42 protein-coding genes and 1 pseudogene are annotated in these 46137 nt (G+C 37.7%); 20 read left to right on the top strand and 23 right to left on the bottom strand.

Translation table 11 applies throughout. The annotated features are described in order from the left end of the window. The 9 genes from Q360_RS26180 to Q360_RS0115700 all read left to right on the top strand — a co-directional run. Positions 1-990, top strand: a 990-nt coding sequence (locus Q360_RS26180) for a hypothetical protein (protein WP_036196183.1), incomplete at its 5' end; no start/stop codon positions are given. A 28-nt stretch (positions 991-1018) separates the two neighbouring features. Then, positions 1019-1654: a hypothetical protein gene (locus Q360_RS0115665; RefSeq protein WP_051554765.1), complete on the top strand. Its 636-nt coding sequence runs from the start codon at positions 1019-1021 to the stop codon at positions 1652-1654. Positions 1655-1733: 79 nt separating this feature from the next. Beyond that, positions 1734-3704 carry a T9SS type B sorting domain-containing protein gene (locus Q360_RS0115670; protein WP_051554766.1) on the top strand — a complete coding sequence of 657 codons (1971 nt, stop codon included), beginning with the start codon at positions 1734-1736 and terminating at the stop codon, positions 3702-3704. Positions 3705-3708: 4 nt separating this feature from the next. After that, positions 3709-4665 carry a PorP/SprF family type IX secretion system membrane protein gene (locus tag Q360_RS0115675; protein WP_051554768.1) on the top strand — a complete coding sequence of 319 codons (957 nt, stop codon included), beginning with the start codon at positions 3709-3711 and terminating at the stop codon, positions 4663-4665. 86 nt (positions 4666-4751) lie between these two features. After that, positions 4752-5285, top strand: a complete 534-nt coding sequence (gene idi / locus Q360_RS0115680) for an isopentenyl-diphosphate Delta-isomerase (protein ID WP_027077923.1) — start codon at positions 4752-4754, stop codon at positions 5283-5285. Further along, entirely contained in the window at positions 5282-5689 is a 408-nt protein-coding gene (locus Q360_RS0115685) for a 6-pyruvoyl trahydropterin synthase family protein (RefSeq protein ID WP_027077924.1), read from the top strand. The genes idi and Q360_RS0115685 overlap by 4 nt, the downstream gene beginning before the upstream one ends. After that, positions 5689-6144: a peroxiredoxin gene (locus Q360_RS0115690; protein WP_027077925.1), complete on the top strand. Its 456-nt coding sequence runs from the start codon at positions 5689-5691 to the stop codon at positions 6142-6144. Before Q360_RS0115685 ends, Q360_RS0115690 begins: the two co-directional genes overlap by 1 nt. 25 nt (positions 6145-6169) lie before the next feature. After that, a complete protein-coding gene (locus Q360_RS0115695) occupies positions 6170-7132 on the top strand; it encodes a type I phosphomannose isomerase catalytic subunit (RefSeq protein ID WP_027077926.1) in 963 nt (320 codons plus the stop codon). 56 nt (positions 7133-7188) lie between these two features. Next, positions 7189-7458: a hypothetical protein gene (locus Q360_RS0115700; RefSeq protein ID WP_027077927.1), complete on the top strand. Its 270-nt coding sequence runs from the start codon at positions 7189-7191 to the stop codon at positions 7456-7458. Between the two features lie 53 nt (positions 7459-7511). Here Q360_RS0115700 and Q360_RS0115705 read toward each other — a convergent pair whose 3' ends face one another. The 9 genes from Q360_RS0115705 to Q360_RS0115745 all read right to left on the bottom strand — a co-directional run bounded on the left by Q360_RS0115705 (position 7512) and on the right by Q360_RS0115745 (position 19131). Continuing rightward, positions 7512-8213: a DUF4369 domain-containing protein gene (locus Q360_RS0115705; RefSeq protein WP_027077928.1), complete on the bottom strand. Its 702-nt coding sequence runs from the start codon at positions 8211-8213 to the stop codon at positions 7512-7514. Positions 8214-8285: 72 nt separating this feature from the next. Further along, entirely contained in the window at positions 8286-9560 is a 1275-nt protein-coding gene (locus Q360_RS0115710) for a DUF819 family protein (protein WP_027077929.1), read from the bottom strand. Between the two features lie 29 nt (positions 9561-9589). Then, positions 9590-10387, bottom strand: coding sequence for a Cof-type HAD-IIB family hydrolase (locus tag Q360_RS0115715; protein ID WP_027077930.1), 798 nt, complete (start codon positions 10385-10387; stop codon positions 9590-9592). A gap of 1 nt (position 10388) precedes the next feature. After that, a complete protein-coding gene (locus Q360_RS0115720; RefSeq protein WP_027077931.1) occupies positions 10389-12590 on the bottom strand; it encodes a DUF5916 domain-containing protein in 2202 nt (733 codons plus the stop codon). 62 nt (positions 12591-12652) lie between these two features. Next, on the bottom strand, positions 12653-14851 hold the full coding sequence (locus tag Q360_RS0115725; RefSeq protein ID WP_027077932.1) for a DUF5916 domain-containing protein: 2199 nt from the start codon (positions 14849-14851) through the stop codon (positions 12653-12655). A gap of 61 nt (positions 14852-14912) precedes the next feature. Next, positions 14913-15080, bottom strand: coding sequence for an Arc family DNA-binding protein (locus Q360_RS25365; protein WP_084273478.1), 168 nt, complete (start codon positions 15078-15080; stop codon positions 14913-14915). A 359-nt stretch (positions 15081-15439) separates the two neighbouring features. Next, positions 15440-15949: a hypothetical protein gene (locus Q360_RS0115735; protein WP_027077933.1), complete on the bottom strand. Its 510-nt coding sequence runs from the start codon at positions 15947-15949 to the stop codon at positions 15440-15442. A gap of 3 nt (positions 15950-15952) precedes the next feature. Next, positions 15953-16804 (bottom strand): SPFH domain-containing protein, encoded by an 852-nt coding sequence (locus Q360_RS0115740; protein ID WP_027077934.1) that lies wholly within the window; start codon positions 16802-16804, stop codon positions 15953-15955. 53 nt (positions 16805-16857) lie between these two features. After that, positions 16858-19131, bottom strand: coding sequence for a transglycosylase domain-containing protein (locus Q360_RS0115745; RefSeq protein ID WP_027077935.1), 2274 nt, complete (start codon positions 19129-19131; stop codon positions 16858-16860). A gap of 89 nt (positions 19132-19220) precedes the next feature. Between Q360_RS0115745 and Q360_RS0115750 the strand changes: the two genes are divergently transcribed. Then, the gene (locus tag Q360_RS0115750; RefSeq protein WP_027077936.1) at positions 19221-19994 is read left to right on the top strand and encodes a S1/P1 nuclease; all 774 of its coding nucleotides are present in this window, start codon (positions 19221-19223) and stop codon (positions 19992-19994) included. A gap of 17 nt (positions 19995-20011) precedes the next feature. Here Q360_RS0115750 and Q360_RS0115755 read toward each other — a convergent pair whose 3' ends face one another. The 3 genes from Q360_RS0115755 to Q360_RS0115765 all read right to left on the bottom strand — a co-directional run bounded on the left by Q360_RS0115755 (position 20012) and on the right by Q360_RS0115765 (position 21924). Beyond that, the gene (locus tag Q360_RS0115755; protein ID WP_027077937.1) at positions 20012-20290 is read right to left on the bottom strand and encodes a TIGR03643 family protein; all 279 of its coding nucleotides are present in this window, start codon (positions 20288-20290) and stop codon (positions 20012-20014) included. Between the two features lie 159 nt (positions 20291-20449). Continuing rightward, a complete protein-coding gene (locus tag Q360_RS0115760; protein ID WP_027077938.1) occupies positions 20450-21052 on the bottom strand; it encodes an alpha-ketoglutarate-dependent dioxygenase AlkB family protein in 603 nt (200 codons plus the stop codon). After that, entirely contained in the window at positions 21052-21924 is an 873-nt protein-coding gene (locus Q360_RS0115765) for an AraC family transcriptional regulator (protein ID WP_027077939.1), read from the bottom strand. Before Q360_RS0115765 ends, Q360_RS0115760 begins: the two co-directional genes overlap by 1 nt. A 215-nt stretch (positions 21925-22139) precedes the next feature. Between Q360_RS0115765 and Q360_RS24835 the strand changes: the two genes are divergently transcribed. Beyond that, the gene (locus Q360_RS24835; protein WP_051554769.1) at positions 22140-22724 is read left to right on the top strand and encodes a hypothetical protein; all 585 of its coding nucleotides are present in this window, start codon (positions 22140-22142) and stop codon (positions 22722-22724) included. Between the two features lie 53 nt (positions 22725-22777). Here the strand turns inward: Q360_RS24835 and Q360_RS0115775 are convergent, their stop codons facing one another. From Q360_RS0115775 to Q360_RS0115785, 3 genes are all read right to left on the bottom strand, one after another. Then, positions 22778-23143, bottom strand: coding sequence for a DoxX family protein (locus Q360_RS0115775; protein ID WP_036196185.1), 366 nt, complete (start codon positions 23141-23143; stop codon positions 22778-22780). Then, the gene (locus tag Q360_RS0115780; protein ID WP_027077941.1) at positions 23140-23775 is read right to left on the bottom strand and encodes an MOSC domain-containing protein; all 636 of its coding nucleotides are present in this window, start codon (positions 23773-23775) and stop codon (positions 23140-23142) included. Before Q360_RS0115780 ends, Q360_RS0115775 begins: the two co-directional genes overlap by 4 nt. A gap of 69 nt (positions 23776-23844) precedes the next feature. Beyond that, positions 23845-24192 (bottom strand): DUF6249 domain-containing protein, encoded by a 348-nt coding sequence (locus tag Q360_RS0115785; protein WP_027077942.1) that lies wholly within the window; start codon positions 24190-24192, stop codon positions 23845-23847. A 334-nt stretch (positions 24193-24526) separates the two neighbouring features. On the opposite strand from Q360_RS0115785, the gene Q360_RS0115790 reads away from it, so the two are divergent. Beyond that, a complete protein-coding gene (locus tag Q360_RS0115790; protein ID WP_027077943.1) occupies positions 24527-25114 on the top strand; it encodes an RNA polymerase sigma factor in 588 nt (195 codons plus the stop codon). Positions 25115-25183: 69 nt separating this feature from the next. Continuing rightward, the gene (locus Q360_RS25900) at positions 25184-25606 is read left to right on the top strand and encodes a hypothetical protein (RefSeq protein ID WP_156950138.1); all 423 of its coding nucleotides are present in this window, start codon (positions 25184-25186) and stop codon (positions 25604-25606) included. On the opposite strand, the gene Q360_RS0115795 is transcribed toward Q360_RS25900, so the two are convergent. Both Q360_RS0115795 and htpG read right to left on the bottom strand, forming a co-directional pair. Beyond that, a complete protein-coding gene (locus Q360_RS0115795; RefSeq protein ID WP_027077944.1) occupies positions 25515-26930 on the bottom strand; it encodes a hypothetical protein in 1416 nt (471 codons plus the stop codon). The genes Q360_RS25900 and Q360_RS0115795 overlap by 92 nt on opposite strands. A 199-nt stretch (positions 26931-27129) precedes the next feature. Then, positions 27130-29022, bottom strand: a complete 1893-nt coding sequence (htpG, locus tag Q360_RS0115800) for a molecular chaperone HtpG (RefSeq protein WP_027077945.1) — start codon at positions 29020-29022, stop codon at positions 27130-27132. Positions 29023-29366: 344 nt separating this feature from the next. Between htpG and Q360_RS0115805 the strand changes: the two genes are divergently transcribed. Both Q360_RS0115805 and Q360_RS0115810 read left to right on the top strand, forming a co-directional pair. Continuing rightward, a complete protein-coding gene (locus Q360_RS0115805) occupies positions 29367-30020 on the top strand; it encodes a TetR family transcriptional regulator C-terminal domain-containing protein (protein ID WP_027077946.1) in 654 nt (217 codons plus the stop codon). Between the two features lie 19 nt (positions 30021-30039). Then, complete coding sequence (locus Q360_RS0115810; RefSeq protein ID WP_027077947.1) at positions 30040-31350, top strand: ABC1 kinase family protein; 1311 nt, start codon at positions 30040-30042, stop codon at positions 31348-31350. Between the two features lie 240 nt (positions 31351-31590). Here Q360_RS0115810 and Q360_RS0115815 read toward each other — a convergent pair whose 3' ends face one another. Continuing rightward, complete coding sequence (locus Q360_RS0115815; protein ID WP_027077948.1) at positions 31591-34047, bottom strand: alpha/beta hydrolase family protein; 2457 nt, start codon at positions 34045-34047, stop codon at positions 31591-31593. A 259-nt stretch (positions 34048-34306) separates the two neighbouring features. Between Q360_RS0115815 and Q360_RS0115820 the strand changes: the two genes are divergently transcribed. From Q360_RS0115820 to Q360_RS0115830, 3 genes are all read left to right on the top strand, one after another. Next, positions 34307-35317 carry a 3-oxoacyl-ACP synthase III family protein gene (locus tag Q360_RS0115820; protein WP_027077949.1) on the top strand — a complete coding sequence of 337 codons (1011 nt, stop codon included), beginning with the start codon at positions 34307-34309 and terminating at the stop codon, positions 35315-35317. Between the two features lie 400 nt (positions 35318-35717). Continuing rightward, positions 35718-36077, top strand: a complete 360-nt coding sequence (locus Q360_RS0115825) for a CoA-binding protein (protein ID WP_027077950.1) — start codon at positions 35718-35720, stop codon at positions 36075-36077. A gap of 106 nt (positions 36078-36183) precedes the next feature. Continuing rightward, complete coding sequence (locus tag Q360_RS0115830) at positions 36184-39462, top strand: WD40/YVTN/BNR-like repeat-containing protein (protein WP_027077951.1); 3279 nt, start codon at positions 36184-36186, stop codon at positions 39460-39462. Between the two features lie 187 nt (positions 39463-39649). On the opposite strand, the gene Q360_RS0115835 is transcribed toward Q360_RS0115830, so the two are convergent. Then, entirely contained in the window at positions 39650-41107 is a 1458-nt protein-coding gene (locus tag Q360_RS0115835) for a sodium:solute symporter (protein ID WP_027077952.1), read from the bottom strand. A gap of 68 nt (positions 41108-41175) precedes the next feature. Here Q360_RS0115835 and recR point away from each other — a divergent pair, with 68 nt between their 5' ends. Further along, complete coding sequence (gene recR / locus Q360_RS0115840) at positions 41176-41796, top strand: recombination mediator RecR (protein WP_027077953.1); 621 nt, start codon at positions 41176-41178, stop codon at positions 41794-41796. Between the two features lie 91 nt (positions 41797-41887). After that, the gene (locus Q360_RS0115845; RefSeq protein WP_027077954.1) at positions 41888-43252 is read left to right on the top strand and encodes a dihydrolipoamide acetyltransferase family protein; all 1365 of its coding nucleotides are present in this window, start codon (positions 41888-41890) and stop codon (positions 43250-43252) included. Between the two features lie 122 nt (positions 43253-43374). Here Q360_RS0115845 and Q360_RS25370 read toward each other — a convergent pair. The 4 genes and pseudogenes from Q360_RS25370 to Q360_RS0115865 form a co-directional block, all read right to left on the bottom strand. Continuing rightward, positions 43375-43637 (bottom strand): annotated as a pseudogene (locus Q360_RS25370) (transposase); the annotation flags it as partial. A 131-nt stretch (positions 43638-43768) separates the two neighbouring features. Then, positions 43769-44047: a DDE-type integrase/transposase/recombinase gene (locus Q360_RS25375; RefSeq protein WP_084273479.1), complete on the bottom strand. Its 279-nt coding sequence runs from the start codon at positions 44045-44047 to the stop codon at positions 43769-43771. Positions 44048-44270: 223 nt separating this feature from the next. After that, a complete protein-coding gene (locus Q360_RS27500; RefSeq protein ID WP_084273480.1) occupies positions 44271-44390 on the bottom strand; it encodes an IS3 family transposase in 120 nt (39 codons plus the stop codon). A gap of 565 nt (positions 44391-44955) precedes the next feature. After that, a partial coding sequence (locus Q360_RS0115865; RefSeq protein ID WP_027077956.1) for an SdrD B-like domain-containing protein occupies positions 44956-46137 on the bottom strand: 1182 nt, incomplete at its 5' end.

Here is a 46137-nt window from a genome sequence, read left to right on the forward strand (position 1 = left end):
GCTTCTAGTTTAGCAGGAACAGGATTGGCCCGTTCAGCGGCAGGTGTACTTTCAGTAGATGGTTCGGAAACGATAGTTAATGCTGGAACGGATATCAGTATTACCGGTGACGGAACAAGCGGAACTCCATATGTTGTGAACAGTACTTTTACGGAAGTAGATGGCAGCATCACGAACGAGATACAGGATTTATCCAACGTATTGGTCGAAGGTGCCGATGCTGGCGGAACTGTAGTAACGAATTTAGGCACACCGGTTGCTGCAGGTGATGCAACAACCAAGGCATATGTAGATAGCCAGATAACGGCAAACACAGCGGACGGTTCAGAAACGATAGTAAACGCTGGAACAGATATCAGTATTACCGGAGACGGAACAAGCGGTACACCATATGTTGTCAACAGTACTTTTATGGAAGTTGATGGCAGCATCACGAACGAGATACAAGATGCAGGTGAAGTAGATTTCACGGCAACAGGAAATACAACCAGTACCGATGTCCAAGGAGCAATCGAAGAATTACAGACAGAACTGGATGGCGTAGACGGAACCGACGACCAAGAAGCAGACGAAGTTGATTTAGCTACAGATGTTGATTTAAATGAAGATGGCACCAATGAAACTACGGTACAAGAAGCTCTAAGTATTTTAAATGCAATGCCTAAAATATATGCTACAGGAAAAGTTGCGGGCAATGGGACAACAGCCTCGATTTATGGAGCAACTGTTTTAAAATTAAACGAAGGGGATTATCGGGTTGACTTTTCAAGCGGCCTTGCTAACGCCAATTATATTATTCAATTATCCATATTGGATTGTGGGGGAGATTGTCCGGGTAATACAACAACCAACTACGATGATGCAGGAATCACATATTATAGCCAAACTACGACTGGGTTTAGCGTAAATATTGGAGATAGTGATAATGGCGGAACCCCGAAAGATGATATCGATTTAGAATTTATGTTCACAGTAATTGTTATCCCTTAATCAAAAACACTAATAAGAAATTACAATTATGAGAAAAGTAATAGTTACAATAGGGTTATTTATTCTGTGTACTGTAGCCAAGGCTCAGATAGAAGGCACTTCCTTACCAAGTTTACCATCGCTGACAACAGCCGAAATGAATGGTGCTATTGGGGTTTACATAGGTTCTTCAATTTTTAACACAAATACTCAGAAGGTGTATCGGTTTACCAGTACAGGTTGGGTGACCAATACGGACAATCAAGATGCATCAGAAGTGCTCTCCGATAATCCAGTGGATGTTGACGGTGATGGTGATGCAGAAGCTAATGTTGAAGAGATGATACAATCAATTGCTCCAATTACAGCTGCCTCTGGTAGAATTTTTTATCCACCATCAATTGCGATTGATGCCTCAGTAACGGGCTCATTCACTGTTGACTTGTATCAAGCATATTATGATCAATTTGCTTCGCCAGTAGTTTCTAGTGAGGCAGTTCCCATACCTGTATACACAAAAGGAGAACTTTATTACTATGTTACTGAAGCCGATATTGATGTTTTTGGAGATGGATCTGTAGTTCAAAACATGTCAGTAAACGATAATGGTGTGCTTTCTTACCAAATATTTAATTCACCCGTAGATTACAACTCTTTGATCAATGTAGTGTTTGTAGTTAAGTAAGTAAACCAAAAAACGACCTAGAATCGATTTGAAAAATATCCTTACATATAAAACGTTAATACTTGGTATTGTTATTACAATGCTAGGTACTTTCGTATCCAACGCACAATTTTTATTACAGGCGCCTGATGATACGGATCAGAATAACTATCAATGGTACGAAGCTTCTGATACGGCTTCAATCTTGGGAACCGATTCGTTTCTAGAAGTTACCGCACCTGGTATTTACTACGCTACCTATGATGGTACGTTATGCGGTTCCAATGCAACTGGATATTTTATTGTAACGGATTGTAATACGCCCGATAATGAGGTAACCTTAGATATTAGAGCCAACATTTCCACGGGCGCGACAGTAAGCTGGTCTCCTGCGGTTACAGGTGATCAAACACAGCCAATGGTACTAGCAAATCAAACTGTGGTCAAATATACAGCCATCTTAACCAAAGCAGGGAATGACATTAACCTACCCAATTTTACGGTAGTTTGTTTAAGTGAGGCAGCAAACTTAGTAGATGATATCGTATCTGTAGATGAGGATGATACCATACTAATTGACATTTTTGATAACGATTCTGATTTACCTCCAATAGGTGATTTAACAACAACAGATCCTGCAAACGGAACTATAACTATAGATGATCGTGGAACGCCAAACGACCCTACGGACGATAGGGTAACGTATACACCTGACCCTGATTTTAACGGCTCGGATAATTTTGATTATACCATTTGTAATGACTCTGGAAATTGTAGTACCGCGACGGTAACTATAGATGTGTTACCGATTGTAGATACCAATGACGACGTAGTTACTATAGACGTAAACGAAATACATAATATAGATAACTGGCAAATAAACGACAACGATTTACCTACCGTTGGTACGTTTAGTGCAACACAGCCTATAAATGGTTCATTGACTACGGATGCTAATGGAACACCCAATAATCCATCTGATGATATCATCAACTATTTTCCAAATAATAATTACGTAGGCACCGATACTTTTGAGTATACGGTTTGCGATTCCTTAGGAAATTGTAGTACCGCAACGGTCACTATTGTTATTAGTCCGTCTGGAGCAGATTTGGATAGTGATGCCGATGGTATTTTAAACAGTTTTGAGGATTTGAACTTAGATGGTGATAATGACCCTGCGACAGACCCAACGGATAGCGATGAAGATGGTATTGCTGATTATTTAGATATTGATAGCGATGATGATGGGGTTCCTGATAATGTAGAGGCGCAGGCTACTGCTGATTATATAGCACCAAGCGCTGTTGATAGTAATGGTAACGGTCTTGATGATGCTTACGAATCATCAGGTTTTCAAGGTGTATTCCCTGTAGATACAGATGGAGATAGTCTGCCAGATTATTTGGATGAAGACAGTGATAATGATAATATTCTGGATAATATTGAAGCTCATGATTTTGATCAAGATGGTATAGCCGATACCCTGTTCACTGATTCTGATGAAGATGGCGACGGATTAGATGATGGATATGAAGGCGATAACACTCTAGATGTAGATGTTAATGACGAAATAGACGACCCAATAAATGATTTACCTAATACGGATAATGATGAAGAGTCTGACTATAGGGATACGGATGACGATGACGATGGTATAGCAACAATTGATGAAGACTTAAATGAAGATGGTAATTACCTTAATGATGATAGTGATGAAGATGGTATTCCAAATTACCTAGATTCTGATTTAGAAGTTCAAGGAGAGACTGTTGAAGTGTTCAATGTGCTTACACCAAACGGAGATAACGTGCACGATGTACTGCGTATAGATGGCTTGGAGAATTACCCAGAGAATACGGTTCGAATTTATAACAGATGGGGAGTTTCAGTCTTTACAACCAAGGCTTATGATACAGATGGGAATGTTTTTGATGGCTCTTCTAAAGGTAGGGCAACCGTGAATCAGGATAATCAATTACCGGTTGGAACGTATTTCTATATTATTGACTATAAAGAGCCGAGCGGTAATATGAAATCACTTTCAGGGTATTTATATATAAACAGATAAAAGCATGGGAAGTATACTATTACACATAAACCGAACACATAATATAAAGTATCTTTTTCTTGGTGTTTTATTGTTCGTTGGTGTTGCTGTTGCTGTAGCGCAACAAGATGCTCAGTATACGCAGTATATGTATAATACGGTGAGTATAAATCCGGCATATGCAGGAACTAGAGGGCAGATGAGTATAGCTGCTTTACATAGATCTCAATGGGTTGGATTAGAAGGTGCTCCGGTAACCCAGACATTTAACCTGCATACCCCAATTGGGTATAGAGGTTTGGGAATGGGGGTTTCTATCGTTAATGATCAGATAGGTCCTACATCCGAAACTAATTTTGATATGGATTTTTCTTATACCATAAAAATGGCAAAGGAAGCTCGTCTAAGTTTTGGTATAAAAGGAAGTATCAATCTTTTGGATATTCGGTTTTCTGAACTTAATCAATTTACATCAGATCAAACCTTACAACAGGATATTGATAACAGACTATCTCCTAATATAGGCGCAGGCATATACTATCATACGAATACCTTCTACGCAGGTCTTTCTGTGCCTCGGTTTTTGGAGACTTCACATTTTGAGGAATCCTCACTATCAACCGCAAAAGAGCGAATGAATTTCTATTTAATGACAGGCTACGTTTGGGACGTAAATCGTTTTCTAAAATTCAAACCCACTATTTTAAGTAAGATAACACAAGGTGCTCCCTTGCAGGTAGATGTTTCTGCCAACTTTATGTTCAACGATAAATTTATTCTCGGTGCGGCTTACAGATGGGATGCAGCGGTAAGTGGTCTGGTCGGTTTTAACATATCTAATAATTTTCTTATTGGTATCGCTTACGACCGTGAAATAACCGAATTGGGTAGTGCCGCGTTCAACGATGGTTCTTTTGAGGTAATTTTTAGATATGATTTCATATCCATCAAGGATAATCTTAAGTCACCAAGATTCTTCTAATGCCGAGGCGTTAAATTATATACTATCATTTATTTATTTTATGACCTTCATTGCCCTAACTTACGTAAAGATGTTATTTTTACATAATGAAGGAAGAAGAGGTAATTCTAGTCAATGAAAATAATGAGCAAATAGGGACCATGCCTAAAATGGAAGCTCACGAAAAAGCCCTATTACATAGAGCGTTCTCTGTTTTTGTCTTAAATGAAAATGGAGAAACAATGCTCCAACAACGTGCGGGGCATAAATATCATTCTCCCCTGTTATGGACCAATACTTGTTGCAGTCACCAACGCGTAGGAGAAACCAATATCCAAGCTGGTAAAAGAAGATTACAAGAGGAAATGGGATTCTCGGTTGATCTTAAAGAACTTTTTTCATTTATTTATAAGGCTCCGTTTGACAACGGATTAACCGAACATGAGTTGGACCACGTTATGGTTGGATATTATGATGATGCCCCCGTAATCAATGCGGATGAAGTTGCGAGTTGGAAATTGATGACACCTAAGGCCATTAAAGAAGATATTAGTGTTAATCCACATATCTACACTGCTTGGTTTAAAATAATATTCGAGAAATTCTACCAACATCTGTTGGATAATATTGAAAAAAAATGAAAGTAAAAGTAAGCAGAAGGGCTCATTTTAATGCTGCCCATAGGTTGTATAGGAAAGATTGGAGCGATACAAGGAATACCGAAATATTCGGTAAATGTAGTAACCCGAATTTTCATGGGCATAATTACGAACTTATCGTAAGTGTAAACGGAAAGATTGACACTGAAACAGGTTTCGTTATAGATGTAAAGGTGCTGAAGGATTTGATTAAAGCTGAAATTGAGGACGCCTTTGATCATAAAAATTTAAACAAAGAGGTGCCGGAATTTATGGAGTTGAATCCAACAGCGGAAAATATAGCTGTAGTTACTTGGCAAAAACTGAGACCACATATACATGCCGAACACGACTTGGAAGTTATTTTGTACGAGACCCCTAGAAATTTTGTAACATTTAGTGGATAATGGGTTTAAAAGTAGGTGATAAAATACCTTTTTTTACATTGCCTGATAGTGAAGGCAGACCTTTTTCGGTAAAGGACATCATTGGAAAGCAAGCTTTTGTTGTTTATTTCTATCCTAAAAACAACACGCCTGGTTGTACTAAGGAAGCCTGTGATTTTCGAGATAGTTACGAGGATTTTAAAAAGTTAGGAGCAGAGGTGATTGGTATTAGTGCCGATTCCGTCAAGAGTCACTCCCGATTTGGTAAAAAGCACGACCTACCGTTTATATTACTATCCGATAGTAACAATGTGGTACGGAAACAGTTTAAAATAAAGAATAGTCTCTTGTTGCTTCCTGGCAGGGAAACTTATGTAGTGGACGAAAAAGGAACTATACTGATGGTATATAATAGTATTAATGCTTCCGAACACATGAAAAGAGCATTAAAAGCGTCATTTGTATCTAAGGAGTAATCTTAAATAAAAGATGTTCATGAACATATATCCTTTAAAATTTCAATCTATTCTAAAAGAAAGGCTTTGGGGTGGCACGAAATTGAAAGAAGTTTTAAACAAGCCTATTGCTAGTGATATAACTGGTGAAAGTTGGGAGCTTTCAACGGTTTCTGGCGATGTTTCTGTTGTGTCTAACGGAGTTTTGGCTAATACTCCTTTGAATACTTTAATTGATGAATTTCCGGAAGCACTTTTAGGAAAAAGTGTAGTGGAGCGATTTGGCAAGGAATTTCCAATCCTAATTAAATTTATTGATGCGAAACAGGATTTATCCATTCAGCTACATCCTAATGATGAATTGGCACTAAAGCGCCACAATTCTTTTGGTAAGACCGAAATGTGGTATGTTATGGATGCGGATGCAGGAGCGGAACTCATTGTTGGTTTCAATAAGGATGTAACCAAGGCTGAATATGCTAAGAGCTTGGCGGACGATGCCTTACCGAATCTTTTGAACTATGAACCAGTAAAAGAAGGGGATACTTTTTTTATCAATACGGGTAAAATACATGCGATAGGTGCAGGGGTACTACTTGCAGAGATACAGCAAACCTCAGATGTTACTTACCGCGTATTTGATTTTAATAGAAAGGATAAGGACGGAAATTTTAGAGAGCTCCATACAGAAATGGCTTTGGATGCCATGGATTACGATAAGAAAGATGATTTTAGGGTGATTTACGGCACTGTGTTAGACAAAGCTAACGATATGGTAGATTGTCCTTATTTTAGGACAAATTTTTTGAACCTCACAAAGGATTTTGAGCAGGATTTAGCTGCTAGGGATGCTTTTACGATTTATATGTGTGTGTCAGGTACTGCCAGTATTAGCGCAGATAATGGAGAGGTAGCTATTAAGAAAGGGGAAACTGTTTTAATACCCGCATTGGCAAATCGTATTCGAATTAAAACGGACGGCACAAAATTATTGGAAGTTACTATTTGATAGTAATCTTATTTTTAAAACGTTAAAGTTGTACTTTTGTAAAAAAATATAGTAAAATGGCAAGTGTTCGAGATTTAAAAAAAGATATCAATTATGTATTAGGCGATATCATTGAGGCGGTTTACATAGTTGAGGCTGCAAATGGTAAGCAAGATTCCAAAGATGGAGTGAAAGTTATTGATGGTGCAATAGCCACTTTTGATGATTTAATAGCAAAAGTGAACCAAAAAGATGTTGAAAATAGAAAAGCACACTTAACTGCTGTGCGCTCCGAATTAGAAACCAAAGCAAAAGGTTTGGTAGATGATTTGAATAAATTAAGTTAAATCCTAACTCTAAGGTTTATCCTAAAAAAGCATCTGTAAACCGGATGCTTTTTTTATGATTTCTTTTTCGCTAGTAGTTTGGTAAGCTCTTTGCCGTATTTAGAATTTGAAACGTTTGCAGGCAACACAGAAGCTATCGAGTCTAAGTATATTATATTTGCATCTGGAATTTCCTTAACGGCGATGTAGGGAGCTATGTAGGAGTCCTTATTATTTATAGCGAAATTTATGGCATAAATATAGTTTCGTTTTATTTTTTTGGTGTAGAGCAACTCTATCGAATCCAATTCTTGCTGGCCATACTGCGCATTTTGGTTAGCAGCCATTTGTATCAATTCAAGACTTCTCAAATTGTTTTTTGACATTACTTTTTGATATTCTTGGAGTTTTTCGTGACTTTTAGACCCCGTAATCTTAGCTTTGGTATCAAAGGTATTCCAATTGGTTTTTATAGTGATAAGACCCGGTTCTGCAAAAAATGAAAGCCTGTCGTTTACATCGTTATTATCCTTTTTGTTAAGGTATAAATAGAAAAGCTCAGGACTTTTTAGTGCTGTTTGAAAGGTAAAATTTCCGTCTCCCTCAATTTCTAGCGAGTCTACCGTTACAAGCGTAGTATCCTTTACGTATTGCAGATAAAGCGTGCCTTTTTTGAGCCCCTTTATATTCCCACTTACGGTCATTGTGTTTTCAGTTTCTCCGGCGCAAGAAACGACCAAACATAGAATACTTAGAGAATATAGGAATTGCTTCATGTTATCTTATTAGGCCACAAATATCAATAAAATTATTGTAAATAGGCTTGCTCTAAATCGATTAGTTTTGATTTATAAATGCGAGGCTACCTCCATTAAATAGGCGCAAAATAAGGCTCCTCCAGTACCTACTACATATCCAAGAACGGCTAACAATACCCCAACCGAGGTAAGTGAAGGGTGAAATTCTGCTGCAACCACGGGTGCGGAAGCGGCGCCGCCAACATTAGCCTGACTTCCAACAGCCAAGAAAAAGTAGGGTGCCCTTATCAGCTTTGCGATTAAAATCATGAGTCCGGCGTGTATCGTAATCCAAATAAAACCAACGGCTATTAGACCAGGATTTTCCAAAACCTTTCCTAAATCCATTTTCATACCTATTGTAGCTACTAGGATATAAATAAAAACACTGCCAATCTTGCTGGCACCGGCACCTTCGTAGTTTTTTGCTTTCGTAAATGATAGTGAGATACCAATGATTGTAGCTAAGACAACCATCCAAAAGAAACTAGACCCCAAAAAGGAAAGAAAACTCTTTTTGTCACTTACCGAATCAAAATTTTGGGTTAAATAATCGCTAATATTATTTCCAAAAAAGTGTGCTATACCAACTGCTCCAAAAGCCAAGCAAAGCATAATCATATAATCATTAAGAGTAGGGACTCGTGTAATTTTATCGGTGAATTCAGTTACTTTGAGCTTTAGCCTTTCTATGCTAGATGTGTCAGCTTTTAACCATCTATCTATTCGTTCTGTTTTTCCTACGCCAAGCAAAATTATAGCCATCCAGATATTGGCTACCACAATATCTATTAACACCATTCCTCCGTATTTTTCTGGGTTATATTGAAATATCTCTAACATAGCGGCTTGGTTCGCACCACCACCTATCCAACTCCCGGCAATAGTGGAAAGACCCCGCCATATGGCATCAAAATCGTTACCTCCAACTGTTTCCGGAGAGAAAACTGAAACTAAAAGAATGGCAATAGGGCCCCCAATGATGATACCCGTAGTACCGGTAAGGAACATAATCAAGGCTTTGGAGCCCAAGTTAGCAATCGCCTTTAAATTTATACTCAAGGTCATTAACACAAGGGCGGCGGGTAATAAATACCGACTTGCCATAAAATAAAGGTTGGAAGTATTGTCTGAAATGAGACCACTACTTGCTAAAATAGCAGGTAGTAAATAACACATAAGCACGGCAGGAATTATAGAATAAAATTTTTTCCAAAAACCTATTTTAATATTTGAGGTATAAAAAATGAAGCCAAGGGCTATTGCTAAAAGTCCAAATACGACGGAGTCGTTGGTGATAAAAGGTTCTAAGTGGCTATTTTCCATGGTCAAAAAGGGAAGTTTTTCAAATATAATCAAATATCCAGATGTCTTCGGATAAAGTCGGCTACACCGTTATCTGTATTTGCCAATGTAATATGATTGGCAACTTTTTTTAGTTCGGTTCGGGCATTGGCCACGGCTACACCACAACCAGCTGCCTCGATCATTTCAATATCGTTGTAGTTATCCCCAAAGGCTATGATGTCTTTAAATGATTCCGTTTGTTTTAGAATATGTGCAATGGCAGAACGTTTGGAAACTGATTTAGGCGCAATTTCGATTAAGGTATCATTAGAACGGTAAATATTCAACTCATTACTGAAATTGCTTTTCAATAGGGGCGTAATTTGATTTGCACTTTCCTTACTGCACATTAGCATGACTTTATGTGCACCTTCATGCTTTAGCTTAGTCAGCGTAGATTTTGTCTGTTGAAAAGTGGGTTGCGTTTTAGTGTGTTTAATCTCTTTTTCTACGCGTTCCGATGTTTTGGGAACAAACCAGTTATCATGTGCATACACTCCTAAATCTATACCTAAAGGCGAGGTCATTACATGTACTTGCGATAAAATTGTGGAAGGAATGGTTACCGATAAAAGTGTTTTGTCACCTTGCAGAACAAGGGCTCCATTATAGCATATAATAGGTTGCTGATCAATACCCAGTCGTTTTTGAAGGTAGTACATGCCACTGGGCATTCTGGCAGATACCAGAATTATCCGAATTATATTCCGTATTCGTTTTATCTCTCGTATGGTAAAGTCGGAGACATCGTCCTTCGTAGAGAGTAAGGTGCCATCTAAATCGGAACAAAGTACTTGATAGTTCATTTTAGATATTTAGCCAGTAAGATAGTTTTAGGTTAATGGAACGAAATCTCGGTGCAAATACGTCTACAGAGTAATTGTCATTGTAGACAAGGAAAAGGTCCGATAAGGGAGCAAATCGCCACTGTAGTCTGGAATTGAAACCTAAGTTATCCCTTTGATTACTGTATTGTATTAGGGTAGACCAGAAAATGGACTTGCTAAAGGTTATATCTATGTTTGGACTTATCAACCAAATATTGGCACTAGAAAACGGAGCTGGTAAGTCTATTTGGTCATAGTTGAACATCAGAGAGATAAAGGCTTTAGGTTGAAAGCGCATGGTCATGCCTCCTTCTACCGAGAATCGATTTCCATTAAAAAACCTTCCTACTGATGACTGCACATCGTAAGAAAATAATTTTCGTTGATCGGACTGATATCCAAATTCTAGGTTATTGTAATGGTACCCTTTATTTTTAGGTAATGGTATAGCGCCATCCGTTCCGGTAGGGTCAAAATCGTTGAAGAGAAACGTATAGCTATTGGTAAACTCAAACCCCGCTTGGGACTGATTGTTGAACTGCATTTCGTATCTGCCCTGAAGATCATAATCCGTATTTTGGAAATCCAAGCTGGGACTCCATCGTATATTTGGAAAAAATTGAAACGAATGGTTTTGAACAATTCCTTTTTTAGGCCAAAATACACGTTCTACGCTAAAAATGGTTTTGAAGAGATCAGTTCTACGAACAAAACCTAAGTCCGAACGAAAATCTTCATCTATAAATACAGCTTTTGCAAATACATTAAAGATTCTAGTATTGTACCGCATGGTTGCGCCGGTAGCCATATTACCGTCATTATCACCTGGCTGAAATGATTTGTGCGTGAAAAATTTCCCGTTCCACGTATTGTCTTTTGATGCCAAGTTATAGTCAAGACCCAAAACTCTATTGTACTCATCTTCCGATTCTAGAAAGTCGTAATCTTTAAAGGATTCTCTGTTTATGAAGAATACGCCAACGTTCGAACGAGAAAACACGCGTTGCTGTAGCGCTATCATAGTATTGTTATTGGAGGCTATCTCGTTCTCCAAATCTTCTGCGGTTTGTATGTTAAGCACCCCTATTCTTAGGTCTTTCGTTAGTTTACCGCTAAGGCGGACTCCTCCAATAAGATTGTTTTCTATAGTGTTTCCTGAGGTGTCACTAGCGATGCCGATGCGCCTGGAGAAGAATGGACTCACATCGAACCCATCTCCAAAACTTGCAAAAAGATCATTATTATCTATAAAAAATTGACGCCGTTCTGGCAGCGCAATTTCAAATCGGGTAAGATTGGTTATGAAATTATCGACCTCTACGGTAGAGAAATCTGGGTTTAAGGTGAGGTCAAGGTTTAAGCTATTTCCTATCGATATCTTGGCATCTGCACCGACCTTGAAATCATTGAGATTGTCGCTACTTTCAAAGTCGTTTGCCACAAAACTATTTACATAGGGAATAAGCGCTAATGGCGTTCTGGACTTTCCTAAAGGTTTCTCAAAGACCATATCTCCCATAAAAGCAAGATTATATATGAGTTGATTCTGGGGTATTCTTGTCCAGGTACTTCTTTCGTTGGATTGGGTTTCTATACGATAGCTGTTAAAGCGCCATTTGGTAACACCCTCCTCAAATTTGAAGGAGGTTAGGGGAATAATCATTTCGGCGGTAAAGTAATCATCATAGATTTTTGCATCACCTTTCCACTTCATGTCCCAGGCCAGATTAAAATCACTCTGGCTTGTACCACCATTTGCAATGAGTGCTTCACGCCTAACCCCATAGGGGTTTATTCCAAATAAAAACGCATTGGTACCATCATTAAAAGTATCAAAAACTAAGGAAAAACTATCACTTCCACTACCTCTAAAGTCACGTCTTAACGATGGGGTTGCATAATTTTTCCCACTGGAATACGCCTTGATACCTACATATAAATTCTTGTCGTCATAAAGTATTTTGATTTGTGATTGCTTCCTTGCTTGTATCGAATCTAAAGGAAAATATTCCCAAAATTCATCAGCACCATTACCTGCCATTTCCCAAATAGATTCGTCCAATATACCATCAGCAATAATATTCTCTGAAATAAACTTTACGGTAAATGATTTTTGCTTTTCCTGACCAAAAATGACCAAGAATGTGAAAAGAAATGTGAAGGAGAAAAAAGCTTTGGTCATAATCTAATAGATGAGTTTAAAATAGAAAACGCTACGGTAAAATCCTGATATGAATTCTAATACTAAATATTTAGCCAGTAAGAAAATTTAAGGTTGATGGAGCGAAATCTAGGAGCAAATAGGTCTACCGAGTAATTGTCATTGTATACGATGAATAGGTCGGATAACGGTGCAAAGCGCCATTGTAGCCTGGAATTGATACCTAAATTGTCTCGTTGATTACTATATTGAACCAAGGTAGACCAGAAAATCGACTTGCTAAAGGTAATCCCCAAACGTGGACTTATTAAGAAAATATCTGCACTGGAATAGGGTTGTGGGAGGGCAATCCTATCATATTGTGCGTTGAATCCGATACGTACTTTAGGCTGTAATCTAATATCAAAACCAGTCTCCAATGAATACCTATTACCATTAAAAAACCCGCCAAAGCTTGGTTCTATGCTGTATGAAAATACTTTACGCCTATCAGATTCAAAAGACATCCCAAAGCTACTAAAGTTGTATCCTAGATTTCCGGGTAAAGCTATTGCACCTTCGTTGCCCGTTGGCTCAAAGTCTTGTGTTAGAAAAACATACCTCCTAGAAAATTGTGCGCTCAGCTGTTCAAGGCTCTTAAATTCCGCAGTGGTTTCTAGAGAAATAGCATGGTCTCCTAGTTGGTAGTCTAAGCCTGGCCGCCAAACGAATTCATTAAAAATCTGCGCCTCATAATTATTTATTTCACCTTTTTTTGGCCATATACGTGCCTCAAAGACATTTACAAGTTTAATAATATCGGTTCTTGGGATAAAACCAAGATCTGAATTAAATTCTTCATCAATCTTAACGACATCTACAAATGCAGAAAAGTTCCGAGTGTTCTTGCCTAGGTTAAAGCCTAAGGAGTAGTTGCCCTCATTATCTTCAGGTTGAAAGGACTTGTGGAGGTAGAATTTACCTGTCCAGCTATTATCTTCCGATGCTAAATTATAATCAATACCCATCACACGGTTAAACTCTTCATCTTTAGGTAAGAAATCAGATGCTCCTACCGCTTGTCTGTTAATAAAGAAAACGCCTAAATTGGAACGAGAGAACATTTTTTGTTGCAGCGAAAACATCATGTTGTTATTGGAGGCTATTCCATTTTCGCTGTCCTCTTCTGTTTGTAGGTTCAGGAAGCCCAAACGCAAGTCATTATTGATTTTACCACTAAGTCTAAGTCCACCAATAATACGATTCTCTATCGTATTGCCTGCGGTGTCTGTCGCTATACCTATACGTCTAGAAAAGAACGGATTTGCATCGCGGCCACCCCCAAAGCCTCCAAATAGGTCGTTGTTGTCAATAAAAAATTGACGCCGTTCCGGCAATGCAATTTCGAAACGGGTAAGGTTAGTTATAAAATTATCGACTTCTACTGTGGAAAAATCTGGATTTAAAGTAAGATCAAGGTTTAAGCTGTTGCCAATGGATATTTTGGCATCAGCACCCACTTTAAAATTGTTGAGGCTCTCACCAGTGTCAAAATTATTAGTCGTTATACCGTTTACATAAGGAATTAGGGCTAATGGAGTTCGGGATTTGCCCAAGGGTTTTTCAAAGATCATATCTCCCATAAAGGCGAGATTAAAGATGAGTTGGTTTTGAGGTATTTTAATCCAAGTACTTTGTTCGTTGGATTGCATATCAAAACGGTAGCTGTTGAAGCGCCACTTGGTTTCCCCTTCCCTAAATTTGAAAGACGTTAACGGTATGACCATTTCTGCTGTATAATAGTCATCAAAGATAACAGATTCCCCTTTCCATTTAATATCCCAAGAGGTAGTAAAACCTTCAGTGCCAGCCCCTCCGTTGGTAATAAGTGCTTCTCTTCTAACGCCATATGGGTTGATGCCGAATAAAAAAGCATTGGTACCATCATTAAAGGTATCGAATAGCAAGCTAATGTTGTCGTTGCCACCAGCCCTAAAATCACGTTCTAAAGAAGGTATTACATAATTTTTTCCGATTGTGTTGATGCGAATTCCTACATACAGGTTTTTCTCATCATAAAGCATTTTTATATCGCTTTGGGCGCCTGCCGCTGTAGAATCAGAAGGAAAGTATTGTTGAAAGGTATTGGCGCTTTCTGCCATTCCCCAAATTGGGTCATCGAGAACCCCATCTAGGATGATGTCCTCCGAAATATATTTGACAGTAAAGGATTTTTCCGAATTTTGGGCAAAAGCAGTTATGTTAAAAAATAAAAGTGCGAGCGCACCCAAAATCTTAGTCATTATGTGTTGAATTAGCTAAGATTCAAAGCTACGGTTTTAGATCGTTAAATAAATATTAAAACTACTCTGCTTTCTTAGCTTTTGGGTCGCGTTTGGCCTCTTTTAAGCTTTTCATCAACATCCATTCTATTTGTCCATTAGTACTTCTAAACTCATCGGCTGCCCATTTCTCTATAGCCTTGAGCATATCCTCGTTTACCCGCAATGCAAATGCCTTTTTTTTACTCATTTGTTTAAATAAATACTGTCATTCCCTTTACCACAATTAGTGAGATAATACGACTATGCTGCTTACTCTTATACGGTAGTAATCGTCTTGGTATTCGTGTCTTTTAATCACTAAGGTTCTACCTTGTGTCCTATGTAAAATGGGTTTTTAAAACTATTTAGCTGGTTAGAAATAATATGGATGCTACTCATGTTTTAAATTTGTAGGCACCCGTTTGGCTATTTTTATCCCTTTCCAGCCCGATAGACCTCTAACTGTCAACCACCTAAACCAAGTAGCATCCTTTTATTAAGTATGTGTTACATGTTTCTTCCATTCGTTGTCCGTTTTTACTGAAGCCCATCTTCTACGTAATTGCTTTATACTCTTTTATCGTTTTTAAAATATTGGTTTATAACAATCTGTGCTTCTTCAAGACTTTGAGTGCCAAGAAGTAATTTTTTACCCGTACTTAATTCCAGTTGAATACCTTGATTTCCTTTTACGTTAAGTGCTTTGCCATTATTGAATCCAAATCGGTAGCCCCACCCGCCATATTCCTTGAGTGGTTTATATTTTCTGGTACGGCAGTTTTTCAAATCGTTCCACGATAGGTGTTTAGTGTTCCTGTGTAAAGGGAAAAACCTATAAAAAATGCCACGTTCATTAATCGTTGTTTCCAGTTTAGAAATATAAAGAATACAAACCGTGAAGCTAATTAGTGCAATAAAGATGACTTGCCCTATGGTGTCATCTGCCGCTACATTGCTTATGTCTTTTTTAAGCATATACCAGTTATAACAGCCAAAAATAATTAAACCTAATAATGATAGATTAATTAATTGAAGCCACCATTGCGTAAATCGTTGGGTCTCGTCAAATACACGCATGATTTAGTGGTTTAAAGTGCCCGTGTTAACAATTGGTGCTACATCTTTATCCGAGCAGAGAACTACCATAAGATTGCTTACCATGGCAGCCTTACGCTCTTCATCCAAGGTAACTAGCTCTTTTTTACTAAGCTCGGTTAAGGCCATTTCTACCATACTTACTGCACCTTCAACAATTTTATGCCGTGCAGCTACAATCGCTGTCGCTTGTTGTCGTTTTAACATGGCATTCGCTATCTCCTGTGCATAAGCCAAGTAGCCTATTCTTGCCTCCAGTACTTCTATGCCCGCCATAGAAAGCCGTTCTTGAACTTCTTGTTCCAGCGCATCGCTTACTTCATTAACACTGGAGCGTAACGTAATATCTTCATCCAGCCCTTCATCGGCAAAATTATCATAGGGGTACATACTAGCCAGTTTACGTACCGCAGCATCGGTCTGTACACGCACAAAATTTTGATAATCGTCTACTTCAAAGGCTGCTTTGTACGTGTCAGTTACCCGCCAGACCAATATTGTACTTATCATAATGGGATTTCCAAGCTTGTCATTGACCTTTAACCGTTCGCTGTCAAAGTTACTTGCCCGTAAAGATATTTTTGTTTTGGTAAAGAACGGATTCACCCAGAATAATCCATTTTGTTTGATGGTACCTATATATTTCCCAAAAAGCAAAAGCACCCTAGAGCTGTTTGGGTTTACTAAGACAAAGCCTGGAAGTAGCAGTAGGGCTGCCAAAATCATAAAAGCACCTACATAAATACGAAGGAGTAAAACGCCCCCAATAAACAGTAGAAGTAAAACAAAAAGAATAATGTAGCCGTTTATGGGGCTATGGTTTTTTTCAGTTGACATAATATATGATATTAAAATGATATCATAAAAATATCATTTAATTTTTAGTCAGACTATTTTTTATCCGCATTTTTAAATTTTTTACGTTTTGCCTTATTAGGGTTTTTGAAAAGTCGCTTAAAAAATCCATCTCTTTTTACGCCTTCACAATTCAGTGCTTCTAATACAGATGAACTCGGGTTTGCAAATTTAGCTTTGGTTATTTCATCAAAATTTTTATCAGAATTCAGTTTTTGCAGCCATAGCGCGAATAGGGGTAAGGCAGCATTCGCTCCTTGTCCTAATCGGGTATTCTTAAAACCAATTTCATGGTTGTCCAGACCCACCCAAGTAAGATGTATTAGCTTTGGTGTTAAGGCAACAAACCATGCATCTTTGTTGTTTTGGGTAGTTCCTGTTTTTCCTGCAATATCATTTTTAAGGCCATAGATAGATCTGATTCTGGATGCTGTGCCCGAGTTAACGGTAGATTTCATCATTTCTATCATTAGCTGTCCATTTTCTTCAGAAAATGCTGGTTTGTCGCTTAGTTTAGATTCAAAAGTGGCCAGGACCTTACCTTCATAATCGGTTATCTTTTTAAGAATGAGCGGTTTTACGGTTTTTCCTTGGTTTAAATAACTTGTATAAGCCATGGCCATTTCTGTCATTTTAATTTCTCCTGTTCCCAATGCCAGTGAAGGCAGGTTTGGAAGTTTTTCCTGAATCCCCATTTTTTTGGCTTGTTCCAAAACATTAGCGATACCCGTTTTTTCCATCACTTTTACGGCAATGGTATTTACAGAATTACGTAGACCTTCCTCCATGGTATAACTTAAGTACGCTTCTTCTTTATCTCCAGAATTACTGGGTGACCAGCCTTGCAAATTCTCATAGGCCACCTCTTGGGCAGAAAAATAAGTGCAGGGACTTATTCCATTTTCTAATGCGGCGGTGTACACAATTGGTTTAAAAGTGGAGCCTACTTGTCTCTTGCTTTGGGAGATATGATCGTATTTAAACCATTCAAAATCTATTCCTCCTATCCATGTGAGCACTTGGCCGGTTGTTGGGTCTAAGGAAAGGGAACCTGTATTTAAAAATTTCATATAATGCTGTAAGCTATCCATAGTGCTAGCCTCTCTATTTAGGTCCCCTTTCCACGTACTTAAGGTCATCTGTTTTTTATCGGCTCTGAGCTTTTGAAAGATTTGGGTATCGTTAAGTTCTGTTTTCTTAAGATTTTTGTAGACAGCAGTGCGCCTTGCCGCATTCTGTATGATTTTACTGTTTTTTAGCCAAGGTGCATTCTTCCCATAACTTTTTTCAAAATCTTCTTGTAATGAACTCATATGCGATACCATTACTTCTTCCGCTAACTGCTGCATTCTATAGTTGAGGGTCGTATATATTTTTAAACCCGAGGTATATAAGTTAAGATTGTTCCCCTTGCTGTTCCGTTCTTTTATCCATCGCAGCAGTTGCTTACGTACTTCTTCTCTGAAATAAGGGGCTATACCAGCGTTATAATCGTAATCCCTATAGTCCAATTTAAGTGCAGTAGTTATAGCATTATTCAGTCTTTCTTGGTCTAAGAAATTATTTTCTTTCATGGACTTTAAGACAAGATTACGTCTATCTAGGCTTTTTTTAGGAAATATTCTTGGGTTATAGCTGTAGGTAGCTTTTAACATACCTACTAGGGTAGCGGCTTGTTCGAGTGATAATGTTTTTGCATTGGTATTAAAGAATTTTAGCGCTGCACTTTCAATACCAAAAGTATTGTCGCCAAAAGAAACCGTATTTAAGTAGTGAGTTAGTATTTCCTCTTTTGAATACACAGATTCTAATCGTTTGGCGATGATCATCTCTTTAAACTTATCTATAATTAAATGGGCAGACTGCCTATCTTTTCTTGGGTATAGATTTTTAGCCAACTGTTGGGTCAAGGTGCTTCCCCCTCCAGAAGAGCTGTCACCCATTAGTATGGTTTTAAAAGCTACTCTGAGCAAACTTGAAAAATCTATGCCGGAGTGAGCGTAAAAACGTTCGTCCTCAATAGCCACTAATGCCTGTATTAAATGTTTGGGAAATTCTTGAAAAGAAATGGGCTGTCGGTCGTTTAGATAATATTTTCCTATTAGCACACTATCCGAAGAAAACACTTCGGAGGCTATTTGATAGTTGAAATTAGATAACTCTTTTTTTTTAGGAACAGGACCCCACGCCCCTAAATAGATGCTGAGTATAAAAATACATAGTACGAATGAAAACCCTAATATTGTTTTAATGGCAAATTGAAAATAGCGCAGTTTTATTTTCTTTAGAACCGATTTTTTCTTTTTCATAGGTGCAAGTTCTTTATAAAATTTAAGCCTTTTCAAGTTTTAACAATACCTTAAAATTCGATATGCTATTTTTGCGCAAAATTAAAGCAATGAAAAAGTTTTTCTTACTCTTATTTTTATGTGCTCATATCACATTTGCCAACGATATGGTCTGGTCTAAAACCGGACATAGAGTGGTTGGGGATGTTGCCGAAAACCACTTGACCAGAAAGGCAAAAAAGGCTATAGATAGATTACTTGATGGGCAAAGTTTGGCCGAAGTTTCTACGTTTGGTGATGAAATAAAAGCAGATAAATCTTATAGGGAATTCAGTGCGTTACACTATGTAAATTTTCCGCTGGATAAAAAGTACGGGGATGAAACGCCCAATGCACAAGGAGATTTGGTAACAGGAATTAATAAATGTGTTGCTGTGATTAAGAATGCTAATAGTAGCCGTGCCGATAAGGTATTTTACTTAAAATTCTTAGTTCATTTGGTAGGAGATTTACACCAACCTATGCATGTTGGCCGTTTGGAGGACAAAGGTGGTAACGATATACAGGTACAGTGGTTTGGTAGGGGAAGTAACCTACATCGGGTATGGGATTCCAATATGATTGATGACTACGCTATGAGTTTTACAGAACTGTCGGATACCCTCCCTGAGCTTACCAAGCAACAGCTTAACGATTTACAACAGGGTACCGTATATGACTGGGTAGAAGAGTCTCAAGATATAGCCAATACGCTTTATAAATCTGTTGCTGTTGGTGAGAAAATAGGGTATCAATATAGCTACAAATGGTGGTCTACTGTAGAGTCTCAATTACAAAAAGGGGGCATACGACTAGCGGTAGTTTTAAACGATATTTTTAAATAAGCATACCGCTAAGGCAATTATCTTTTTGAAATTTTATTGCCTGTAATCTGTTTTTGGCGGCTGCATTTGAATCTATCTACACCATCGGTGCGTAATTTTGCATGTTTGGTAGCTCTTCCCTGAACCCTTTTTCTCCACATGCGAAAACTACTAGGTTTCATTTCCCTGCGCATTATTTCAATAGTCTCTTGTTCCGAGATACCGAATTGAAAGCTAATTGCATCAAATGTGGTGCGGTCTTCCCAAGCCATTTCTATAATGCGGTCCAATTCGCGGTCTGTAAATTCTTTTTCCATAACAGTACAAAGATACAAAGCAAAATTTGATTTGATTTTGGTAGGGCTGTTGGATACTAAATTAATTCGAAAATGAGAAAATTAAGATACATCGCCGTCATCTTAAAGATAGCTATCGATTTTATAGTAGGCGGAAAAATAAGATCCAAGAGCCGTTTTTTATTTTATGACCCTAAATGTCAGATTTATTCGCTCTCCAATAGGTTTAGTCGTTTTAGGTATTTGGTGTTTCCAGAAATGTTGAGTCTCGCCAGTCATCAAAAGAAGACTACCGTGTTCCAATAGTATTTTGTGTTTTAAATCGGGAATGGTATTGTGTTTTAAATGAAAATAACGGGGCTCTCCTAAACTTATGGAAGCAATAGCAGGGTTTTGTCCCAGTTCTTTTTCGTTGTCCGCATGCCATCCGTTACTGTCCTTGCCATCTCTATACAGGTTTAGAAGGCAGGTGGTAAAACTACCTGTTGAAAGTACTTCAATCTTTTCTTTTATAAATTGAAGTTCCTTGGTAAACTGATGAGGCATCATTGTAATGTTGGAGTAGGAGTAGGGCTTGTTATTGTTTGCATACAAGGCTGTCAGCCTTGGCTGGGCGTATACTTTCCCAAAAACTTTAATATCGTCCTGTTTCCATACAATGTTATTTTTCAATAAGGTAAAATAGTCGTCTGCGATTAGAGCACCCATAAAATCTGGATAATAGGTAATGGTGCTATCAGGTAAGTTCAGGTGCTGAGGTTCGCGGTCAAAGAGTTGTTGCATTATGAAATAATCGCTTTAAGTTGATTTCTATATTCTGATGGATTCTGACCGGTAAATGTTTTAAATGATTTATTGAAATGGGAGAAATTATTAAATCCGCATTCAAAACAAACCTCGGTAATGCTCAGAGGTTTTTCTGCTAAAAGCTTTGAAGCATGCACCAACCTGTATTCGTTTACAAATTGTACGAACGTTTTATTAGTTATCTTTTTAAAATAACGGCAAAATGAAGGAATGGTCATATTTGCCATATTGGCCATTTCCTCTAAAGTAATATCTTCTTTAAAATTATTTTTGACATGATTAAAGACCACGTTGATTCTATCATTATCCTTAACGTCTGTAGCCAAGGAGAAACCTTCTGCGTTTAAAAGCTTAGTTTCTTTTGAGTTTGCTAATTCATTTAGGATATTAAGGATGGACAACAAGCGTTGAAAATCGGTTTGGTATTCCAGTACTTCTATTTTCTCTCCAATTTTCTTTTTAGTCTTGCCTGAAAAGCTGATTCCTCCGTTGGCTACTTCGAAGAGTGCTTGAATTTTTCGCATCTCAGGTATATTAAAAAAATCATTACCAAGAAAATCTAACTTCATCTGTATGACTGTTTCGTTGGTATTACCTGTGAGTCGGTCTGTAAGTCCGCAATGGGGCAGGTTACTCCCTATTAAAATAAGTTCTCCGTCGGTATAATAGGATATATGGCTTCCCACTTGCCGTTTACCGGAACCTCCGTTTACGTATACCAGTTCAATTTCTGGATGGTAGTGCCATTCGTAATTTTTGTTTAGTTTGGATTCATCGAACTTTTGATACGTGAAGGAGTTACCAAACGTGGGGGCTATGGCTTCAAACTTTGGTTTTTGTGTAATCATACTTTAATATTGATTCTAGTATAAAATTAAACAAGCTTTTTAAAGCTGTGCTTTACAAAATTAACCAAAATATATGCAATATTAACCTAAGTACTAATTTTATTACCTTAACATGTTAAAATAGAACATAAATCAGAAAACTGTGCTGTAGTACAGGCCTTTAATGCTGGGTACATTTGTAGTGTAATTAGTATAAATCCAAAAAAACTAATATCATGAAAAGAATTATAAAAGTAACAACAGTAATTGCCTTATTATTAAGTACAACTTTAAGTATGGCAAAAGATTCAGAAATTCGTCTGATTGCGAGCAAAGAAGCTAAAAGCTTGGTTTTGACATTAGATAAAACAGCAAAGAATTTGACCTTGACATTTACGGATACAAATGAAAATATTCTGTATTTTGAAAAGATGGAAAATGGAACCTTAACCAAAAAGTTTAATTTACACAGTTTGGAAAATGGTAAATACTACCTCACTACTTCGGATGCTAGCCGATTAGTTGTATACACAGTTTCCATAGCTGAAAAAAGCGTTAATATCATAGAAAAGAAGGAAACCTTGAAGCCATACTTTCGTAAAACGAAAGATAAGATATTCGTCAACTTCTTAAACTTAGATAAGTCCAAGGTAGACATCAAAGTATATGATGAAGAGTACAGAGTTGTATTTTCAGAAACGGTTACAGAAGAAATGATTATAGAAAAAGCTTTTAACTTTCAAGACGCTTACGCTGGTAATTACAGAGTGGTAGTGTTAGATTCTAAAAAAAGCTACTCGGAAAATTTTATAGTTGATTAAGTTGATTTAATTAAATTTCAGTAAAAGGGGACGGGAGCGTCCCCTTTTTGTATTTATACTCCTAGGTAGCTAAAGGCCCAGTACATGAGCCCAAATTGTAAGGGTAAACGCAGTACAAGTGCCCAAGTTGGAATACCGGCAGCGACTTTCTCATTACTCAACATATAAAAATGTACCAATAGAAATACTGCTAAAAGTGTAATGATACCATAAATGGCAAGGTTTTTTGTGATAGTAAAACATAATCCAATTCCCAAAGCAATTTCCACAACACCGCTCCAATAGACCATGGCCTTATGATTAGGAATGTATCTGGGCATAATGCGTATGTATACTTTGGGCTTTATAAAATGAAAGATACCGGCAAGAATATACATGCTTGCCATGAGGTATAAATGCCAAGGGTAACTAAAGCTCATTTTAGATATTTTTGAAATCGGTCTTTTTTGTATTGGGGAACGGATTCGTTGGTCATGAATGATTCAAGAATTTCCCTAGGTTTTTCCTTTTGGAACATGAGTTCGTAGAATTGCTGAACCGTAAGGCTGTTTGTTGATTCTTTCAGAAGTTCAACAACATTGCCAGAAACTACTTTACCTTCCTCTAAAACTTTAACATACGTACCGGGATGGTTGTGCTGTATAAATTCCTTAAGAATAGCTTGGGTTCCAAACCGGACACCTAGTTTGTAACAAGGTTCCCTAGGTTGCGATACCTGCACGGTAGCACCACCAATTTTATAAATAGTACCAACTCGTATTTGAGCATCGTCCATGCCAGAAATGGTAAGGTTTTCACCGAACATGCCCCAATCCCAGTCATGGTTTGGGTAGCGTTCTTTCCAGTAGGGGTAATAATCGGCTGAAAATAGGTAACATGCCTTGTTGCTTCCTCCGTGGTGTACCCTATCTATAACGGTATCTCCCTTCACATCGTTTTTACTTAGGAAGAGACCCTCTTTTAACGGATACTTAAAAATACCTGTCTGTTCTTCTGCTCCGTTCCAGGTAAAGGTTGTAGGAGTGCCAATATTTGTTGCGATTACCTTCATCTTGTGAAGATAAAAAAACCACCTCAGTTTTTGAGGTGGTTTCCTGTGATAATAAATGAATATCCGTTATTATTCCTTATCTAGTTTTTTGGTTAAAAAGAAACCGATAAGTAATCCGGTACCAGCCAGAAGAAATATAGAGCCAGGTAGTGCAATTTCATCTTCTACGTTGAAATTACTGTATAGAATACCACCAACCATGATGCCGGCACCAATACCCATAAGTAATAAGGCGAAATTTAATATCAATATCTTCCAAAACGGTGCCGCTTTGTCGGTTTTAGGGCGCATAAAAATACTGGCGTCCGCTCCTTTTTCTATTAAGGCCAAGCGTTCCCTGTTGCGAGTAGAGAAAAAGAGATAGAAAATTCCGAAGATTACTAAAAATAAACTGACAAATACAAAGCCTGCTTCCATAAAATGATTGTTTTTTAATTGATAAATAAACATTAGTTGCCCATAGGACGATACCTTTACCAGAGAGGTTACACCTTTATTCGTTAATTTCTGTTTTAAAAAAGTTGGGCAGTACCTAAACTAAAGCAGTTAGTTGAGCCCCCATGCCGGCGGCGAGTCTAATTCCACTTTTTTAGTAGCATAGCTTAGGTCTATTACCTTCATGCTTACTTTGATGATTTTTTATTTTGTCTACCACTTTAAATTAAAAATATTTTTTAGTCTTTGTTTTATAATATCATTTTTTTAAATTTCCTGTAACCTTATATGGGTTATTAGCGTCCTATAGGTAATAATGAGCAAAGACAAAGACCATCCTTTAATTACACTTGCTCGCACTGGCGATACTGCGGCTTATGCCAAACTGGTAGAAAAATACCAACATATGGTCTTTACTTTGGCGTTAAAGTTAGTCGGTAGGTCGGAGGATGCCCAAGAGGTGGCCCAAGATGCGTTTTTAAAAGCGTACCAAGCTTTGAATAGTTTTAAGGGAGAATCCAAGTTTTCTACCTGGTTGTACAAAATAACCTATCATAAGGGATTGGACCTTCTTAAAAAAAGAAAGCGAACAGTAGCTACGGATTCCATTGATGAGGGTTTTAATATTAACATACCATCCCTTGAGAACACGTGGGATGCATTGGAGAAAAAAGAACAAAGTGAGACCATTAAAAAAGCCGTGGACGAATTACAAGCAGCTGATGCCATCGTAATCACGCTTTTTTATTTTGAAGAATTATCTTTAAATGAGATAGCCGTCGTATTATCTTTAACCCCTAACGCGGTCAAGGTAAAGGTATTCAGGGCCAGAAAACGTTTGGCCCATGTTTTAAGAAGCAAATTAGAGCCTGAAATTATTGAGGGTTATGAAGCTTACAATTAGTGTTTTAACAATTAATAGGACTATTAATTATATCTACATATATCAAATAGTTAGCTTATTTTTATATAGATGAAAAAGCAAGAAGCAAAAGAATTGAATGCCTTTTTAGAAAAGACCACCAAAGCTTTGGAGTTGGAAAAGGCTCCCAAGGGTTTTGTGCGGTCGGTTATGCAACAAGTAGAACTACAGAAAGAAAATACTCATAGTATTGGGTATATACCTTTGGTTTCCAAAACGCTTTGGATTGGTATTGGATGCGCAGTTGTTGCTCTTTTTTGGTTTTTAGGATTTGGAAGGAATCATACGAGTACAGACTGGTTTTCTACCTTTAAACTCAATACTATTGGAAATATGGACGCGTTTAACTCTTTTTCAAATAGTCTATCTGTATCGGACAGTACTATTTATGCCCTTTCGGGTCTGTTGGTTTTTCTAGGTATTCAGGTAATTTATCTAAAGCAGTTTTTTGCAAAGCGAGAGGTACTGCTATAGTTGCATTCTCATTATAATACCAAAAAGGAATGGTTGCAAATTTTTTTGTAGCAGTACTATCCCCTTTAAATATTTTATGTTTTATAGTGAGTATATGTTTTCCTCTGGAATAGCCTAATAAATCTACGAATATTTCCAAATTCAAACGTACATCTTCATTAGAGGCAATAATTAAGTCACTTCTAATCTTTGTGCTATCGATTTTAAATTCAAACATGTCATTTATGTGTTGCAAATAGGTGACGGCTTCTACCTTGCTGGTGTCCTCGTCCGGACCGAATTTTATATTCACCCCAAATTCATAGCCTCTTTCATCTGATTTGGGTTTCAATAATGAATCGTAGACGATAATATCGTCCTCCACCCATTTGGTATACGGTATGGTTATATGTAAAAACGGTTTTGTTATTGTTTTTGATGGTATTGCCACGCGTCTTACATAGTTGCCTTTTTTTGCCAACATGTCCTTGTAATTACTCCGATTGCTAACCTCAGTTGAAGATGGTTCGCTGATATCGAAAAAATTACTAGGATTCATCTCCAATGAAAAGAGGAACAATAGAATACCATAAATTGGAATTAAACTATAAATTATTTTTTTCCCAAATTTATTATCTAATAAATTATACAGTATAGGCCGGTAAATAAAGGAAAGTGTTAAGATGCTAAATACTTTGTATATGGGCATATAGACTTTAGCAACATCTTGGGAGCGCTTTACAATCCCGGGAACTATAAAATCTATGATGGTAATCAGATGTCCAAAGATAAAGGCTGGGAACAAAATAGTGCCTAAAACCGCTTTTACCTCAACAGGTAGGAAATCGTTTTCATAGAAGAAGAACACAAAAAATAAGAATATCAGAAAATTTAGGGATACGGCAATCGTAATGAACGCTATCAAAAAGGTAACCCCAAAGAGGATACTAGAATAATTTTCTAGCTTGATAATGTAGTTATCAAAAGACCCTATTTTTTGTTTCAGATGGGTTATGAAAACCTTAGACATATTTAGTTTTTCAAAATCTATATCTCCAGAAATTGACCGTATACCAACTGCACCAATCCATAATCCTCGTAATAATACGTGAAGGATGAGGTTGAAAATGGCAAGCACGCATGTTATGTAGATGGTATCTAAAAACATAGATTGGAAATTGCTCCCTTCCATTTTTTTTAGCTCAGCGAAACCTTCTAACGGGTCTAAAGCGCTAAAAAGTCCGAAAATGGCAAAACCGGAAATTACTAATTCTAACTGCCAGCTTTGTATCTGGAGTTCGTCCAGTATTTCCTTGTATTTAGCATCGCTCTTTGGGTCCTGCATGATTTGTGAGTTGGTTTCTTGTAGCAAAATAAGTGAAAAATATCAATAAAAACTTAAGTTGAGGAAACAAAAAAGCCGCTCTGAATAAATCAAGGCGGCTTTTTACATTTTTAAGGAAGCGTCAAGAATGACGCGTCCATCATCAAAGTTTTAGCATAGAGTTTCAAATATCTCAAGTCTAAGGTCTAAAATCTAGCGTCTACTTCACCATCTCATAACTGCGTTTGATAAACTCAGTCATAGCGGCACCTTTCAATAATCCTTTAGACAGCTTGGCTAAATCTAAGGATTGATTAATTAGGCGTTCCTTTTTCTTGGCTGTTTTGGTGTTTAATATCTCGCCAACCAATTCGTGATTCGTATTCACTACAATGTTGTACATCTCTGGCATATTGCCCATGCCGAACATACCACCACCACCACCGGTCTGCTGCATTTCTTTCATACGGCGCATAAATTCAGGTTCAGTAATGGTAAAGGGCAAGGCATCACTTTCCATAGCCTCTAATTGTACCGTATAACTGCTTTTTTCTCCGAAGACTTTTTCCAAGTCAACCTTTAAGGTTTCCTTTTCTTCATCTGATAATTTGGAGATTTGCGTGTCTTCCTTTTGAATCAATTTATCAATATGATCAGCATCAACACGTGCAAAAGATATTTTCTCTTTTGATGTTTCGAGTTTCTGCATCAAATGGCCAATAATCGGAGAATCTAGCAATAACACTTCGTACCCTTTAGCTTTTGCAGTTTCTATATAACTGTGTTGTGCCTCTTTATCTGAAGCATAAAGCACCACTAATTTATCATCCTTATCGGTCTGGTTTGCCTTAATTTTTTCTTGTAGCTCGTCAAAGGTGTAGAAAGCACCATCTACCGTTGGGTATAGTGCAAATTTATCTGCCTTTTCAAAGAACTTGTCTTCAGAAAGCATCCCGTATTCAATTACGATTTTTATATCGTTCCATTTGGCTTCTAAATCTTCACGATTATTCTTAAAGAGCGAACTAAGCTTATCGGCTACTTTTCTAGAGATGTAAGAGGAAATCTTTTTCACTGCACCGTCTGCTTGTAAATAAGACCTTGAAACGTTCAACGGAATATCCGGTGAATCTATGACCCCCCGTAACATGGTCAAGAATTCAGGTACGATACCTTCTACATTATCCGTAACAAAAACTTGATTTTGATACAATTGTATCCGGTCTTTTTGAGCGCTTAAATCGTTGCTTAGTTTAGGAAAATAAAGAATTCCCGTAAGATTAAAAGGATAATCGACGTTTAGATGTATGTGAAAAAGTGGCTCCTCAAACTGCATGGGATACATTTCCCTATAGAAGCTCTTATAGTCTTCATCTTTTAAATCGGCTGGTTGCTTTGTCCAAGCAGGGTTGGGATTGTTTATGAAATTATCCACCTCGACCGTTGGTGCAGCATCTTCTTCTTTTGCGTCTTCTGGCTTAGGCAAGGTTTCTGTTTTTGTGCCAAACTTGATTGGAATGGGCATAAACTTATTATACTTGCTCAGTAGTTCACTTATTCTGTTGTCTTCTAAAAACTCTAAGGAATCCTCTGCAATATGAAGTATAATCTCGGTACCACGATTTTCTTTCTTAGATTTTTTAAGTGTAAAATTCGGTGAACCGTCGCATGACCAGTGCACACCAGGCTCGTCCTTGTAACTTTTGGTAATGAGCTCTACTTTTTCTGCAACCATAAAGGCTGAGTAGAAGCCTAAACCAAAATGACCGATAATTCCAGAGTCTTTTGCAGAGTCTTCATATTTATTTAGGAATTCCTCTGCACCAGAGAAGGCCACTTCGTTAATGTATTTTTTTACTTCTTCTTCTGTCATTCCTAAGCCTTGATCAATGATATGGAGTTTTTTACCCTCCTTATCAGCCTTGACCTCGATTATTGGATTGCCATATTCTACTTTGGCCTCTCCAATTGATGTTAGGTGTTTTAATTTTGATGTTGCATCTGTTGCGTTGGAAATTAATTCTCGTAGAAAAATTTCATGATCGCTATACAAGAATTTCTTTATAAGCGGAAATATGTTGTCTACCGAAACATTTATCTTACCCTTAGCCATGTTATATGTTTATTTATTGTTGGTTAGAGTATAGTCAAAAAAAATACCACAAAGTGGAATTGTGACAAACTGACATATGTGTAAAAATAAAGTTTAACATATTTTATGTTTAATTTATTTTAATAAAGGTTAAACATTATGTATCTTTGACATGTGGTTATAGTCAAAAATTGCTATGAAAAAGTTTTTACGAGTATAATCACAGATTGATTATTTATTGGTTAGGTTGTTTAAGACGTGCTTTCCTCCCCGGGAAGCACGTTTTTGCTAAATAAAGCTTAAACTTTTTGTAACTTGTTTGGAAATCAAAAACGAGTTGTAACTTCAATTAAAAATAACAACCTATGGCGGCAAAAGCAAAAAAAATAACGGTTGAAATCATTATAGCCAAGTATATGGATTATGTTTTGGAACACGAAATGGTTCCTAAATCAATCTATAAGTTTTGCAAGGTTTCCGACATCAAAGAGGAAGATTTCTATTTATTCTACGGTTCATTGGATTCCTTACAAAAGGGCATATGGAAACAATTTTTTGTAAACACCATACAGGTGATGGAAAAAAATAAGGAGTATGATGGTTTTAGTAATAAGGACAAAATGTTGACGTTCTTTTTTACATTTTTTGAAATACTAACCTTAAATCGTAGTTACGTGCTTTTTGTTTTGGAGCAGGAAAACAATCCAATGAAAAATTTGGAACAACTAAAGGGCCTCAGAAAGCATCTGAGAAATTTTGCCAAAGATTTGATAGTGGATGGCAATGCTGAAAAGAACCTAAAGATTACAAAACACAATCCACAACTTTTCTCAGAAGGAGCATGGCTTCAATTTATGTTTATTCTGAGGTTTTGGATGAAGGACGACTCCGCCAGATTTGAGAAGACCGATATGGCAATTGAAAAATCTGTAAACACCATTTTTGATGTTTTTGATAACACACCGTTAGAGAATATTTTAGATTTTGGAAAGTTCTTGTACAAAGAGTCATTTGCCTAATCCTTGAAGCCTAAAGCTATTGAAAACACTAGATAGAATACCTACTGGAAAGATTGAAAGAGCCAGCAAGTTAGTAAAAACTGGAGTAAAGATTGGTGGTAATTATGCCAAGTATTACAGTAAAAAATTAGTGAATTACGAGACAACTAAAGATGAGTTAAATGAGGATAATGCAACGGATATATACGACGGATTAAAAAGCTTAAAGGGAAGTGCATTAAAAGTAGCACAGATGTTAAGCATGGAAAAGAACATGTTACCCAATGCTTATGTGGAAAAGTTTTCGCTATCTCAATTTTCAGTTCCTCCTCTGTCAGCACCCTTGGTGCGGAAAACCTTTAAAAAGTATTTAGGTAAGTTCCCTGAGGAAGTATATGATACATTCGATAAGGATTCCATCAACGCTGCGAGTATAGGTCAAGTGCACAGGGCAACTAAAGACGGTACAGATTTAGCTGTTAAAATTCAGTATCCAGGAGTTGCACAAAGCATTAGTAGTGATTTAGCTCTAGTGAAGCCTATTGCACTTAGAATGTTTAACATAAAAGGGAAAGACTCAGACAAATTCTTTAAAGAGGTAGAGGATAAACTTGTAGAAGAAACCAATTATTTATTAGAGATAGAACAAAGTCAGGAAATTACCCAAGCTTGTAATGAAATAGAGAACTTAAAGTTCCCGCAATACTACCCCATACTATCGAGTGAAAAAATTATCACGATGGATTGGATGAGGGGCCATCATTTGGGAGAATTCACAAAGACAGGCTTTTCCCAGGAAGTAGGAAATAAGTTAGGTCAGACGCTTTGGGATTTTTATATGTTTCAAATTCACGGCTTACGAAAGGTACACGCGGACCCACATCCGGGAAATTTTTTGATAAATGACGAGGAAGAGCTTATTGCCATAGACTTTGGATGTGTTAAAGCGCTACCAGATTCTTTTTACACTCCTTATTTTGAGTTAGCAACCAAGGAAAACATCTCAAATGACAAGATTTTTACAGAAATATTATATGATTTAGAGATTCTGTTGCCCACAGATAGTGAATCTGAAATAAAATTTTTCAAGAAACTTTTCCATGAAATGCTAAGTTTATTCACTTCTCCTTTTCATGAAGAAAATTTTGATTTTGGAAATGGAGATTTTTGGGGTAAGATTGCCGATTTAGGAGAACGCTTTGCTTCAGATAAGGAAATACGTAAAATGAATGGAAACAGAGGTTCTAAGCACTTCTTATATATGAATCGAACCTTTTTTGGACTCTACAATTTGCTACATGACTTAAAGGCTAAGGTAGAGGTTAACAGTTTTCGAAAATACATTAACTAATTTCAGATATCTATTACACCATTTTTTCTTACAAGATTAATGAGACAAGTAAACCAATATATTGGCTCGACGTAAGACTTATAGGCCTTAGAAATATTTATAATAGACTAGTTTATAGAATATTGTAAATACTAGACTATTGCAACTTAAACTGAAAAAGTCTGAAGTAATTTACTTTTTTGTGCTATGCTAAGGAACAATAGCTATAATTTTATGTATAGCAATAATCATAAAACTATCTTATTTGTCTTTTAGAATTGGTTCTGGATTTACAATTGTATTCTCTTCCTGTTTTACATGTTTATTTAACCATTGGTCTTGCTCCCATAACAAATGAAGCACACTTTCTTTAGCCCTATACCCATGACTTTCCTTAGGTAGCATAACCAAACGAACAGTTGCGCCCAAACCTTTAAGTGCATTAAAATAACGCTCGCTCTGCATTGGATAGGTGCCAGAATTATTATCTGCTTCTCCGTGTACCAGTAATAAAGGAGTCCTCATTTTATCGGCATGCATAAAAGGGGACATGGTATAATAGACCTCTGGAGCTTCCCAATAATTACGCTCCTCGCTTTGGAACCCGAAAGGTGTCAAAGTCCTATTGTAGGCACCGCTACGGGCAATACCTGCTGCAAAAAGATTGGAATGTGATAATAAATTTGCTACCATAAAGGCCCCATAACTGTGTCCTCCTACAGCTACTTTTTTTCTATCTATATACCCTAATTCGTCAACTGCATCTATGGCAGCTTTAGCATTCGAAACCAATTGGGTCCTAAAAGTATCGTTGGGTTGTTCATCATTTTCCCCTATAATTGGGAAGGCTGCATCGTCCAATACAACATACCCTTGTGTTACCCAATAAATAGGGGAGCCCCAATAGGGATAGGTGAATTCATCTGGATTCTGCGTATTTTGGGATGCACTGTTTTTATCCTTATATTCTCTAGGATATGCCCATAGAATCATTGGTTTCTTCTCTCTTTTATCTTTGTCATACCCTACTGGCAAATACAAAGTTCCTGATAACTCCAAACCATCCTCACGGCTATAGGTAATCACTTCCTTATGCACGTTTTGAATACTCTTGAAAGGGTTTTTAAATGAGGTAAGCTGCTCTGGTGTTTTACGTTTTTTTATGCTTTTATAGTAATAATTCGGGTACTCACTTGGAGACTCAATACGGACCAAAAGTTGGTCTTTTTCTGGGTTGTATTCAATTAAATCTTCCTTTTTTTCCGTTAGTTTAGAGGTATAGAGTCTTATTTTAGCTAAAGTTTTCAGACTGAATTTTTCCACAAAAGGAAATTGCCCATCCTCGGTATACCCATCACCTAATAAATAGGTATTTTGATTATCATCCAACGCTACTACCATTTGTCCAAATTCATTTCGTTTGGTCACAAAATCTCCTGGATCGCTATACACATCTTGATAATTTCTTTCGGAAATTATCTTTGCTTCCTTACTATTATCTGAGGGGTCAAATAAATATGTTTTTGTATTTCTGGTATTCCACCAACGATCATATGCAATAGCGGTATTTTCATTGCCCCATTGCATACCGGCATATCTATTTTTCAGCTTTAACAGAGATTCACCTTTGCTGTTGAAAGGTGCTTCCAGTTCAAAAACTTCATCTCGGTATTCCACTTCATTTTCCGGGTCTCCGCCATCTAACGCCTGAATGTATATTAAATTTGAAGGTTTATCATTACGCCATCTGATATTACGCATTCCCATACGAACCGCCATAAAACCTTTTGGTAAATCTTCGATTAAGGGTGTCTTCAAGAGCTCAAAGACCAAATCACCATCTTTTGAGTAGATATTGGTTATGGAGGGAAACCTACGGTAGGGTACAAGATAGGAGAAAGGCCTATCAACGGTCACTACCATAGTATATGCTCCATTAGGTGAAAAACTTATGGACGTATACATATCTGCTTCTTTCCATTTAGATTTTGTTCCGTCTAGATTTATCTTGTATAGCTCAGAAAGTGCCAATTGCTCAAAGTTCAACTCATCATTTGGGTTCTTTAATAAATCTTGATATGTTCTGTTTTGGGCTTTTTTTCCATCATTGGAAGAAATCGTAGGACCCATAGGAACAGCTTCCGAAACATTTATCAATGCTTTTCTTTTGGCCGGTAACATTTTTATCAAAAGGCTTTCCCCATCCTTGAACCAATTAATTACATCTCCCATGTTAGCATTGACATTGGCATCTGTGATTTTATTGACTACCGCCTTTTTTAAATCTAATACCCATATTTCTACACCGTCGTTAGTGGTATTGGTAACTGCAATTTTGCTTTGGTCTGGCGACCAGCTAAAATTAGCCAATCTAGAATTTTCGGGTAAACCACTCACTTGAATTGTAGTTTTTCTATTAAGGGACTTAATTTTTATATGGTTGTAATAATTAGTTCTGCTACCGATATTGGTTTTTGGGTTTATTCTTAATCCTGCTAACCGCAATTCCTTTTCCGAAAGTTCTTCAATAGATTTATAATAATCCCTGTACAACATTACCATATAATTTCCGCTCTCATCCATTAAGACCGACGGGGCCAAAGGAGCTTCAACCAAATCCAATATATCTTTTGGAGGTTTTTGATATCCTAAATTTTCTTGTGATACTGCGGTTAAACAGATAAAAAGAGCTGTAATGACTAGAACTAATTTGTTCATATAATAGTTTTAAAAAAAGTGAAACTTATAAAAATAAAAATTGATTTAATCTTTTTATTTCTTTTCTAAGGTAACTAAATCCTGAAATCGCGTTATTTGCCTACTGTTAAAATTCAGTTAATCATATATGACCTTTATCGTATACAGCTTACTAAACATCTTAGAGTACCGATAATACTTAATGTTTTATATTTACAGTAAAAAGAGAATCATTGTATAAGATATTGTGCTCTTATCATACATTTGAAAATTAATAGACATGTATAATTCAAAAATAACAGGCTTAGGATATTACGTTCCAGACAACGTGGTCACTAACGACGATTTGTCTAAAGTTATGGATACTGATGATGCTTGGATTCAAGAAAGGACAGGCATCCAAGAAAGACGACATGTGGTCAAGGGTGAAGGGGATACCACTACTACTATGGGTGTAAAAGCCGCCAAAATTGCCATTGAGCGTGCAGGAATCGATAAAGATGATATAGATTTCATCGTTTTTGCTACGCTTAGTCCGGATTATTACTTTCCAGGCCCAGGCGTATTGGTGCAGCGAGATTTAGGAATCAAAACAGTGGGTGCGCTAGACGTACGTAACCAATGCTCGGGGTTTGTTTATGGTATTTCTGTAGCGGATCAGTACATAAAAAGCGGTATGTATAAGAATATATTGGTGATTGGTTCAGAACTTCATTCACATGGTTTAGACATGTCTACCAGAGGAAGAGGGGTATCCGTCATTTTTGGTGATGGGGCAGGAGCAGCGGTGCTAAGTCGGGAGGAAGATACAAACAAAGGTATTTTGTCCACACACTTGCATTCGGAAGGGCAGCACGCAGAAGAACTTTCCTTGATTGCGCCCGGAATGGGCAAAAGATGGGTGACGGATATTCTAGAAGATGCAGATCCTAACGATGAGTCGTACTTTCCCTATATGAACGGACAGTTTGTTTTTAAGAACGCTGTGGTTCGCTTTAGTGAAGTAATCATGGAGGGATTAAACAAAAATAAGCTAAGCCCAACGGATATTGACCTTCTAGTGCCGCATCAAGCCAACTTGAGAATCTCACAATTCATTCAAAAGAAATTTGGTTTGGGTGACAATCAAGTATTTAATAACATTATGAAGTACGGTAATACCACCGCTGCATCTATTCCTATTGCCTTAACAGAGGCTTGGGAATCTGGGAAGGTGAATTCTGGAGACCTAGTGGTTTTGGCTGCTTTTGGTAGTGGATTTACTTGGGGTAGCGCGATTATAAAATGGTAATTTAAAAACCCGTGGCTTATACCACGGGTTTTCTATATTGATAGCTCGAAAGAGAAAACCAACCAATCCTCTTCAAAAGCAATATCAATCCTATAGGAATAGACTACCATAAAGATAGGATGTTACGCAAATAGTTGTTTTTAACGTTTACTTAACCCTAGTGAGAAGTGCTGGTTGATAATGGTGAAAAAGACGAAACCCAAGCAAAAGCTTGGGTTTCTAGGCTGATAGGCTATACTAAACACTAACCATTAACTATAAATATATAGCGTTATCAACACTCTTAAATATTGTTTGCCCCATGTTCATTTGGGAAGTTTTATACCTCTACTCTTCTAAGAGACGAATTTTTTAGTTAATAATTACATTCTAAATCAAAGTTTAACAAGCTAATAACATAATGAAAAATACACTTGTTTTTGGAGCATCCTTAAAACCAAATCGTTACAGTAATTTAGTCATTCACAGACTTGTTGAAAAAGAAATCCAAACGCAAGCATTTGGTATAAGATTCGGTACGATTGGAGGTATAGAAGTTAAGACTAAATTAGAAGGAATCAGAGGTATACATACAGTGACCTTATATATAAACTCTGTGAGACAGTTAGAGTATTATCAAGATATCCTAACTTTGAAACCTAAGCGGGTTATTTTTAATCCAGGAACGGAAAACCCTGATTTTTATAAATTACTAAAGGAAAACGATATTGAGGTAACCGTTGCTTGTACCTTAGTATTGTTGAGTACTGGACAGTATTAGGCTAAAAAATGGCTTCGCTTCACAAAACACAAGAATACATTTATTAAATTAGTGTGCGCTTTACGATTAATAGCTAAATGTAAAGCCAACCTTAAAAGGATTTCCTATGCTTAAAAGAATTTTTCATATTGTTTTGATATCACTATTCCTTTGCTTCTTCGGGACACCAAATAGCCTTGCTCAAACTACTACTATAGATGCGGTTGAAAAAGCCGCTTCCGGAATGAAGCTTAGGGGGATTGGCCCTGCCTTCATGGGCGGGCGTATTGCCGACATTGCTATTAGTAAACACGATTTTAGCACTTGGTATATTGCGGTAGGATCAGGTGGTGTATGGAAAACCACAAACAGTGGTATTTCTTGGAAACCAATATTTGATGACCAAGCTTCATACTCTATTGGTTCGGTTACTATAGATCCTAACAATCCGCAAACAGTTTGGGTGGGTACTGGAGAAAATGTAAGCGGACGTCACGTAGCTTGGGGAGACGGAGTTTATAAAAGTAACAACGGCGGTGCTTCATGGGAGTCTATGGGACTAAAAAAGTCGGAACATATTGGTAAGATTCTAATCGACCCTAGAAATAGTGATATCGTTTTTGTAGCAGCGGAAGGACCGTTGTGGTCTTCTGGTGGGGAACGTGGTCTTTATAGAAGTGCTGACGGAGGTGAAACTTGGGATTTAACGCTAAAGATTGATGATAATACAGGTATCACAGATATTGAATTTGACCCATCTAATCCAGATGTTCTTTATGCTGCTGCTTATCAAAGGCGCAGACAAACATGGTCTTTGCTCGGTGGTGGCCCTAAATCGGGGATTTATAAATCTGTTGATAATGGTGCTACATGGCGTAAATCGAAAACGGGTTTACCAGAAGGGGATATTGGTAAAATTGGTCTGGCAGTTACCCCTGCCAATTCAAACATAGTATACGCCACTATTGAAGCCGATGACGCCGAAAAAGGATTTTATAGGTCGATGGATAAAGGGGAAAGTTGGGAAAAGCGAAATAGCTATATTTCGGGAGGTACCGGTCCACATTACTACCAGGAGATTGAAGCTTCTCCCGTAGATGCAGATTTAGTATATCAAATGGACGTTTTTTATCAGGTCTCTCGCGATGGAGGAAAAACCTTCAACTACTTAGGAACAGGTCGCGAGAAACACAGTGATAACCATGCTTTGTGGATAGACCCTAATAATGGTAAACATTTAGTATCAGGGACCGATGGTGGTCTTTATGAATCATTTGATGAGGGTGCTACGTGGCGACATTTCTCTACCCTACCGATTTCTCAGTTTTATAAACTTGGATTGGATAATGCAGAACCATTTTACAATATTGTAGGTGGGGCTCAGGATTTAGGAACCTTAATTGGCCCTTCACGGACCACCAATACAGAAGGGATTCGCAATCAAGATTGGTATGTGCCCTTGGGTGCCGATGGTTACGAATCTGCTTTTGATCCAGAGGATTCGAATACGGCCTATATGGAAATTCAGCAGGGGCTTTTACATCGTTTGGATAGACGTACCGAGGAAGTATTGAATATTCAACCACAACCTGCGCCCGGTGATGCTCCCGAGCGTTGGAACTGGGATAGCCCGCTACTTATAAGTCCGCATAACCACAAACGATTGTACTTTGGGTCCCAACGACTTTGGCGTAGTGACGACCGTGGAGATTCTTGGACCGCGATTAGTTCAGACTTAACGACCAATACGAATAGGTATGAATTAGAGACGATAGACCGTGTTTGGAGTATAGATGCCTTGTATGATACAGGGGCCATGTCTAAATATGCTACGCTTACAGGAATATCGGAATCTCCATTGGTAGAAGGATTGTTATATACGGGGTCAGATGATGGTCTTGTGCATGTTAGCGCCGATGGCGGGCAGAATTGGAGAAAAAGTGCAGCACTTCCAAAAGTGCCTGCTAGGTCTTTTATCAATGATGTAGAGGCATCAAATCATAACGAAAATACAGTGTTCGCCATAGCGGATGCGCATAAATTAGGTGATTATAGCCCATATATCTTTATGAGTTCCAATCGGGGTCGTTCTTGGAAATCTATCGCGGGTGATCTGCCCGCAGGAACTATCGTATGGGTTTTGAAACAAGACCCAGTAGATCAAAATTTATTGTTCATTGGAACCGAATACGGTATCTATTTTTCACCAAACAAAGGAATAAATTGGATAAAACTAGGCGCAGGTGCACCTACCATTGCATTTCGTGATTTGGAACTACACCCACGGGACAATGATCTTGTTGGTGCTACTTTTGGCAGAGGTTTTTATGTTTTGGATGATTACACGCCGTTACGGAATATAGCAAAGACGATAGGAAATAAATCATCAGTACTCTTTCCTGTTCGGGATACTTGGTGGTATGTGCCCAGTGTTCCCATGCAGGCCAAAGGTATGCCAGGCCAAGGAACAACAAGTTTTGTGAGCGAAAACCCACCTTTTGGAGCTGTTTTTACCTATTATTTAGACGATGTTCCAGAAACCTTACAAGAAAAGCGGAAGGCTGCTGAAAAGAAATCTAGAGCGGGTAATATCAGTATTCCGTTTCCGGGTTGGGAACGATTGCAGGAAGAAGCTGATGACGAAAAACCTCAAACCTTACTTTTAGTAAGTGATAAAAACAATACGCCTATCCGATGGATTAAAGGAAATACTAAAAAAGGCTTACACCGTACCTCTTGGGATTTGAAATTATCCCCGCCAGACCCAATTGATTTGAGCACACCCGACTTTGTTCCGCCATGGGCCGGAGAAGCTGAAGGTGCTTTAGCTGCACCGGGCACGTACAGCGTAAAATTGTATAGGCAACAAAATGGAAGTTTAAAACAATTAAGCACCGCTCAGGAATTTACCTTGAAACCAACACCGAATAGCCCGTCTGGAATCGATTTTGAAGAAGTGGCGAAATTTCAACAAAATACAAGTTTGCTGTTGAAGGAGATGTATGCTGCTAGCTCCAAAATTGGAGAGGCCGGAAACCGCATAAACTACATGAAGGCTGCATTAATCGAAACACCAAAGGCGAACGAACAGTTATTTGGGGGATTGAAAAGTTTGGAAACCAAATTTGGAAATCTTAGAGAGCGTTTATCTGGTAATCCAATTAAAAACAGATACAACGAATCTACCGTACCTTCCATAATGTCTAGAGCCGGTTCGGTTGCTTACGGACATTGGGGAACACGACAAACACCAACAAAAACACAGCAACAGAATATCCAAATAGCCGAAACGGATTTCATGGCCTTTAAAACGGATATGAAGGCCTACTATAACGAATTAATGCAATACGAATCAAAATTGCAGGCTGCTGGGGCACCATATACGCCTGGAAGGAATTTAGATTAAAAGCAGTATTGCTGAAAATAATGCGAACTCAAAATAGATTACTTCACTTTGCCTAAACCATAAGGTTGCAAATTGAAGTAATTTATTTGATAATTATCCCGACAAAACAAAGTATTCCTTAATCTCGTCAAAGACGACAAAAATAGTAATACGTGCACCTATAAAATCAGAAGTCGAATAGTATGATTTACTTCCTTCGTATCAACCAAAGTCCGATAAAGGTCAACATGCCATTGAGGGGCAAAAGTTCATATCCGACTACGTAACCGCCTAAGGATTCGGCTGGTAGTCTTCCAAGAATAACAATCATAATTACGGACAGTAGGGTAACGATCCAGACATATTTATCCTTTACTTGGTGTTTTGTGAAAATGCCAAAGGAGAACAATCCCAATAAAGGTCCATAGGTATAAGATGCTACCGTAAGGAGGCCGTCTATTACATTTCTATCTAAAATATACTTAAAGGAGATGACCACTAATGCCAGCAATACACTCATACCAATATGGGTTCTTTGTCGTATGGATTTGGCCTTCTTTTCAGTTTTCTTTTCCGTGCCTAAAAAATCTACACAAAACGAGGTGGTTAAGGAGGTTAACGCGCTATCGGCACTACTATAGGCCGCAGCGATAAGACCAAGCATAAAGGTGATGGCTACGGTCATACCCAAACCACTGTTCAGGGCAATTTCAGGGAAGAGAAGGTCTGTTTTAGGTTGCCCATCCATAAGTGGGATGGCTATTTCATACTTTTCGGCATAGATGAATAACAGCGCACCTAGCAACATAAAGACAAAGGTGACAACAACCAAAACCACGCTAAAGGATACCATGTTTTTTTGGGCATCTTTCAAATTTCTACAGGTAAGGTTTTTTTGCATCATATCCTGATCAAGACCTGTCATGCAAATGGTAACGAACATGCCTCCCAAGAAAGACTTTAATAGATGGTTTTTAGCTAATAAATCATCTATGAAAATAGTCTTGCTGTAGGTAGCGAGTTCAGGAGATTTCAGGAAGTCGACGAAGGTCCATTCCAACTTGTTTAGTATAAAATAAATTGATAATCCCACAGAAACCAGCATAAAGAGTGTTTGCAGGGTATCGGTCCAAACTATAGTTTTAATACCTCCTTTAAAGGTGTATATCCAGATGAGTAGAATGGATAGGACTACCGTAATCTCATAGGGTACGTTCCACGCATCGAATACAAATTGTTGTAATACTATAGCGACTAAAAATAGTCGAAAAGCGGCACCCAAAACCCGGGAAATAAAAAATGAGATAGCACCTACCTTATAGCTAACAAATCCAAAACGGCTATCCAAAAATTGATAGATAGAGGTTACATTCTGTTTATAATAAATAGGAAGCAGCACATACGCTGTAATTAAATAGCCTAGAAAATAACCAAAAACCACCTGCAAGTAGCTAAACTGAGAGCTGTCTATCCATCCTGGAACCGAAATAAAAGTAACGCCAGAAAGTGAGGCGCCAACCATACCAAAGGCCACCAAGTACCATGGCGATTGTTTTCCTGCTTTAAAAAAGTCCTCATTAGAATCGTTTTTCCCTGTAAAATATGAGACGAGTAGTAACATGGCAAAATAGCCACCTATTAAAAGTAGGATATTGATGGAGGTCATTCGAAATTATTTTAAGTCAAAGTACAAAAAGTAAAAATAGTCCGTAATTTTACGGCAAAGTTAAATGCATGGAGTTTTCTTCGAAATTATTGGAAAATGCAGTCTACGAAATGTCACAGTTGCCGGGTATAGGCAAGCGCACGGCCTTACGTTTGGTGTTGCATTTATTAAAACAGTCTGAGCAGCGGACCGAACAACTATCCAATGCACTTACGCAATTAAGGACTACGGTACGGTTTTGTAGTAACTGCCATAATATTTCGGATACGGAGCTATGTGAAATCTGTGCGAACCCCAAAAGAGATGACTCTTTAGTATGTGTGGTAGAGGATATTCGGGATGTTATGGCCATAGAAAATACAGGTCAGTATAGGGGCAAGTACCATGTCTTGGGTGGTAAAATATCTCCTATGGAGGGTGTTGGACCGCAGGAGCTGACTATCACATCCTTGGTCACTAAAGTAAAGCTAGGCGAAATAAACGAACTTATTTTTGCGTTAAGTTCTACAATGGAAGGGGATACCACTAATTTTTATATTTTTAAGCAGATAGAAGGCTTGAAAATACGTACCTCTACTATTGCAAGGGGTATTGCCGTCGGCGATGAGCTAGAATATGCAGATGAGGTTACTTTGGGCAGGAGTATTTTGAACAGGGTACCTTTTGAAGGTTCTTTTAGAACGAATTGAGTATTATAATATTGATACAAAACCAGTAAATACCCCTAATATTTACTATTTTTGCAAAAAACAAGAACAAAAGCACTTATAAATTATCGATATGTCAAAATTTGAATTGAAACTACCGCGAATGGGAGAAAGTGTTGCAGAGGCAACATTGACGTCTTGGTTGAAGGAGGTTGGGGATACTATTGAAATGGACGAGGCTATTTTTGAAATTGCTACCGATAAGGTCGATAGTGAGGTGCCAAGCGAAGTAGATGGTGTTTTGATTGAAAAGTATTTTGCTATTGACGATATTATAAAGGTTGGCGAAACCGTTGCCATTATAGAAATTGCAGGTAGCCAAGAGGAGTCGGCAGCTAGTAGCAGCACCGAAACAGCCTTGGAAGAGACTGCTGTAGAAGAAGAAATGGTCGCTGCTGCTGAAAAAGCGTTGTCCGCTAAGGATATGGTAGGGATTCCCACGCCGGATTATTCGAGCTCGGAACGTTTTTATTCCCCTTTGGTGAAAAATATTGCCAAAGAAGAAGGAGTTTCTTTTGATGCGTTGGAAGGTATTGAAGGTACAGGAAAAGACGGTCGTGTAACCAAGAACGATATTTTGGAGTATGTGAAGCTTAAGAGTACTGCACCTGTAACATCGGAAAAAGTTATAGAGCCGGTTGTGGAGCAGAAACAAGCGATTGTTCCAGTTGTTGAAAAAACAGTTGAGGCTAAAGAAAAACCAATGCAAGCTCCTGTAAAAGTTGCTCAAGGAGATGAAGTCATTGCCATGACTCGCATGGGCAAACTTGTTGCCAAGCATATGGTAGATAGCGTGGCTACAGCAGCACACGTACAGAGCTTTATAGAAGTAGATGTGACCAATATGGTAAACTGGAGAACGAAGATGAAATCTGCCTTTGAAAAACAGGAAGGTGAAAAGCTTACGTTTACACCCATTTTTATGGAGGCTATTGCGAAAGCGTTGAAGAAATATCCAATGATGAATATATCGGTTAATGGCGATTCAGTTGTTAAGAAAAAGAATATCAATATTGGAATGGCCGCGGCCCTTCCAGACGGTAACCTAATTGTACCCGTTATAAAGAATGCAGATCAGTTGAACTTGGTGGGCATGGCAAAAGTCGTCAACGATTTGGCGCTTCGTTCTCGTAATAATGCCCTTAAGCCAGATGAGGTTCAAGAGGGCACCTATACAGTAACCAACGTTGGTACATTTGGAAGTGTTTTTGGTACACCCATAATCAATCAACCACAGGTGGGTATTATGGCTCTTGGTGCGATTCGAAAGATTCCTTCTGTGATAGAGACCAATGAAGGGGATTTTATCGGTATCCGTAGTAAGATGTATCTATCTCACAGTTACGACCATCGCGTGGTCAATGGTGCATTGGGGAGTATGTTCGCAAAGTTCGTAGCTGACTATTTGGAGGCTTGGGATCTTAACAGGGAAATATAGTCAGACGTTCTGGGGCAATAAAATTATGCTAGTATATGGGTTTTAGAATTATATTTTACCAGTTTCTAGGCTCAATACTTTTATTTATTTTGATGAAATATCCTAAACAATTAACCTTATGCCTAATAGCATAAAGGAACTGTAAAAAATAGATTGTATATCCATTTAATATCGAGTAGCTGTAATGCTATTACTAGCCTATCAAACAATCTTTCCCCGAAGTACCTTCTATTGCGATTGTACACGAATTATTTCAGGTAAAGCTGGAGGTATTTTTTTTGATTTTATCATAGGTTTCCGTAAAGTTTCTTTTGGCATTGCTTATTGCGATATGCATCCATTTTAGTGTTTCCTTGGTTATTTGTTTGTTTTGTTTTTTACTGATCACAATACTCCCAATCTGTAGGATAGTTTAAATGTATTACTTAGTTTATCGTGGTGCTATTTTGTTAGCACCATAAAGTTTATTGGTGGTACTTTTCCGGTTTCAGGGTGCCTCATTTTTGTGTTATAGACCTAAGTATATTCATTGACCATCTGATATAGGTCAAAACCTCCATTAGGTGGGTTTAGATAGATTTTTTCATACGTACTGGATTTCCAGAAGCGTTCAATATAAATATTGTCCAAAGCGCTTCCTTTGCCGTCCAATGATATTTGAATTTTATGGTTCCTTAGTACGTCTATGTATTGGGTACTGGTATACTGAGATTTCTGATCGGAGTTGTGTATCTGTGGTGCGGCATATTGAGTAATAGTATCTTTGAATAGTTCTATACTCCACACTTTATCCATCGAATTTAAAACGCTCGAGTTCAGTATATTCTACTGTACACGTCGATTATCGCATTCATATACATAAATCCGCATAGTAGTAGGATATAAGTAATATCGGTCTGGCAGACTTGACCGGGGTGTTCGATATTTATATTTTTAAAAAGGTAGGGGAATGTATAGCTCTTAGGGTCTTTAATAGTGGAACTGGGCTTTCTGTATATCGTTTGAAGCCCCCATAAGCTTAGAGCCTACGAACTCTTTTTACGTTTACTCGATGACCCAAATCAAGATGTAGGTAATTCGTCATACGTTCTACTCCATAGTAAGGATGCTCTAAAAAACAAACGTCTATCTCTTTCATCAACCTCAGATTATAGCCACTCTAGTTTTTTTGCCTGTAATATGGTCCAACCGATGTATTTCAAAAAGTTTGCACTGCTCTACAAGACTTAGCCTTGGCTGGCATCTTATCACTTTCTTTACTTCTCTGGGTGGTGCTCATTTGCCCAAGACTTTCTTTAAAAAATCATTCTCGATCTGCAACTGACCGATTTTGCTGTAGAGCGGATTGGTATCCGAAGTAGCATCTTCCGTTTCGGATTTCGGGCTGAACACTAAATCTGCATTATCCAAAAACTCACGCTTCCAACTTGAAATTTGATTTGGGTGTACTTCGAATTTGGAAGCTTAATCTTAAAGCCTACTGCGCTCCTTTATCGCTTCGATGGCTACTTTAGCCTTGAACGATGCACTGAATTTTCTTCTTGTTCTTTTCATATTTGCTGGTTAAATTACAATTTAACTTCCTGTCCTAATTTTGGGGAGTATTAATCATTGCTTGATTGCAGTGTTTTCAATAATTTATATAAAATATAATAGCCGCATTGGAAATTTCCAATACGGCTATTATGAGAATAGAATTGTATTTATTTAATAATTATCTGCTTACTATCTGACCAATCCTTACCAGATATCAAGAGTATATAATTCCCTGTAGCTAGGTTGCTTAATGGATATTTTAGAACAGTTCTACCCTTATTTACTTCGAAGGTACGTGCGGGTGCTACTATTTTTCCGTTAGTGCCGTACAACATGGCTGTAACGGTTTCCTTTGTTTGTGGTAGACGTGCACTTAGCCCATATACTGAAGTGTCTTCGTCTCCGTTATTATCTACGGATTGGTTTTCGGTATTAACCACTATGTTGAGTTCTGTACTTGCCAAAGCTGGTACTGGATAAACCATGCCAATATCATTTGAATATGATTTTCTAGTTCCATCAGTCTTACATTCCGGTGCCAAACTCAATTCAAACCTTATAATACCTGTCTCTCCATTAGGATTAACAAATGTTACTTTATAACTCCCAAAATCTTGTTCAGTTATAGGGTACTGTCGAGTTCTATAGCTTTGCTCAGCAAAATCACCTTGTGTAAACACTTTTCCATTAGGGAATTCATAGGTAAATGACCAACCTTGGAAATCACTTCCGTTGTAGGAGTTATAGTTAGCTAAGTTTTCCTCGTGCAAGAACAACGACAGATATAAATTGTCACCTATGCAAGCTGTATCAGAGTTTCTGGCAGTGTAAACATCAGAGGAATCTCTTGGACTTACTTTATTACCAATTCTCACGGCACATGTTTCGGATACTAATCCTGTATCTATTGTTGTATTATCTTTATCAGTAACATCAAAACAAGAAGTTACCCCCTCGTTATTAGCGTCTGAATCTAAAGCGATATCTCCCATTCCTTGTGAAGTAAACTCGTATCCATCTGGGATGTCTTCAAATATTAAATAGTAAGATCCGCTATTTTGACATAATTCAAAACTATAATATCCTGGTTCTCCAGTATGAGGGTTATTAGAAGTAACATAGGTTTCTACTAATTCTCCGTTTGCATTACCGTAAGAATCACATTGGAACAACTTAACAGTAACACCATTTATTCCTGTGTCTTCATCGTCCTGTATACCATCTTTGTTCATGTCATCAAAAACAAAATCACCGATAGTTATTTTCGCTGTGACATTTACAGTTCCAGAATCCTCATCAGAACAACCTCCACTTGAAGTTACTGTTACAGTATATTCTGTAGTAGCCTG

This window comes from Maribacter antarcticus DSM 21422 (assembly GCF_000621125.1).
GTDB classification, from domain to species: Bacteria; Bacteroidota; Bacteroidia; order Flavobacteriales; family Flavobacteriaceae; genus Maribacter; species Maribacter antarcticus.

Coding starts and splice junctions, on each gene's coding strand:
- Q360_RS0115745 (WP_027077935.1), bottom strand. CDS start 19,131: ATGAAAAAGAAAAAATCGGTTCTAAAGAAAATAAAACTGCGCTATTTT.
- Q360_RS0115665 (WP_051554765.1), top strand. CDS start 1,019: ATGAGAAAAGTAATAGTTACAATAGGGTTATTTATTCTGTGTACTGTA.
- Q360_RS0115670 (WP_051554766.1), top strand. CDS start 1,734: ATGCTAGGTACTTTCGTATCCAACGCACAATTTTTATTACAGGCGCCT.
- Q360_RS25365 (WP_084273478.1), bottom strand. CDS start 15,080: ATGAGTAAAAAAAAGGCATTTGCATTGCGGGTAAACGAGGATATGCTC.
- Q360_RS0115790 (WP_027077943.1), top strand. CDS start 24,527: ATGAGCAAAGACAAAGACCATCCTTTAATTACACTTGCTCGCACTGGC.
- Q360_RS0115815 (WP_027077948.1), bottom strand. CDS start 34,047: ATGAACAAATTAGTTCTAGTCATTACAGCTCTTTTTATCTGTTTAACC.
- Q360_RS0115830 (WP_027077951.1), top strand. CDS start 36,184: ATGCTTAAAAGAATTTTTCATATTGTTTTGATATCACTATTCCTTTGC.
- recR (WP_027077953.1), top strand. CDS start 41,176: ATGGAGTTTTCTTCGAAATTATTGGAAAATGCAGTCTACGAAATGTCA.
- idi (WP_027077923.1), top strand. CDS start 4,752: ATGAAGGAAGAAGAGGTAATTCTAGTCAATGAAAATAATGAGCAAATA.
- Q360_RS0115760 (WP_027077938.1), bottom strand. CDS start 21,052: ATGCAACAACTCTTTGACCGCGAACCTCAGCACCTGAACTTACCTGAT.
- Q360_RS0115735 (WP_027077933.1), bottom strand. CDS start 15,949: ATGCGTGTATTTGACGAGACCCAACGATTTACGCAATGGTGGCTTCAA.
- Q360_RS0115700 (WP_027077927.1), top strand. CDS start 7,189: ATGGCAAGTGTTCGAGATTTAAAAAAAGATATCAATTATGTATTAGGC.
- Q360_RS0115780 (WP_027077941.1), bottom strand. CDS start 23,775: ATGAAGGTAATCGCAACAAATATTGGCACTCCTACAACCTTTACCTGG.
- Q360_RS0115690 (WP_027077925.1), top strand. CDS start 5,689: ATGGGTTTAAAAGTAGGTGATAAAATACCTTTTTTTACATTGCCTGAT.
- Q360_RS0115805 (WP_027077946.1), top strand. CDS start 29,367: ATGGCGGCAAAAGCAAAAAAAATAACGGTTGAAATCATTATAGCCAAG.
- Q360_RS0115835 (WP_027077952.1), bottom strand. CDS start 41,107: ATGACCTCCATCAATATCCTACTTTTAATAGGTGGCTATTTTGCCATG.
- Q360_RS0115705 (WP_027077928.1), bottom strand. CDS start 8,213: ATGAAGCAATTCCTATATTCTCTAAGTATTCTATGTTTGGTCGTTTCT.
- Q360_RS0115755 (WP_027077937.1), bottom strand. CDS start 20,290: ATGGAAAAAGAATTTACAGACCGCGAATTGGACCGCATTATAGAAATG.
- Q360_RS0115675 (WP_051554768.1), top strand. CDS start 3,709: ATGGGAAGTATACTATTACACATAAACCGAACACATAATATAAAGTAT.
- Q360_RS0115820 (WP_027077949.1), top strand. CDS start 34,307: ATGTATAATTCAAAAATAACAGGCTTAGGATATTACGTTCCAGACAAC.
- Q360_RS0115775 (WP_036196185.1), bottom strand. CDS start 23,143: ATGAGCTTTAGTTACCCTTGGCATTTATACCTCATGGCAAGCATGTAT.
- htpG (WP_027077945.1), bottom strand. CDS start 29,022: ATGGCTAAGGGTAAGATAAATGTTTCGGTAGACAACATATTTCCGCTT.
- Q360_RS0115765 (WP_027077939.1), bottom strand. CDS start 21,924: ATGATTACACAAAAACCAAAGTTTGAAGCCATAGCCCCCACGTTTGGT.
- Q360_RS0115845 (WP_027077954.1), top strand. CDS start 41,888: ATGTCAAAATTTGAATTGAAACTACCGCGAATGGGAGAAAGTGTTGCA.
- Q360_RS27500 (WP_084273480.1), bottom strand. CDS start 44,390: ATGAAAGAGATAGACGTTTGTTTTTTAGAGCATCCTTACTATGGAGTA.
- Q360_RS24835 (WP_051554769.1), top strand. CDS start 22,140: ATGAAAAGAATTATAAAAGTAACAACAGTAATTGCCTTATTATTAAGT.
- Q360_RS25375 (WP_084273479.1), bottom strand. CDS start 44,047: ATGGATAAAGTGTGGAGTATAGAACTATTCAAAGATACTATTACTCAA.
- Q360_RS0115785 (WP_027077942.1), bottom strand. CDS start 24,192: ATGGAAGCAGGCTTTGTATTTGTCAGTTTATTTTTAGTAATCTTCGGA.
- Q360_RS0115710 (WP_027077929.1), bottom strand. CDS start 9,560: ATGGAAAATAGCCACTTAGAACCTTTTATCACCAACGACTCCGTCGTA.
- Q360_RS25900 (WP_156950138.1), top strand. CDS start 25,184: ATGAAAAAGCAAGAAGCAAAAGAATTGAATGCCTTTTTAGAAAAGACC.
- Q360_RS0115720 (WP_027077931.1), bottom strand. CDS start 12,590: ATGACCAAAGCTTTTTTCTCCTTCACATTTCTTTTCACATTCTTGGTC.
- Q360_RS0115825 (WP_027077950.1), top strand. CDS start 35,718: ATGAAAAATACACTTGTTTTTGGAGCATCCTTAAAACCAAATCGTTAC.
- Q360_RS0115740 (WP_027077934.1), bottom strand. CDS start 16,804: ATGTCAACTGAAAAAAACCATAGCCCCATAAACGGCTACATTATTCTT.
- Q360_RS0115685 (WP_027077924.1), top strand. CDS start 5,282: ATGAAAGTAAAAGTAAGCAGAAGGGCTCATTTTAATGCTGCCCATAGG.
- Q360_RS0115750 (WP_027077936.1), top strand. CDS start 19,221: ATGAAAAAGTTTTTCTTACTCTTATTTTTATGTGCTCATATCACATTT.
- Q360_RS0115795 (WP_027077944.1), bottom strand. CDS start 26,930: ATGCAGGACCCAAAGAGCGATGCTAAATACAAGGAAATACTGGACGAA.
- Q360_RS0115725 (WP_027077932.1), bottom strand. CDS start 14,851: ATGACTAAGATTTTGGGTGCGCTCGCACTTTTATTTTTTAACATAACT.
- Q360_RS0115715 (WP_027077930.1), bottom strand. CDS start 10,387: ATGAACTATCAAGTACTTTGTTCCGATTTAGATGGCACCTTACTCTCT.